Here is a 57671-nt window from a genome sequence, read left to right as displayed (position 1 = left end):
CCAGCTTCAGCTAATACTTTTTGTGAAGTTGTTTTACCAATACCGTAAATGTATGTTAATGAAATAACAACGCGTTTGTCGCGTGGAATGTCAACACCAGCAATACGTGCCATATGTGTCGTGCACCTCCTTCTTATTAGCCTTGTCTTTGTTTGTGTTTAGGATTTTCACAGATTACCATTACTTTACCGCGTCGGCGAATTACCTTACATTTTTCGCAGATCGGTTTTACAGATGGTCTCACTTTCATCTAACCTAACCTCCTTAGTAGTCCGGAGTGCAAAAGATTATTTAAAACGGTACGTAATACGACCGCGAGTTAAATCGTAAGGAGATAGTTCAATTGTGACTTTATCTCCAGGTAAAATGCGGATAAAGTGCATACGAATTTTACCAGATACATGCGCAAGTATTGTATGACCGTTTTCTAATTCTACCTTAAACATCGCGTTTGGCAAAGTCTCAACAACTGTTCCTTCGACTTCAATTACATCATCTTTCGCCATCAACCCTGTCTCCCTTCTATATACAAATCAGGTTCTCATCAAAATTCAAACGTAATTTGCTGTTAGTATAGCCTCTAATGGAACGAAACTATTCGTTTTAAGCATATGTTTGGAAATCATGAGAGATGTTCGAAAGACACTCGTAAGGTTTCGCTTGTAGCAATCCACGGCGTAGACTGACTGGTAGAAACCTGTCTCCCTCATGTCAACATATTCGTACGAAAGTGTTGGATGAGTTCCATAGTACCCGTTCGTTACATAGATGCTTCCACGAAACCCATTATACCCCTTAAGTAGTGGAAATGCACGTGGACTAGGGGGCCCTCGTTTTTTGATACATTTCTTTCCCTAAGTTCGTATACCGGGCGCAATATGCTTTTGCAGCTCTCGAAAAAAACATTTCGTTCTTTGCATAATGCCCGGTTATTCAGTCAATCTGAGACAGGCACCGGGCTATTAAATGCGGTTGCCCTGTAACAGAGCATCAAGATCAGCAAAAACTTTTGAAATTTCTTGCTGTCCATCTATATTTGTTAAAACACCTTTGTTGTCATAAAAATCAAGCAAAGGTTGAGTTTGCTTCATATTTACTTCCAGACGGTTAGTAACCGTTTCGGGATTGTCATCCGCTCTTTGATAAAGCTCTCCACCATCTTTATCACAAACACCTTCTTTAGCAGGAGGGTTAAAGATTAAATGGTAAGCAGTGCCACACTCTTTACAAATGCGACGGCCAGTTAGACGTTTAATCAATTCTTCTTTTTCAACTTGGATGTTAAGCACATGCTCAAGTGATTTTCCAAGATCCGCAAGTAAAGCATCAAGTGCTTCCGCTTGAGGTACTGTTCTTGGGAAACCATCAAGTAAGAATCCTTTTTCACAATCTGGTTTACTCAATCTTTCACGGACAATACCAATCGTTACTTCATCGGGTACTAGTGCACCTTGATCCATAAACGATTTTGCTTTTAAGCCAAGTTCCGTGCCATCTTTAATTGCTGCTCGAAACATATCGCCTGTAGAAATATGAGGGATTGCGTACTTCTCAACAATTTTATCTGCTTGAGTACCTTTACCAGCACCCGGCAGACCCATTAAAACGATATTCATACGGAAATGCCCCCCTCAGGACTATTTTGTAGATTTTTAGGAACTATGTCGTTCCTAAAAACCAACATTATTTCATAAAGCCTTTATAATGACGCTTAACTAATTGTGATTCTAGCTGTTTCATCGTTTCAAGTGCAACACCTACAACGATTAGTAAGCTTGTTCCGCCAATTTGTGCAGATTGCGGTAATCCCGCAAACTTAACAAACAATAAAGGCATAACGGCAATCACCGCAAGGAAAATAGAGCCAACAAAAGTTAATCGATATAATACGCTAGTCAAATAATTTTGTGTGTTAATACCTGGACGAATACCTGGAATATACGCACCTTGCTTTTTCAAATTGTCCGCTACATTCTCTGGATTCACTTGAATGAATGCATAGAAGTAAGAGAACGCAATGATTAAAGCAATGTAAATTATCATTCCAACTGGTTGCGTGTAATCTAATGCATTTGATATAAAATCAGTTACCTTATTCTGACCAAAAAATAAAACAATAGATTGTGGTGCCATAAGGAAAGCTGATGCAAAGATTACTGGAATAACTCCCGCAGCATTTACTTTTAAAGGTAAGTGTGTTTGTTGACCGCCTGTTTGAGCAGTACCAGCAACACGTTTCGCATATTGAATTGGAATTTTACGTAACGCTTGTGTTACATAAATTACCCCAACTGTAACAGCGATGACTGCCAATAGAAGTAAAACCATTACGATTATATTTATAAATAGTGCATCACCAGCATCTACAATTTGTTGTGCATATAGTTGGTTTACTGCATTCGGAATTGCAGCAGCGATACCAGCGAAGATAATGATAGAAATACCATTACCAACACCTTTTGCTGTAATCTGCTCACCTAACCACATTAAGAATGCAGTTCCTGCAGTTAACACAATAGCAATAACAAGGTATGTCATGATGCCTTCGTCTTTTATTAAAGAACCACTATACATACGGTTGAATCCGTAAGACATCGCGATTGCTTGAATAAAAGCTAAGATAATTGTGAAGTAACGAGTGAACTGAGCAAGCTTCCGTCTTCCGACTTCCCCTTGTTTTGACCACTCTGTGAACTTCGGTACAACATCCATTTGTAACAATTGAACAATGATAGAAGCTGTGATGTATGGCATGATTCCCATTGCTAAAATAGAGAAGTTAGCAAGGGCTCCACCACCAAATGTATTTAAAAATCCGATCAAACCTAATTGATCTGTTTGTTTTAAAACATTTGCATCGACATTCGGCACTGGAACAAATGTACCAAGACGGAAGACGATTAACATCAATAAAGTAAAAATGATTTTATTTCGAATATCTCTCACACGCATAAAGTTGGAGATTGTCTGAAACATTAAACCACCTCAGTTTGTCCGCCAGCGTTCTCAATTGCTTCTTTAGCTGACGCAGAGAATTTGTGAGCTTTTACAGTTAACTTTTTGTCAAGTGATCCATTACCAAGAATCTTAATACCAGACTTCTCACTGCTCACAACACCTGTTTCGATTAATAGAGCAGGTGTTACTTCTGTGCCTTCTTCGAAACGATTTAATGTGTCAAGGTTCACAATTGCAAACTCTTTACGATTAATGTTCGTAAATCCACGTTTTGGTAAACGACGGAATAATGGGTTTTGACCGCCCTCAAATCCTGGACGAACCCCACCGCCTGAACGAGCGTTTTGACCTTTATGACCTTTACCTGCAGTTTTACCATTACCAGAACCGATACCACGGCCTACACGATTACGTGTAGAACGAGATCCTTCTGAAGGTTTTAACTCATGTAGTTTCATATGGTGGCACCTCCTTATTCTTAAATTAAACCTTAAATTTCTTTCAAAGTTACTAAGTGAGCTACTTTGTCAACCATTCCGCGGATAGCGGCGTTGTCTTGATGCTCAACTGTTTGATGCATTTTACGTAGTCCAAGAGCTTCAGCTACTTTGCGTTGATTTGGTTTAGTACCAATCAGGCTTTTAGTAAGGGTAATTTCTAATTTAGTTGCCATTGTAATTTCCCCCCCTTATCCTAACAGTTCTTCTACTGATTTACCACGCAATTTAGCAACGTCCTCAGCGCGTTTTAGTTGAGTCAATCCTTCTAATGTAGCACGAACCATGTTGATTGGTGTGTTAGATCCAAGTGATTTAGATAGAATATCAGTGATACCAGCTAATTCTAGTACCGCACGAACCGGTCCACCAGCGATAACTCCTGTACCAGGTGCAGCAGGTTTAACTAGAATAGAACCAGCTCCAAAGCGTCCAATTACTTGGTGAGGAGTTGTTCCGCCAACTCTTGGCACTTCCACTAAATTTTTCTTCGCATCTTCAACAGCTTTACGGATTGCATCTGGAACCTCTTGAGCTTTACCAGTACCAAATCCTACATGTCCATTCTTGTCACCGACAACTACTAATGCAGTAAAACGGAAACGACGTCCACCTTTTACAACTTTAGCAACACGGTTAATCGTAACTACGCGTTCTTCAAGTTCAAGTTTGTTTGGGTCAATACCACGCATGAAATATGTCCCTCCTTCTTCTTAAAATTCTAAGCCGTTTTCACGTGCAGCTTCAGCTAACGCTTTAACACGTCCATGATATAAGTAACCGCCACGGTCGAATACAACAGATTTGATGTTTTTTTCAACAGCGCGTTTTGCAATGATTTCACCGATTGATTTAGCAGCTTCAACATTTCCAGCTGTTCCATCAAAGTCTTTATCCATAGTAGACGCACTCACAATTGTCAAACCTTTTGAATCATCGATCAGTTGCGCGTAAATATGTTTGTTAGAACGGAATACATTTAAACGTGGACGTTCAGTAGTACCCGTGATTTTTGTACGAACACGTGCATGACGTTTTTTACGAACTTGATTTTTGTCTTGTTTCGTAATCACAGTGGTCACTCCTTTCTAATGCGCGATGCATTATTTACCTGTTTTACCTTCTTTGCGGCGTACAACTTCGCCTTCGTAACGAATACCTTTACCTTTGTAAGGCTCTGGTGGACGAACAGCACGAATGTTAGATGCTAATGCACCAACGCGTTCTTTGTTAATACCGCGAACGATAACTTTTGTATTTGAAGGAACTTCAACTTCAAGTCCATCTTCAGGAGTGAACTCAACTGGATGTGAGTACCCTACATTAAGTACAAGTTTCTTACCTTGTAGTTGTGCACGGTAACCTACCCCAACTAATTCAAGTCCACGTTCAAATCCTGCAGAAACACCAGTGATCATGTTTGCTAATAAAGCACGAGTTGTTCCATGAATTGTACGGTGTCCTTTAGATTCTGAAGGACGTACTAAAGTAATTACAGTACCTTCTTGCTCAATTTTAATATCTTGGTTAAAAGATGTTGTTAATTCACCTTTAGGTCCTTTTACTACTACTGTATTATCTTCGTTGATAGTTACAGTAACACCTGCAGGAACCTCTATTGGTTTTTTACCTACTCGAGACATTTTGTTGCACCTCCATTCGTTTGTTGATTATTACCAAACGTAAGCTACGATTTCTCCGCCAACTTGTTTAGCGCGAGCTTCTTTATCTGTTAATAAACCATTTGAAGTAGAAACTAAAGCGATTCCTAAACCGTTAAGAACTTTAGGCACTTCGTTTGTTTTAGCATAAACACGTAGACCAGGTTTTGAAATACGTTTCAAACCAGTAATAACGCGTTCGTCGTTTTGACCATATTTTAAGAAGATGCGGATAATTCCTTGTTTGCTATCTTCTACATATTCAACATCACGAACGAAACCTTCGCGTTTTAAAATTTCAGCGATTTCCTTTTTCATGTTTGAAGCAGGAACTTCTAATTTCTCGTGACGAACCATGTTAGCATTACGAATGCGTGTAAGCATATCTGCAATTGGATCTGACATTGTCATTACATTTACCTCCTTCCCAGTATAGGGGTTTACCAGCTTGCTTTTTTAACGCCAGGAATTTGTCCCTTGTATGCAAGTTCACGGAAACAAATACGGCAAAGCTTAAATTTACGATATACAGAGTGCGGACGTCCACAACGCTCACAGCGTGTGTATTCTTGCACTTTGAACTTTGGCGTACGTTGTTGTTTAACGATCATTGATTTTTTAGCCACGTTTTCGCCTCCCTTATTTTACTTTTGGAATGGCATGCCGAATTGTGTTAATAACTCACGAGCTTCTTCGTCAGAGTTCGCAGTTGTTACAATTACGATGTCCATACCGCGTACTTTCGAAACTTTATCATAATCGATTTCAGGGAAGATTAATTGCTCTTTAACTCCAAGAGTGTAGTTACCGCGACCGTCAAATGCTTTTTTAGAAACACCACGGAAGTCACGTACACGTGGAAGAGAGATAGCGATTAATTTATCCAAAAAGTCATACATACGTTCACCACGTAGAGTAACTTTTGCACCGATTGGCATTCCTTCACGAAGACGGAAACCAGCGATCGATTTTTTAGCTTTCGTAATTACAGGTTTTTGACCTGCGATGATTTGTAATTCTTCTACAGCAGCATCAAGTGCTTTTGTGTTAGAAACAGCATCGCCCACACCCATATTGATAACAATTTTATCAACTTTAGGTACTTGCATTACTGAGTTATATTCAAACTTGCTCATTAGAGCAGGAGAAACTTCCTTAAGATATTTTTCTTTTAGGCGGTTCATGTGTGTACCTCCCTTCTTTTTACTTATTTAATAATTTCACCAGATTTTTTCGCAACACGAACTTTTTTGCCATCTTCTACTTTATAACCTACGCGAGTCGGCTCGCCAGTTTTAGGGTCGATTAACATAACATTCGATACGTGAATTGCAGCCTCTTGACTAACAATTCCGCCTTGCGGATTAGCTTGGTTTGGCTTCATATGTTTTTTGACGATGTTTACACCTTCAACTAACACACGGTCTTTCTTAGGATAAGCAGTTAGGATAACACCTGTTTTCCCTTTGTCTTTACCTGAGATTACCTTTACTTTGTCGCCTTTTTTAACATGCATTCTGTCGCACCTCCTTGATTGGCACTTTCATGTAAATTAAAGAACTTCTGGAGCTAAAGATACGATCTTCATGAAGTTGCTATCGCGTAGTTCACGAGCAACAGGTCCAAAAATACGAGTTCCACGTGGTCCTTTATCATCTTTAATGATAACGCAAGCATTTTCATCAAATTTGATATAAGTACCATCTTTGCGGCGTACGCCGCTTTTTGTGCGAACGATAACAGCTTTAACGACGTCACCTTTCTTGACAACGCCACCTGGTGTTGCTTTCTTAACTGTACATACGACGATATCGCCGATATTAGCAGTTTTACGTCCAGTACCACCAAGTACTTTAATAGTTAAAACTTCACGTGCACCTGAGTTGTCAGCAACTTTCATACGAGTTTCTTGTTGGATCACTTAGGTAACCTCCCTTCGGAATTAATTAGTTCCGAAATTCATTATTAGATAATAACCGCTTTTTCTACAACTTCTACTAGACGGAAACGTTTTGTAGCAGATAGCGGACGAGTTTCCATGATGCGAACGATATCGCCGATTTGGGCTACGTTTTGCTCATCATGAGCCTTAAATTTCTTAGAATACTTAACACGTTTACCGTATAATTTATGTTTTTTATGAGTTTCAACTAAAACAGTGATTGTTTTATCCATTTTATCAGAAACTACACGGCCAGTGTATACTTTGCGTTGATTACGCTCAGTCATGCCTGAAAACCTCCTTTATCAGTTGTTTGCACTGATTTCTCTTTCGCGAATCACAGTTTTCATACGCGCAATCGCTTTACGTACTTCACGAATGCGAGCTGTGTTTTCTAATTGACCAGTCGCCAATTGGAAGCGAAGGTTGAAAAGCTCTTCTTTCAGTGATTTCACTTTTTGTTCGATTTCTGCAGTGGTAAGTTCACGGATGTCATTAGCTTTCATTAGATTCACCACCAATTTCTTGACGTTTAACTACTTTACATTTAACAGGAAGCTTATGTGATGCTAAGCGAAGCGCTTCACGAGCGATCTCTTCAGATACACCAGCAATTTCAAACATAACTTTTCCTGGTTTTACTACTGCTACCCAACCTTCAGGAGCCCCTTTACCGGAACCCATACGAACCTCTAGAGGCTTTTTAGTGTAAGGTTTATGTGGGAAAATTTTAATCCATACTTTACCGCCACGTTTCATGTAACGTGTCATTGCAATACGAGCTGATTCAATTTGACGGCTTGTGATCCAGCTAGCTTCTGTAGCTTGTAGACCGAATTCACCGAATGAAACTTCTTTACCGCCTTTTGCTTCACCACGCATTTTTCCACGGTGTTCACGACGGTATTTAACGCGTTTAGGCATTAACATATTATTTGCCTCCTTCCTCAGAGTTCTTCTTCACTGGAAGGACTTCACCACGATAGATCCATACTTTAACGCCTAGCTTACCATAAGTTGTGTCAGCTTCAGCATGTGCATAATCAATGTCAGCACGTAATGTATGAAGTGGTACAGTACCTTCACTATAGTGTTCAGCACGCGCGATATCAGCGCCGCCAAGACGTCCAGATACTTGAGTTTTAATACCTTTAGCGCCTGCACGCATTGTGCGTTGAATTGCTTGTTTTTGAGCGCGACGGAAAGATACGCGGCTTTCTAATTGACGTGCGATACTTTCTGCTACTAATTTAGCATCTAAGTCTGCTCTTTTAATTTCTACGATGTTGATGTGTACACGCTTGCCAGTAGTATCGTTTAAGTGTTTACGAAGTGCTTCAACTTCAGTACCACCTTTACCGATTACCATTCCTGGTTTCGCAGTGTGAATTGTAATGTTTACACGTTTTGCAGCACGTTCAATTTCTACTGTAGAAACTGATGCATCTTTCAAACGAGTTTCAATGTACTTACGAATTTTTAAATCTTCGTGTAGTAGAGTTGCATAGTCTTTACCAGCGTACCATTTTGACTCCCAGTCACGAATAATACCTACTCGTAATCCTATTGGATGTACTTTTTGACCCACGAATTATCCCTCCTTCTTCTCAGATACCACTACTGTGATGTGGCTTGTACGTTTGTTAATAGCACTTGCACGACCCATAGCACGTGGACGGAAACGTTTTAGTGTTGGACCTTCGTCAACGAAGACTTCAGAAACAACTAAGTTGTTAACATCTAAATCATAATTGTGCTCAGCGTTAGCGATAGCAGATTTTAATACTTTCTCAACAACAGGTGATGCTGCTTTAGGAGTAAGTTGTAAAATTGCAACTGCTTCACCGACTTGCTTACCTCTGATTAAATCTACGACTAATCTTACTTTACGAGGAGCAATGCGCACTGTTTTAGCAATAGCTTTTGCTTGTGACATTTGAATGACCTCCTCTCAAATTAGCGTCTTGTTTTCTTATCATCTGCACCATGACTTTTATAAGCGCGTGTTGGTGCAAACTCGCCTAGTTTATGACCTACCATATCTTCAGTAATGTATACAGGAACATGTTTACGTCCGTCATATACTGCGATCGTTAAACCGATGAAAGTAGGGAAAATAGTAGAACGGCGAGACCAAGTCTTAATCACTTGTTTTTTCTCAGAGTCCTTTTGTGCATCGACCTTTTTTAATAAATGATCATCTGCAAAAGGTCCTTTTTTCAAGCTACGACCCATGCTGGAACCTCCCTCCGTGATTGCACCACGGTTCTTTCTTTGAACCGTAGTAAAACCACTTTATTTTTTACGACGACGAATGATAAGTTTGTCGGATTTGTTTTTCTTGCTACGAGTTTTGTATCCAAGAGTTGGTTTACCCCATGGAGACATAGGTGACTTACGACCGATTGGCGTACGTCCTTCACCACCACCGTGTGGGTGATCGTTAGGGTTCATTACAGATCCACGTACAGTTGGGCGGTTACCTAACCAACGATTACGACCAGCTTTACCAATGTTCACAAGTTCATGTTGTTCGTTTCCTACTTCACCAACAGTTGCGCGGCAAACACCTAGGATTAAACGAACCTCACCAGATTGTAAACGTACGATTACGTATTTACCTTCTTTACCAAGTAATTGAGCAGATGTACCAGCAGAACGAACTAACTGACCACCTTTACCAGGTTTCATTTCAATGTTATGGATAGTAGTACCCATTGGAATGTTTTGTAATGGAAGAGCGTTTCCTACTTTAATATCAGCTTCTGGACCTGACACGATTGTCATGCCAACTTCTAAGCCTTTAGGAGCTAGGATGTAACGTTTTTCCCCATCAGCATAATTGATCAATGCGATATTCGCAGAGCGGTTTGGATCATATTCAATAGTGGCAACGCGTCCTGGAATGCCATCTTTGTTTCGTTTGAAATCGATGACACGGTATTGGCGTTTGTGTCCACCACCATGATGACGAACAGTAATTTTACCTTGATTGTTACGGCCGCCTTTACGCTTCACAGGAGCAAGAAGTGATTTCTCAGGTTTGTCAGTTGTGATTTCAGCGTAATCTAACGATGTCATGTTACGACGTCCGTTTGACGTTGGTTTATACTTTTTAATCGCCATTTTTTTCCCTCCTTCTTGAGTATTAAATTCCTTATATAAGGATTAGATTTCGAATAACTCGATTTCTTTGCTATCAGCAGTTAATGTAACAATCGCTTTACGACGTTTGTTTGTATATCCACCGAATTTACCTACACGTTTGAATTTACCTTTGTAGTTCATGATGTTCACTTTTTCAACATCTACTCCAAAGATTTCTTCAACAGCATATTTAACTTGTGTTTTGTTAGCGCGAGTGTCCACTTCGAAAGTGTACTTCTTATCTGCCATTACTTCAGAAGAACGCTCGGTAATGACCGGACGTTTAATAATATCACGTGCTTCCATTAACCAAGCACCTCCTCTACTTTTTCTACTGCAGCTTTAGTCATCACTAATTTTTCGTGACCAACTAAATCTAAAACGTTAATGCCTGTTGCAGACACAACTGTGATCCCAGGGATGTTACGTGCTGCTAACGCTACGTTTTCATCTAAATCAGCAGTTACGAATAACGCTTTTTTATCGATGGAAAGGTTAGATAACACTTTCACAAATTCTTTTGTTTTTGGTGCATCGAACGCTAAACCTTCAAGTACTACGATGCTTTCTTCGTTCACTTTAGATGAAAGAGCTGAAAGAAGAGCTAGACGACGTACTTTCTTAGGTAATTTATAGCTGTAACTACGTGGAGTCGGACCAAATACAATACCACCACCACGCCATTGTGGAGAGCGAATTGAACCTTGACGAGCACGACCAGTTCCTTTTTGTTTCCAAGGTTTACGGCCACCACCAGCTACTTCAGAACGGTTTTTCACTTTGTGATTACCTTGACGAAGTGATGCGCGTTGAGCAATGATAGCTTCAAATAAAACAGATTCGTTTGGCTCAATACCGAAAACTTTATCGTTTAACTCGATTTCGCCAACAGAAGATCCTGCTTGATTGAATAAAGATACTTTTGCCATTCCTGTTTCCTCCTTTCTTCAGAGATTATTTCGATTTAATAGCAGCTTTTACAACTACTAATGATTTACGAGAACCAGGAACATTACCTTTAACAAGTAGTAAGTTACGTTCAGCATCCACTCTTACGATTTGTAAGTTTTGGATTGTAACTACATGCCCACCCATTTGACCAGGTAATTTCTTTTGTTTAAATACGCGGTTCGGAGCAACTGGCCCCATTGAACCCGGACGACGGTGGTAACGAGATCCGTGGGCCATTGGTCCACGTGATTGTCCATGACGTTTAATAACACCTTGGAAACCTTTACCTTTAGTAACACCTGTTACATCAATTACATCGCCTTCTGCGAAACTTTCAACGTTGACTTCTTGACCAACTTCGTAATTAGCTGTATCCAAGCCGCGGAATTCGCGGATGAAGCGCTTAGGAGCAGTGCTCGCTTTAGCTACGTGCCCTTTCGCTGGTTTGTTAGAAAGCTTTTCTCGCTTATCTTCAAAACCTAACTGAATTGCTTCGTAACCGTCTGTTTCTACTGTTTTCTTTTGAAGTACTACGTTTGGAGTAGCTTCAATAACAGTTACAGGGATTAAGTCACCGTTCTCAGCAAATACTTGCGTCATACCGATTTTTCTACCTAAGATTCCTTTGGTCATCCGTCACACCTCCTATAATAATTAGTTGTTTTTTATTTTTTACCATTAAAGTTTGATTTCAATATCAACGCCAGATGGTAAATCAAGCTTCATTAACGCATCAACAGTTTGTGGTGTTGGGTTAACGATATCGATCAGACGTTTATGCGTACGCATTTCGAATTGTTCACGAGAATCTTTGTACTTGTGAACAGCACGAAGAATTGTGTACACAGACTTCTCAGTCGGAAGTGGAATCGGACCTGATACACTTGCACCTGAACGTTTAGCAGTTTCCACAATTTTCTCAGCAGATTGATCAAGGATTCTGTGATCATACGCTTTCAAACGGATACGAATTTTTTGTTTTGCCATTATTTTCCCTCCTTTTCGCCTATTTTCTAGACATTCTCCACGAAAATTTTCCGTACACTCGCCATGGCAAAGCGGCCGGGTGTGTCGGTAACCTCTCGCTTCATCGCAGTCAAAGACCAACATTCAACATTATATACAAAATAAAATAATTCCGCAAGTGTTTTTACGAAATTCTTTTTAAATGTTGATATATTATTTCTCTTAACTAATAAACTAGCTTCTTTAAGCCGTTTATCAGTATACAAAACTATCGCTATTATTTCAAATGAAACGATAAATTAAGTTGCTAATGCCTTTCTTCTATATATAAAGGACGCTCCATTAAATGAGCGTCCTTTTCTTCCCTAACTATAGAACATACATAACCGCGATCCATCCAAAGAGAACTAACGGTATGTTGTAACAAATAAATGTAGGTACACATGTATCCCAAATGTGATTATGCTGTCCGTCTACACTTAACCCAGCAGTCGGACCAAGAGTTGAATCAGAAGCTGGTGACCCTGCATCACCTAATGCTCCTGCTGTCCCAATCAAAGCAATGGTCGCTAGGGGACTTAATCCTAACTCCACTGATAGTGGTACAAAGATAGCTGCTATTATTGGAATAGTAGCAAATGAAGAACCAATTCCCATCGTCACTATTAATCCTATTATTAACATGATTAATACGGCCAAACTTACATTACCCTCTAATAACTCTGCAGACGCCTTCACTAATGATTCAACATGACCAGTGGCATTTATTACTGCCGCAAAACCATTTGCAGTAATCATTACAAACCCAACAAACGCCATCATACGCATACCTTCAGTTAACAATTGATCTGCTTCTTTCCATTTAAGAGCCCCACTTACATACAGAACAGTAATACCTGCAAGCGCCCCAGCAATCATCGAATCAGTTACTATTTGTACGTATAACGCTGCAATCAATGCGATAACTGTAAAGATTATACTACTTTTCTTCACATTTACCTTAAGTTCTTCTACGACAACATCCTCTTGCTTATAAACTCTTGGTTTACGATATAATACAAACGCTAGTACTAATCCAAAAACCATCCCTAATGCTGGAACAGCCATAGCTTTTGGAATATCACTAAGTGCAATCTCTAGACCAGACAATCCCATTTGTGTTGCTACAATTTGTTGATAAATCGCGCCAAATCCGTATGGAAGGAACATATAAGGTGTTATTAAACCAAACGCTAAAATACACGCAATTAATCGACGATCCACATGTAACATATTTAAGACTTTCAAAATTGGAGGAACTAACAAAGGAATAAAAGCGATATGGATCGGGATTAAGTTTTGTGAGAAGATCGCCATCATAAGTAACAATAAAAACACCAATACTTTAGCTAATCCTACTTTCTGTGAATCTCCTTCTCTTTTCACAAGCTTCAATATGACCCCTACTAACAATTCCGGTATACCTGTTCTCGAAATCGCAACAGCAAAGCCCCCTAATAATGCGTAGCTTAACGCTATTGTCGCTCCAGCACCTAATCCACCCGTAAATGCCTCAATTGTTTCCGTGACTGATAGGCCGGCTGTAAGACCCCCTATAAGAGCACCTATAATTAACGAGAATACAACATTGATTCGAAGTAAACTCAATATCAACATAACTCCTACTGCAACTAATACAGCATTCATATAAAACCCTCACTTTCACACACTAGATTACTAATATGCTAAAGTTTAATTGTTGTTCACACATATGTCAATACGAAAACCCCTTTGCTATAAGCGCAAAGGGGCTTTTGTTCATATAAAGTTCTTAAATTTTCCTTAAAGTGACTCATTTACTACTTTTCTATAGTAACCTACGGAAAGAAATGCAAATACAGAATATAAGACTACATATATACTCATGGTGATTAACAACGGTGCTACTAGCTCTGTACCAAAAAGCATCCAACCGGATTTCACCGCAAAGTAACTATGTGCTAGACCAATAACTAATGGTATCCCGAAGTTAAACAATTGCTTTTTATAGATTCCTTTCATTATTTCGTTCGTTGTAAAGCCAATTTTTCTTAATATAGTAAAGGATGCCTTTTCTTCTTCCGCTTCGCTCATTTGTTTAAAATATAAGATACTACCCGTCGTCATTAAGAATGCTAAGCCTAGAAATCCTGTAATAAATATTACTAGCCCCATCATATCTAAAGTTGAAAGTCGATATTCTTCCTGCGAATCCATATTTATAACTTCATTCTCAGCATTATTTGCAGTTACTTCAAAATGACCATCATTCGTTGTTTCTTCATATATGGATTGAGTTTCTTCTTTTTTCGAACGATCCACTAAATCGATACCTACTTGTTTCGTCCAATTTGTTTGTTGCTGGATTAAGCTATCTTCTGTTAACTTTTCAAATTGAGCGTCCGAAACAACAATCATCATACCACCCCCGGTGAGATAGTATGCAAGTAATGACTCCTCTCTTATTTCTTTTATCGTAATAGACACGTCGCCATTAGTAGTAGTGAGCTGTACAGGTCTATTTCCTTCGATTTTCACAATTTCTGACATCATGTTGCTATAGCCTGTAACAAAGCCTTCTCCTTCTTCTAACGTAAGTCCAGGTATCACTTTTTGAGCATCACTCAATTTAGCCACCGGCATCTCTGTCTTTGTCATTATACTTAAGCCATTTGGAATATCATTCACATATAACTTCGAAGTATCTATCTCTACATCCAAGAGCTCTATCGTTGTTTCTTTGTAACTAATCTTCTTTTTCTCCAATTCATCCACAAAACTTTGTCCTTGATCGTTCAACAGCACGTAGTCGAACGGAATATTTTGCTTTGCCATGGAACTAGCGGAATAATAAGAAATATAGGATAGACAAAGAATTCCCAAAGCAGTTGCAGATAAAACGGTAATTGTTGTGAGAGACATAGCATTCGATTTCATTCGATGCATAATCGGGGAAAGTGACAATACATCTTCAATAGACAAATGACCTCTTTTTTGCTTTCGAATTAAATTCATTAGGAATGCTACTGAAAAACGAAAAACAAAAAAAGTCCCGATAATTGTTGACCCTAAAATGCTAAGCATTTTAAACAGTAGTTCGTTAACATTATCACTTTCTATTTCAAATAGATTCGTTGACAAATAATATCCGTACCCAATCATTACAAGTCCGATAAAACCAAGAAACATTTGAAACCCACTAAATCTTTTAACTCTTGTATCAGCTGTTGCCGTTGCTGTAAATAATGCCAGTAAAGAAACACGTCTGATACTAAGCATCGTTTGAGCTAAAACTAATATTAGAAGTACCAGAAATACTAATATCGTCATTTGTAATGCTTCGATCGAGAAGATTAACTCTACTAGAACATCTTTTTCTAAAATTCGCAGTAGTATCATCGCAAAAATTCTAGAAGTCAAAAAACCCAATGAAACTCCTATTCCAATTGCCCCGATCCATAAAATTGTATTTTCTAGTGCCAACAATCTTGTTACAAGCCCTTTTGACATTCCAATTAGTTGATACAATCCAATTTCTTTGCTTCTTCTCTTCATAAATAGACGGTTTGCATATAAAACAAAAAACACCACAATAAATAACAATAAATAGGATGCAGCTTTTAGGCCAGCTATTGCTTTTACGCCATGTGAAATTTCTACAACACTTGGATTGTATTGAAGTGTTACAAAAGAAAAATAAAGCATCACACTAAAGATTAATGCAAAGAAATACAAGTAATAATGCTTAATATTTTTCTTCATGCTACGGAAAACCAGTTGACTAAGCGTCATAGCCATCACCACCAAGCACACCTTGAATGTTCATTATTTCTTGGAAAAACTGTCCACGATCCTTTTCACCTTTATATAATTCTGTATACAATTGTCCATCTTTCAAAAACAGAACGCGTGAACAAAAGCTTGCTGCGACAGGATCATGGGTAACCATCATAATTGTTACTTTTTTATCTTTATTTATCTTCTCTAAGTTACTTAATAGTGCCGTAGCAGCTTTAGAATCGAGAGCTCCTGTGGGCTCATCTGCAAATACTATAGATGGATTGCTGATTAATGCACGTGCTGCTGAGGTTCTTTGTTTTTGTCCACCGGAAATTTCATTTGGATACTTATTTGCAAGTTCTTCTATCCCTAATGTTTTCGTTAGCTCTTTAAATCGTTCTTCAGACTCTTTTTTAGATATTTTACTAATGGAAAGTGGTAATAATATATTTTCTTTTACTGTTAATGTGTCCAGTAAGTTATAATCTTGAAATATAAATCCTAATTGTTCTCTGCGAAAGTTGGATAATTCACGTTCCCTCATCGTACGTAAATTATGTCCACTAATTTCAATTACTCCTTCTGTCGCTTGATCAATAGAAGCTAGCACATTAAGTAGTGTCGTTTTCCCAGACCCTGATGGACCCATTATTCCAACGAATTCTCCTTCTTGTACGTCCATATTAATTCCTTTTAACACTTCTTGAGCCGATAACTTTTTACCATATACTTTTTTTATTTTACGACCGCTTAAAATAGTCATGCATTTACCTCCTACATTTTACTAACTTTATTGTACGGTTTTCTTTTCTATTAATCGTTCGATTTACATGACAAAAAAAGAAAGTAGATGACAATTTTGTCACCTACCAGAAATTCTAGTCATTTCATTTTTTAATGGGAATTTAAGTGAAAAAATCGAGCCGTTATCTACTCTGGAATCAACGGTTATATCTATACCCAATTTGTCTGCGGCGTTCTTTGCTAGATAGAGCCCCATACCTGTAGATGCTATTGTTTCTCTTCCAGTCGTTCCTGTAAAAGACTTCTCAAATATACGAGGTAAGTCAGCAGAGCTTATTCCAATACCGAAGTCTTGAATATTTAAAATTGTATGTTTAGAACTATCCATTTGAGAAAAGACATGAATTTCTCCATTCTCTTTACTATATTTCACTGCGTTTGATAGTATCTGACGAACTATAAAGGATAACCACTTTTGATCTGTTAATACTTCCTCTTTCGATAGATCGATTTCAAAGCCTATACCCTTTTGCATACACCAAGCTTGCAGTTCTTTTATTTCTGCAGGTATAATTTTGTCAAAATTAATTGGCTCTATCAAGTAATCTTTTTCTAAAGATGGTAATCTTGTATGATGGAGCTGTTGGTCTAATAGTAAATGGACTCTTAGCCACTCAACCTCCAGTTTTTTCTTCACATTAGAATTTTCTACAGTATCTATCATGAGTTTCATACTTGTTAGAGGCGTCTTTACTTCGTGAATCCACGTTAACGTGCGGTCGTTCTCTTCTAAATGTTCCACTCGCATATTGTTCAATTCTTCCTTAGCCACTATAAACAGTTCATCTAATGAAGCTGATAACCTTTTCTCAAAAGTAGATTTTCCTTCTGGAAGAGCAGCAAGTAACATATCTAGTGTAAATTCCTTGTCTATATTCTCCTCTAACGATTTCAGAAAAACTGATTCCACTCTGTATCTCCAAATAAAAAATAGTATAAATGCCAATGAATTTATAACGTTAATATAAAGCAACGATATATTAAAAAAAGCGACGTCTAATGTCAGTATAATATTTAACCAAATCTGCAAGCTTAGAAAAAAGAGAAGCCACGCTTTTCTTTCTTTTATGTACGCTATGAACACAATGAGTCTACTCCTTTGTAATAGCCATATAACCTAGACCTTTCTTCGTAACAATAACATCCTTTAAACCTATTTCCTCTAGTTTTAAGCGAAGTCTATTAACATTTACAGATAAAGTGTTGTCGTTCACAAAACGCTCGTCATCCCATAATTTACGCATTAACTCATCTCTTGACACTATTTTATTTACTGATTGTATAAGAATACGAAGAATAAAAAGTTCGTTTTTTGTTAAATCAATTACTTGGTTATTGTATGTAATCTCACTTTTAGCAAAGTCAATAACTGCTTCATTCCAGCTATTTGTATCCATATTCTCTTCCTGATAATCATATGTTCTTCTTAATACGGCTTGGACCTTAGCTATCAATACGTCTAGATGAAATGGCTTTTGTACGAAGTCATCTGCACCCATTTGCATGGCCATGATGATATCCATCGGATGGTCTCGAGAAGACAAGAATATAATCGGTACTTTCGAAATATGACGAATTTCTCTACACCAATGGAAACCATCAAATGCAGGCAGTTGGATATCTATAATAACTAACTGGGGTTTTTCTTCAATGAATGTATGTATTACTTTTTGAAAGTCGTCAGGTCTAATTACCTCAAAAGACCATTGAATAAAACGATCTCTTAGCATATCAAAAATGGACTGATCATCTTCTATTAACAATATTTTTGTACTTATTGGAAGCACCCCCCTACAAATAGTTTACACTATTTTGCACAAAAAAAATCCATCTCGTCGTCACGAGATGGATTTTATCAATTTATAAATTATTTAGTAATTGTAGCAACTACACCAGCGCCTACAGTACGTCCACCCTCACGGATAGAGAATTTAGTACCTTCTTCAAGAGCGATTGGAGAGATCAAAGAAACTGTCATTTCGATGTTGTCTCCAGGCATAACCATTTCTACGCCTTCTGGTAAGTTACAAACGCCTGTTACGTCAGTTGTACGGAAGTAGAACTGTGGGCGGTAGTTTGAGAAGAATGGAGTATGACGTCCACCCTCTTCTTTTGAAAGAACATAAACTTCAGCTTTGAAGTCTGTGTGTGGTGTAATTGAGCCTGGTTTAGCTAATACTTGACCACGTTGGATTTCTTCACGAGCAACCCCACGAAGAAGTGCACCGATGTTGTCACCAGCTTCTGCATAGTCAAGAAGTTTACGGAACATTTCAACACCTGTTACAGTAGTTGATTTTGGATCTTCAACGATACCGATGATGTCTACAACGTCTCCAACTTTAACTTGGCCACGTTCAACACGTCCAGTTGCAACTGTTCCACGACCAGTGATTGAGAATACATCCTCAACTGGCATCATGAATGGTTTGTCAGTTTGACGTTCTGGAGTTGGGATATAGCTATCTACAGCGTCCATTAATTCAATAATTTTTTCTTCCCACTCAGGCTCACCTTCAAGAGCTTTAAGAGCAGAACCTTTAATTACTGGAAGATCGTCGCCTGGGAAATCGTATTCAGATAGAAGGTCACGAATTTCCATTTCAACTAATTCAAGAAGTTCTTCATCGTCTACCATATCACATTTGTTCATGAATACAACTAGGTATGGAACACCTACTTGACGAGAAAGAAGGATATGTTCACGAGTTTGTGGCATTGGGCCATCAGCAGCAGATACTACTAAGATACCGCCGTCCATTTGAGCAGCACCTGTGATCATGTTTTTAACATAGTCAGCATGTCCTGGGCAGTCTACGTGAGCGTAGTGACGAGATTCAGTTTCATATTCAACGTGAGATGTATTGATTGTGATACCGCGTTCTTTTTCTTCAGGTGCGTTATCGATATCAGCATATGATTTCGCTACTCCACCCATTTTTTTAGAAAGAACTGTTGCGATAGCAGCAGTTAGAGTTGTTTTACCATGGTCAACGTGTCCGATTGTACCGATGTTAGCATGCGTTTTGGAACGGTCAAATTTTTCTTTAGCCATTAGAGAGTGCCTCCTCAGTGATTGTTTGATTTTTTATGATAAAAGGTAGAGGGCGTACGTCCCCCTATCTTTTATACACTATAATTTAGTTATACTTGAATATTGGTGAAAATTCAATTATTCACCTTTATGTTTTTTAATAATTTCTTCCGAAATTGATTTTGGAACATCTTCATAGTGATCGAACACCATTGAGAATACTCCGCGTCCTTGCGTATTAGAACGTAAAGACGTTGCATATCCGAACATTTCAGCAAGTGGAACCATTGCACGAACTACTTGTGCATTACCACGAGCATCCATACCTTCAACACGACCACGACGAGACGTGATATCACCCATAATGTCTCCTAAATATTCTTCAGGAATAACAACTTCTACTTTCATGATTGGCTCAAGTAGAACTGGGTTTACCTTAGATACAGCATTTTTCAATGCCATAGATGCCGCAATTTTAAATGCCATCTCATTCGAGTCAACATCATGATATGATCCGTCGAATAATTTAGCTTTAATATCGATTAATGGGAAGCCTGCAAGAACCCCATTGTCAAGCGAGTCACGAAGACCTGCTTCAACAGCTGGAATATATTCACGTGGTACTACCCCACCAACGATTGCGTTTTCAAATTCAAAGCCTTTTCCTTCTTCGTTTGGAGAGAACTCGATCCAAACGTGTCCGAATTGTCCGCGACCACCAGATTGACGTACAAATTTACCTTCAACTTGTGCAGAATTACGGAAAGTCTCACGATAAGATACTTGAGGAGCACCTACGTTAGCTTCAACTTTAAATTCACGACGCATACGGTCTACTAAGATATCAAGGTGAAGTTCACCCATTCCAGCGATGATAACCTGACCAGTTTCTTGGTCAGTGTGCACGCGGAATGTTGGATCTTCTTCAGCAAGTTTTTGTAATGCTTGACCCATTTTATCTTGGTCAGCTTTTGTTTTAGGTTCGACTGATAAAGAAATAACTGGTTCTGGGAATTCCATAGATTCTAGAATAACTAGAGCCTTTTCATCACACAGTGTATCACCAGTAGTTGTATCTTTTAATCCTACAGCAGCCGCGATATCTCCAGCATATACTTGTGAAATCTCTTCACGAGAGTTAGCATGCATTTGTAGAATACGTCCTACACGCTCACGCTTACCTTTAGTAGAGTTTTGCACATAAGAACCTGATTGAAGTGTACCAGAATATACACGGAAGAATGTTAGTTTACCAACATAAGGGTCAGTCATTACCTTAAATGCTAATGCAGAGAATGGCTCTGAATCATCTGAATGACGTTCTACTTCCTCTTCAGAATCAGGATCAATACCTTTCATAGCAGGGATATCTAGTGGTGATGGAAGGTATGCAACAACAGCGTCAAGAACTTTTTGAACACCTTTGTTTTTAAATGCAGTACCACATACTACTGGATAGAATTCTACGTTAAGAGTACCTTTACGGATACCGTTAACTAATTCTTCGTTCGTAACTTCTTCTCCACCAAGATATTTTTCCATTAGATCTTCATCAAGTTCAGCAACCGCTTCAACTAATTTTTCACGGTACTCTTCAGCTTGAGCTTTATATTCTTCTGGAATCTCTACTTCTTGGATATCAGTTCCTAAGTCATTACCATATACAGTAGCTTTCATCGTTACTAAATCGATAATTCCACTGAATTGGTCCTCTGAACCAATTGGTAATTGGATTGGATGAGCGTTAGCTTGTAAACGGTCACGAAGAGTTCCTACAGAATATAGGAAATCTGCTCCCGTTTTATCCATTTTGTTAACAAATACAATACGTGGTACGCCGTAAGTTGTAGCTTGGCGCCATACTGTTTCAGTTTGTGGTTCAACACCAGATTGAGCATCTAGTACTGTAACCGCACCATCAAGTACACGAAGAGAACGTTCAACTTCAACAGTGAAGTCTACGTGTCCTGGTGTATCGATAATGTTTACACGGTGGTTGTCCCAAGCAGCTGTCGTTGCAGCAGAAGTGATTGTAATACCACGTTCTTGTTCTTGCTCCATCCAGTCCATTTGTGATGCACCTTCATGCGTTTCACCAATTTTGTGGATTTTACCAGTGTAATAAAGAATACGCTCCGTAGTAGTCGTTTTACCAGCATCGATGTGAGCCATGATACCGATATTACGTGTTTTTTCTAAGGAGAACTCTCTAGCCATATTGTATTTCTCCTTCCAATTTCGGATTAGAGTATGATTTTTAAATAAATCTTACCAACGATAGTGTGCAAATGCTTTGTTAGCTTCAGCCATTTTGTGCATATCTTCACGTTTCTTAACAGAAGCACCAGTGTTGTTAGATGCATCAAGAATTTCGTTAGCTAAACGTTCTTCCATCGTTTTTTCTCCACGAAGACGTGAATAGTTTACTAAGTAGCGAAGACCTAGTGTTGAACGACGGTCAGGACGTACTTCAACCGGTACTTGGTAGTTTGCACCACCAACACGACGAGCACGTACTTCAAGAACTGGCATAACATTGTTTAGTGCAGCTTCAAATACTTCTAAAGCATCTTTACCAGAACGTTCTTTTACAAGATCAAACGCTCCGTATAGAATTTTTTGAGAAGTACCTCTTTTACCATCAATCATCATTTTGTTGATTAAACGAGTTACTAGTTTTGAGTTATAAATTGGATCTGGTAACACGTCACGTTTGGAAACAGGACCTTTACGAGGCATGTGTTTTCCTCCTTTCGACGAATGTCTATTTATTAATTATTTTAAATTAGTTTTTCTTTTCTTTCGGGCGTTTTGCACCGTATAAAGAACGGCTTTGCATACGACCATTAACTCCAGCTGTATCAAGAGCACCACGTACGATATGATAACGTACCCCTGGTAAGTCTTTTACACGTCCTCCACGGATAAGTACAACACTATGTTCTTGTAGGTTGTGTCCTTCTCCTGGAATATAAGCAGTAACCTCTAACGTATTTGTTAAACGTACACGTGCATATTTACGAAGTGCTGAGTTTGGTTTCTTCGGCGTCATAGTACCAACACGAGTACAAACCCCACGCTTTTGTGGCGAGTTAAGATTTGTAGCTGATTTTTTAAAGCTGTTATAGCCTTTTCCTAATGCTGGAGACTTTGATTTCGTGATATTGGATTTACGAGGCTTACGTACCAATTGGTTAATTGTAGGCATCGATTGTTCCTCCCTTCATTTGTTCTTGTTAATACCACACATCCAGGTGGTTCATTTTTTGGGTAAAAACAAAGTCTTTGTGTTTTACACAAAAACTGTTACACAGCAATAGCTACTACGGATGCGCCTATGCGCAATCCACATGCTTTGCCAAGATCTACTTTAGACTCGACGTAGTAGATAGGAACATTGGTTTCTTGTGCGATCGCTACTGCAAGTTCAATGATTCTTTCCTCTACATCTAGTGCAATATAAACTTCTTTGACAAGCCCTTGTTTCATTGCTTTTACTGTTTGCTTTGTACCTATGATTGTTTTTTTTGCTTGTTTCACTTTTTCATAAGACATTTTCATATCCTCCAAAGCTACAAGTCAGATAACTATCAACCTTAAATATATTATCATTCATATAATAAGGTGTCAACAATAAACATTAAAATATTAGGGAGAACTCTCTCCCTAATATTTATTTTTTATTCAGCGCTTACTGCTTCTTTACCTTTGTCTGCTTGATTAGTAGTGATTTCGATTTGGCGATAACGTTGCATACCTGTACCAGCTGGAACTAGTTTCCCGATAATTACGTTTTCTTTTAATCCTAATAACTCATCACGTTTTCCTTTGATTGCTGCATCTGTTAAGACACGAGTCGTTTCTTGGAATGACGCTGCAGATAAGAATGATTCTGTTTCAAGAGAAGCTTTAGTAATACCAAGAATAACTGGGCGGCAAGTTGCAGGAATTTTCCCGTTCAACACTGCTTCTTTATTTGCATCTGCAAATTGATGGATATCGAGTAATGAACCTGGTAATAGATCTGTCTCTCCAGCCTCGATTACGCGAACTTTACGAAGCATTTGGCGAACCATTACTTCGATGTGTTTGTCTCCGATTTCTACCCCTTGCATACGGTAAACTTTTTGTACTTCTTTTAGTAAGTACTCTTGAACAGTAGAAACATCTTTTACTTTCAACAATTCTTTTGGATCTACAGAACCTTCTGTTAATACCTGTCCGCGTTGAATTGCATCGTTTACTTGAACTTTCAAACGAGCATTGTACGGAGCTAAATATTTACGAGTTTCTACATTACCTTGAATTGTAATTTCTTTTTGGCCTTCTCTAATTTCATCAATTTCAGTAACAATACCTGTAATTTCAGAAATAACAGCTTGACCTTTAGGATTACGAGATTCAAAAATCTCTTGGATACGTGGAAGACCTTGTGTAATATCGTCTCCAGCAACCCCACCTGTATGGAATGTACGCATCGTTAACTGAGTACCTGGTTCTCCGATTGATTGTGCTGCAATAATACCTACCGCTTCCCCAACTTCTACCGTATCTCCAGTTGCTAAGTTTAAGCCGTAACATTTTTTACATACACCATGTTTTGTATTACATGTAAATGCTGAACGGATTGTTAACTCTTCGATACCTGCTTCTTCAATTAGACGAGCGATATCTTGAGTAATAAGTCCATCTCTTGCTAAAATAACTTCATTTGTAGTTGGATGGTAAATAGTTTTCTTCGTATGACGACCAACAATACGTTCGCCAAACTCCTCAATAACTTCTGTACCTTCCATCAATGAACCTATTAGTAAACCACGATCTGTTCCACAGTCATCTTCTCGAACAATTACATCTTGTGCAACGTCTACTAGACGACGAGTCAGGTAACCAGAATCGGCAGTTTTAAGCGCTGTATCGGCAAGACCTTTACGAGCACCGTGTGTTGAGATGAAGTATTCAAGTACCGTTAATCCTTCACGGAAAGATGATTTAATCGGAAGTTCGATAATACGTCCAGCCGGGTTGGCCATCAGTCCACGCATACCCGCAAGTTGGGTGAAGTTAGATGCGTTACCACGGGCACCTGAGTCACTCATCATGAAGATAGGGTTCATATTATCTAGTGATTTCATCAGTTTATCTTGAATAACTTCTTTTGCTTTACTCCAATGTCCGATAACGCTAGCATAGCGTTCTTCTTCCGTGATAAGACCACGGCGGAATTGTTTCATTACTTTATCCACTTTACCTTGTGCTTCTTCAAGAATTTCACCTTTGTCTGGAAGTACGACAATATCAGAAATACCAATTGTAATTCCAGCTTTAGTAGAATATTTAAATCCTAGCGCCTTCATACGGTCAAGCATTTTAGAAGTTTCCGTGATATGGAAACGTTTAAATACTTCAGCAATGATATTTCCAAGGATTTTTTTCTTAAATGGTTGAACAAGTTCCATAGATTCAATATGTTTCTTCACATCAGTAGTTGTAGAAACAAAGTATCTTTCAGGAGTTTCAATTTGTAAATTGAAATCCGTAGGTTCGTTAATATACGGGAACGTTTCTGGTAGTATTTCATTAAAAATTACTTTACCAACAGTCGTTAATAATAACATTTTGTTTTGTTCTTCCGTAAACGTTTGGTTATTTAGTGATGATGCAGCGATTGCAATACGTGTATGCAAATGTACATGACCAGTATTGTATGCAATTAGAACTTCTTGTGGACCATAGAAAGTTGAACCTTCGCCAGTAGCACCTTTTCGCTCAAGTGTTAAGTAATAGTTTCCTAAAACCATATCTTGAGATGGTGTAACAACTGGTTTTCCATCTTTCGGGTTCAAAATGTTTTGTGCTGCAAGCATTAGTAAACGAGCTTCCGCTTGAGCTTCTGCTGATAAAGGAACGTGAACAGCCATTTGGTCACCATCGAAGTCAGCATTATATGCTGTACATACTAGAGGGTGAAGACGAATAGCACGGCCTTCTACTAATGTTGGTTCAAATGCTTGAATACCTAGACGGTGAAGAGTAGGTGCGCGGTTTAATAAAACCGGATGCTCCTTAATTACATCTTCTAGTACATCCCAAACTTCTGTGTGCATTCTTTCAATTTTACGCTTTGCACTCTTAATGTTGTGAGCTAACCCACGTTCAACTAATTCTTTCATAACAAATGGTTTGAATAGTTCAATAGCCATTTCTTTTGGAAGACCACATTGATACATTTTTAAGTTTGGTCCTACTACGATAACCGAACGACCAGAATAGTCTACACGTTTACCAAGTAAGTTTTGACGGAAACGACCTTGTTTCCCTTTTAGCATATGAGAAAGTGATTTCAATGGACGGTTACCAGGACCTGTAACAGGACGGCCACGACGACCATTATCAATCAATGCATCTACAGCTTCTTGTAACATACGTTTTTCGTTCTGCACGATGATGCTTGGAGCACCAAGATCCAACAAACGTTTTAAACGGTTATTACGGTTGATCACTCGACGGTACAAATCGTTTAAGTCAGATGTAGCAAAACGTCCACCATCTAATTGAACCATTGGACGTAATTCTGGTGGAATTACCGGAAGTACATCTAGAATCATCCAATCTGGTTTGTTGCCAGAATTACGGAAAGATTCCACGACTTCTAAACGTTTAATTGCACGAGTACGACGTTGACCTTGAGCAGTTTTCAACTCTTCTTTTAAGTTTTCCGTTTCACTTTCTAAATCAATCTCTTGAAGTAGACGTTTAATCGCTTCTGCACCCATTGCAGCTTGGAATTTCGTCCCAAACTTATCACGGTATGCACGATATTCTTTTTCAGAAAGTAATTGTTTCTTTTCAAGTGGTGTATCCGCAGGTTCGATTACTACATAAGAAGCAAAATAAATTACCTCTTCAAGTGATCTTGGAGACATATCCAAAATTAGACCCATACGGCTAGGAATACCTTTGAAATACCAAATATGTGAAACTGGTGCAGCTAATTCGATATGTCCCATGCGTTCACGACGTACTTTTGCACGTGTTACTTCCACTCCACATCGATCACATACTACACCTTTGTAACGAACTCGTTTGTATTTACCACAGTGACATTCCCAGTCTTTTGTAGGACCAAAAATACGTTCACAAAATAGCCCGTCTTTTTCCGGCTTTAGTGTTCGATAGTTGATTGTTTCAGGTTTTTTTACTTCCCCGTAAGACCATGAACGAATTTTATCAGGTGAAGCTAAACCAATTTTCATATACTCAAAATTATTAACATCTATCAAGGAGCCTACCTCCCTTTAGTCTTGTGTCTTTGAAAGACATTCCAAGTAGCTCTGCATTATGCAATTTTATACGGAAATACGGACAGGCATCACCTGTCCGATTTCTATTTTATTTCTTATTCCGCTGTGCCGACTGGTTCCTCTTCATTCGCATGTGGCAAAATTCCAAGCGCATCAGCAGCAGGAATATCGTCATCTTCATCTAAATCACGAAGTTCAATTTCTTCTTCGTCAATCGTTAACATTTTAACGTCCATACCTAAACTTTGTAATTCTTTAATCAATACTTTGAATGATTCTGGAACTCCAGGTTCTGGTACACTTTCACCTTTAACAATTGCTTCATACGTTTTTACACGCCCAACAACGTCATCGGATTTAACAGTTAAAATTTCTTGCAATGTATAAGCAGCACCATAAGCTTCAAGTGCCCATACTTCCATCTCTCCGAAACGCTGACCACCAAATTGCGCTTTCCCTCCAAGAGGTTGTTGCGTAACTAGTGAGTAAGGTCCAGTTGATCGAGCATGAAGTTTATCATCAACCATGTGGGCAAGTTTGATCATATACATAACCCCTACAGAAACGCGGTTATCAAATGGTTCGCCTGAACGACCATCGTATAAAATAGTTTTACCATCACGGTTAAGTCCTGCTTCTTCCATCGTATTCCAAACGTCTTCTTCGTTGGCACCATCAAATACTGGTGAAGCCATATGAACACCTAAAAGTCTAGAAGCCATACCTAAGTGAAGCTCTAATACTTGACCAATGTTCATACGTGAAGGTACACCAAGTGGATTTAACATGATATCAACTGGTGTTCCATCTGGAAGGAATGGCATATCTTCTTCTGGAAGGATACGCGAGATAACACCTTTGTTACCATGACGTCCAGCCATTTTATCCCCAACGGAAATTTTACGTTTTTGAACAATATAAGCGCGAACTAATTGGTTAACTCCTGGAGATAGCTCATCACCATCTTCACGATTAAACACTTTTACATCTAAGATAATCCCGCCAGCACCATGTGGTACACGTAGAGATGTATCGCGAACTTCTCGAGCTTTTTCACCAAAGATAGCATGAAGTAAACGTTCTTCTGCAGTAAGTTCTGTAACCCCTTTTGGTGTTACTTTACCAACTAAGATGTCACCATCACGAACTTCAGCACCGATACGGATAATCCCACGATCATCTAAATTGCGTAATGCATCTTCTCCGACGTTTGGAATGTCTCTCGTAATTTCTTCTGGCCCAAGCTTTGTATCACGTGATTCTGATTCATATTCTTCAATATGCACTGAAGTATATACGTCGTCTTTCACGAGACGTTCACTCATAATAACAGCATCCTCATAGTTGTAACCATCCCATGTCATAAAGGCAACTAGCACGTTACGACCTAATGCTAATTCTCCTTTTTCCATAGATGGACCATCTGCAAGAATATCAAGTGGTTTAACACGATCTCCAACTTTCACAATTGGACGCTGGTTAATCGATGTACCATGATTCGAACGTTCAAATTTGTGCACTTTGTAAGAAGTTAAATCACCTTTTACTTCTTTTCCATCCACTTCTTCGATGCGACGAACTCTAATTTCTTTAGCTTCAACATGCTCAACAATTCCATGATACTTTGCAATTACTGCAGCACCAGAATCACGCGCATTCACATGTTCCATTCCTGTTCCAACAAATGGTGCTTCAGGATTTAACAATGGAACAGCTTGACGTTGCATGTTCGCTCCCATTAGGGCACGGTTCGAGTCATCATTTTCTAAGAAAGGAATACATGCAGTTGCAGCAGAAACTACTTGTTTCGGCGAAACGTCCATGTAATCGATTTGTTCTCTTCTAAATACTGTGTTATCGCCACGGAAACGGCCTACTACTTCTTCTTTCGCAAATGCACCTTCATCTGTTAATAGAGAATTTGCTTGCGCTACCACATAGTTATCCTCTTCATCAGCAGTTAGATAATCAATACGAGAAGTTACTAGACCTGTTTCAGGGTCAACACGACGGTATGGAGTTTCAATAAAACCAAATTTATTCACTTTTGCAAAGCTAGAAAGTGAGTTAATAAGACCAATGTTTGGTCCCTCAGGTGTTTCAATCGGACACATACGACCATAGTGAGAATAATGAACGTCACGTACTTCAAAGCCAGCACGTTCACGTGTTAAACCACCTGGTCCAAGAGCTGATAGACGACGTTTGTGCGTAAGTTCAGCAAGTGGATTTGTTTGGTCCATGAACTGAGATAATTGCGAGCTACCAAAGAATTCTTTAATAGATGCAATAACTGGACGAATATTGATCAACTGTTGTGGAACAATTGATTGTGTATCGTTGATAGACATACGCTCACGTACTACACGTTCCATACGAGAAAGACCAATACGGAATTGGTTTTGTAGTAATTCTCCAACTGAACGTAAACGACGGTTACCAAGATGATCAATATCATCTGTGTTTCCAACATTAAATAATAGATTAAAGAAATAACCAATAGAAGAAACGATATCAGCAGGCGTTATGTTCTTAACTTCATTTTCCACATACGCATTGCTAATTACATTGATTTCTTTTTGTTCTTCATCATTTGGCGCATATATTTTAATCGATTGAATTGTAATATCATCTTCTAAAACACCACCTACTTGAGATAATGTTCTAAATCCGATTCCATTTTCCAAATGAGGAATTAGTCGATCTAATACTCTTCGATCAATAAGAGTACCAGCTTCTACTAAAATTTCTCCTGTTTCTGGATCCACTAGCGTTTCCGCTATTGTTTGGTTAAACAAACGATTTTTAATATGCAATTTTTTGTTCATTTTGTAACGACCAACGTTTGCTAGATCATAGCGTTTTGGGTCAAAGAAGCGTGAATATAACAAGCTCTTTGCACTTTCAACAGTTGGTGGCTCACCAGGACGTAGACGCTCATAGATTTCAAGTAACGCTTTTTCAGTCGTTTCCGTGTTGTCTTTTTCAAGCGTGTTACGTAAATATTCATTATCACCAATTAAATCGATGATTTCTTGATCTGATCCAAAGCCTAATGCGCGAAGTAAAACAGTAACCGGCAATTTTCTTGTGCGGTCGATACGAACATATACAACGTCTTTTGCGTCGATTTCGTATTCTAACCATGCACCACGGTTCGGAATAACTGTTGCTCCAAAACCTTTTTTACCGTTTTTGTCTGTCTTGTCGTGGAAGTAAACACTTGGTGAACGGACTAACTGAGATACGATTACGCGCTCAGCACCATTTATTACGAAAGTACCAGTTTCAGTCATTAGTGGGAAATCACCCATAAAGACATCTTGTTCTTTCACTTCGTCCGTTTCTTTGTTGTGGAGACGTACTTTTACGCGCAATGGAGCAGCGTATGTTGCGTCACGTTCTTTTGATTCGTCGACTGAATATTTTGGATCATTTAAACTATAGTCGACAAATTCAAGTGATAGATTGCCTGTAAAGTCCTCGATTGGAGAAATGTCTCTGAACATTTCACGTAAACCTTCTTCAAGGAACCATTCGTAAGATGCTGTTTGAATTTCGATTAAATTCGGAAGTTCAAGCACCTCACTAATACGCGCAAAACTTCTGCGGTGGCGGTGTTGTCCGTACTGAACTAGTTGACCTGTCAACTCATTCACCCCTCAATAAAGCTATAATTGGGTCTTTTCGATATGAACAAATTAGTGTATGATATCGAAAGACAAAAAGAAAACGAGTTCTAAATTAAGAGCTCATTTTTTATTAATCAAACTTTTTCTCGGCCAGTATACCCATATTTACTCCATTTAATTCAAAAGGGCATACTACCTCAAAATAATATTTTTGCATTTTATTATAATATCATAGCGATTTTGTCAAGTCAATCTTTTGTAGCCTTTAAAATCCAATATCCTTTGACTTTAACTACTACTTCCACTTGACCAAAAATCTCTTCCAAATGACTAAAAGTAGATGGTGCCCCTTGTTTCTTTTGAATCACAACCCACAATTCTCCCCCTGAAACCAACTTTTCATAGGATTCATTGTAAAAACGAAAAATAGTTTCTTTTCCAGCGCGAATCGGTGGATTAGTTATTATAGCCGCAAAGTTTGCAGTGTTTACTGCTGACAACCCATCACTTTCATAGATTCGTACATTTTGTATCCCGTTCGCAGCAGCATTTTTTTCTGCAAGTTGGATTGCACGTGTGTTAACATCTACTAAATGAACTGTTCTTCCTTCATTTGCTTTCGCAATGGAAAGACCGATCGGACCGTATCCACACCCTACATCGAGAAAGTCTCCTTCTCGTTCCGGCGCTTCAAAAGCATCGATTAATACACGGGAGCCAAAATCTACTTCGCTTTTACTAAATACACCAGCATCTGTTTCAAACCGAAAATTATGTCCAAGTAACGTAAAATTCCAGTGACGTGGTTTACTTTCAGTTTGAGGTTTTCTAGAGTAATAGTGATCAGACACCGAATAACCCTCCATAATATACATACGAAGAAAAGCCCGTCGATAAATGACGAGCTTTTTTCTTCATACTGTACAAAATTACTTAACTTCTACGTTAGCGCCAACTTCTTCAAGTTGAGCTTTGAAAGCTTCCGCTTCATCTTTAGAAATGCCTTCTTTAAGTGGTTTTGGAGCGTTATCTACTAATTCTTTAGCTTCTTTCAAGCCAAGACCAGTGATTTCACGTACTACTTTGATTACTTTGATTTTTTGATCTCCAGCAGAAGCAAGGATTACATCAAATTCAGTTTGCTCTTCAGCTGCAGCAGCACCGCCACCTGCAACCATTGCTACTGGAGCAGCAGCTGTTACACCAAATTCTTCTTCGATTGCTTTTACTAAGTCGTTTAATTCTAGAACTGTCATTTCTTTGATAGCGTCTAAGATTTGTTCTTTACTCATTTTGTTTTCCTCCTATAATGGATAATTTAGGCTATTTGCCTTATTTTAATTGTTAAGCTGCAATAATTATGCGCCTTGCTCTTCTTTTTGTTCTGCAACAGCTTTTGTTGCAAGCGCAATGTTGCGCATTGGTGCTTGAAGTACAGATAGAAGCATAGAAAGAAGACCTTCGCGTGACGGAAGTTCTGCTAATGCTTTAACGTCCTCAGCAGATGCTACAGTACCTTCGATGATACCAGCTTTAATTTCAAGCTGTTCGTTCTTTTTAGCAAAATCGTTAATGATTTTTGCAGGTGCAACTACGTCTTCGTTAGAAAATGCTACAGCATTAGGACCAACAAGATGTTCATTAATCCCGTCAACACCAGCAAATTCAGTCGCGCGGCGTGTAAGTGAGTTTTTGTAAACTTTAAATTCCACACCAGCTTCACGAAGTTGTTTACGTAATTCAGTTACTTGCGCAACATTTAAACCACGGTAGTCAACAACTACTACAGAAGCAGCAGCTTTAAACTTTTCTGCAATTTCTTCAACTTGCACTTTTTTAGTTTCAATTGCTTTGTTCATTTTGGCACCTCCTATAAGAATTGGCCATTTATACCGACAAAAGAAAAGCCTCTGGATCTACGGATAGACACAGAGGCAGAAAGTCATCATCTAATAAGAATCTGAATTTGCATGTCCTCGGTAGGATATTAAGTGACAAGTCACTCCTACTGTCTTCGGTACAAATGTATATTTCACAACAAAAGTCATCTTAACAGATAGACTTATGATTGTCAATTATTATTTTACTGATTGAGTATCAATTTTTACAGCTGGACCCATAGTAGTTGTAACATTTACAGACTTCATGTAAACACCTTTTGAAGCAGCTGGTTTAGCTTTTTGTACTACTTCAAATACTGCTAAGAAGTTTTCTACTAATTTGTCGTCTTCGAAAGAAACTTTTCCGATAGGAGCGTGAATGATACCAGCTTTGTCAGCGCGGTATTCTACTTTACCAGCTTTAATTTCTTCGATAGCTTTTGTTACGTCAAATGTAACTGTACCTGTTTTTGGGTTTGGCATTAAGCCTTTTGGTCCAAGTACACGACCGATTTTACCAACTTCACCCATCATGTCTGGTGTCGCAACGATAACATCGAAATCGAACCATCCTTGTTGGATTTTGTTGATGTATTCTACATCACCTGCGTAGTCTGCACCAGCAGCTTCTGCTTCTTTTAGTTTTTCGCCTTTAGCAAATACTAATACGCGTTGTGTTTTACCAGTTCCGTTTGGAAGCACAACTGCTCCACGGATTTGTTGGTCATTTTTACGAGTATCGATTCCTAGACGGAAAGCAACCTCTACAGTTGCATCAAAATTAACTGTGCTCGTTTTTTTAGCAAGTTCGATTGCTTCTTTAACTGAGTACAATGCATTACGGTCAACTAGTTTTGTAGCTTCTTGTAATTTTTTACCTTTGTTAGCCATTTAAAATGTCCTCCTTGATAGTGGTTTTAGCGGAATAAACCTCCCACGTGTAAAGGTTGCAGTTATTCTTAGGAACAACTACAACCTTCCAAAAAACAATTGCGTCATATCAAAATGCACATTAAGTATTAGTCTTCGATCGTAATACCCATGCTACGTGCAGTACCTTCAACCATCAACATAGCTGCTTCAACAGATGCTGCATTTAAATCTGGCATTTTTTGTTCTGCGATTTCGCGAACTTTATCACGTTTCACTGTCGCCACTTTTACGCGGTTTGGTTGACCTGATCCAGATTGAATACCTGCTGCTACTTTAAGTAACACTGCTGCCGGCGGAGTTTTTGTAATGAAAGTAAATGAACGATCTTCAAATACAGAAATTTCAACCGGAATGATTAGACCTGCTTGATCTGCAGTACGTGCGTTGAACTCCTTACAGAATCCCATGATATTAACACCCGCTTGTCCTAATGCAGGACCAACCGGTGGCGCTGGGTTTGCTTTACCAGCAGGAATTTGTAATTTAACAACTTTAATCACTTTTTTAGCCACGAGACACACCTCCTTAAGTCCGTGATGTGGTAATTGGGTTGCCCCTCCCACTCAAATATCTGTCTCTCAGCGAATTGCCGATAACATTATAAAAATTCATGCAGACTAATTTTCAGTCTGACCTTTGAAATGATACCACTATTTTCAACCTTTAGCAAGTAACAATGGAAAATAATATTTTTTGGCGTGAACTAGCTCAAAATTTAAACGTATCATTTCTGATTGTATAAAAAGCTTCTGTACCCAGTCCGACAAGAATTATATCTTTGTTAATTGATCGAAGTCTAACTCCATATTAGTTTCACGGCCAAACATATCAACTGAAACAGTTACTTTACCTTTAGCAGTATCGATTGTTTCTACTTTACCTTGGAAATGAGCAAATGGTCCTTCTAGCACTTCTACTAATTCACCGATTTCAATATCAATTTCCACTTTACCTTCGGTATTACCCATTTGTTTTAACATAGATTGAACTTCTTCAGGAGCTATAGGAGTCGGTTTTGTCCCTCCGCCTGATGAACCTAAGAATCCTGTTACACCAGGTGTATTTCGAACTACATACCAAGCATCATCCGTCATAACAAGTTCAACGAATACATACCCAGGAAAAGTTTTTCTCGTTACAACACGTTTTTTTCCATCTTTAATATCTGTTTCTTCCTGTTCAGGGATGTATACTCGGAAAATTTTATCTTGCATCCCCATAGTTTCTACACGTTTTTCTAAGTTTGCTTTTACTTTATTTTCATACCCAGAGTAAGTATGAACGACATACCAATTTTTTTCCATAGTTGACGGACTAATCGTCCTTCCCTCCTTTTCTCAGACAAATGAAAAAACCCGTTCGTTTAAATAAGACGGGCTATTTCAAAAATATTAACATACTACATTTTATAAATCCAAATACCAACGGAAAAGTTCTGAAATCCCTAAATCTACTACAGCAAAGAATACAGCCATAATTACAACAGTTGCAAGTACAATCATTGTATATTTCGTAAGCTCTTTCTTTTTAGGCCAGCTCACTTTTCTCATTTCGGACATTACATTTTTAAAGAATCCTCCAACATTAGCCATTCTAGCTAAACCTCCACACGGAAAATCTATCTTTTTTTACATACTCATAATGTTTGTTTATGAAGTGTATGCTCGTTACAGTGCGAACAATATTTTTTTAGTTCTACACGTGTTGCACTTTCTTTCGATGTAGGAAACGAATAATTTCGGTTTCCACATTTCTCACAACTCAAGACAATTTTCTTTGTCATTTTCTCACCTTTTTGGCGTGTAATCTTTTTCAAGATTATCATTTTACTAATTCAGTGTCAACAAAATCCCAGTGTTTAGGCATAATTACTACCAATCTCCATATATCTCTCTAGCTTACGTTTCACTCGCTGGAGTGCATTGTCAATTGATTTCACGTGCCGATTTAGTTCTTCTGATATTTCTTGATAAGACTGCCCATCCAAGTATAGCGCAAGAACTTGTTGTTCCAGTTCACTTAAAATTTCTGCCATTTTCTCTTCCATATAATCATAGTCTTCTCGATTGATTATCAATTCTTCCGGATCATCTATTACCGAACCGGCAATCATATCCATCAATGTCCGATCCGATTCTTCATCATAGATTGGCTTGTCCAGTGAAACATAAGAATTAAGTGGAATATGTTTTTGACGTGTAGCAGTTTTTATCGCTGTAATGATTTGTCGAGTAATACATAACTCCGCGAAAGCTCGAAAGGATGCTAGCTTTTCTTCTTTAAAATCACGAATCGCTTTATATAATCCTATCATACCTTCTTGAAGAATATCTTCCTTGTCTGCTCCAATTAAAAAATAGGATCTGCCTTTCATTCGAACGAAAGAACGATATTTCGTAATTAAATAATCAAGCGCTTCAGTGTTACCTTGATGAACCATCTCTACAAGCTCCTCATCTTGTAAACTATCTAATTGTTGTAGATTATGTTCGATCTTTTCCAATGAAGTCACCTCTGCAAGTTTACGATAGTTATCACAAGTATACAGGATGAAAATTTATCCAGTCAATGCATCATTTCATTCCTCTTCGCCATTTTTCGAAAATTTCTGCAATTTCGTCCGTTAGAGGGATCTTGGAAGACGGCTTATTATCTTGAATATACCTCACTTTTTTCGTTATATTCGACGATATAGCCGTCATTTCAATTTCAAATTCTCGAGCAGATTTTCTTAATGCGCCTTGTCCAAAAATAACTCTTTGCTCCGTCATATCAGAAGTAGCTACATAAATTTCTATTTTTCTACCACTTAATTCTCTTGTAAGCTTCTCAATTCGCTCATCTGCTGTTTCGTTTGTTCGAGTAAAAATAACTTCTACATCACGTTGCTTCTGCTTATTTTCAATTCCCGGAACTAAATGTGCGTCAAATACGACAATTACACGAATACCCGTAAACGCTTTATATTCAGCCATCAGTTCCAGAAGTCGGTCTCTTGCGTCTAGTAGTTTTTCTTGCTTTAAAACTCTTAACTCTTTCCATGCGCCGATGATATTATAACCATCGACAAGAAGAATTTGCATCAGGCTATCCTTAAAGAGGACGTCTTACACGCAATACTTCGTATAAAAGTATAGACGCAGCAACAGACGCATTTAAACTTGTTACATGACCGACCATTGGTAAATGGTATAAGAAATCACACTTATCTTTTAATAAACGACTCATCCCTTTACCTTCACTACCAATAATAAGCGCTAATGGAAGTGTGGCATCCATATGACGATAGTCAGTGGACTTTGTAGCATCTGTCCCCGCAATCCAAACTCCACGTTCTTTTAACTCATCCACCGTTTGCGCTAGATTTCCAGCTCGATACACCGGAATATGCTCAATTGCTCCAGTAGATGCCTTAGCAACAACTGCAGTTAGTCCCACAGCACGTCTTTTTGGAATTATAATACCGTGTGCCCCAACCGCATCTGCTGTCCTCATAATAGACCCAAGATTATGTGGATCTTCAATTTCATCCAAAATTATAAAGAGAGGATCTTCTTGTTTACTTGCAGCTAATTCAAACAAATCATCCAGTTCCGCATATCGATATGCAGCGACCGAAGCAACGATCCCTTGGTGATTGGCATCGGTCAAGTTATCTAATTTCTTTTTTGGAACGAATTGAACGATGATTCCCGCTTCCTTAGCTAGTTGAATTATTTCCGAGACTCCGCTTTTTTGTATGCCTTCAGCAATCCACACTTTATTCATATCTCTTCCTGAACGTAGCGCTTCTACAACAGGGTTTTTCCCAGCGATAATTTCTCCCGTTTGTTCTGTATTCTCTGCCATTTACTTCTTCTCCCCTTTCTGTCCGTCAATAAATTTAATTGAAAATAGAAGTAATTCTTCCAACCGTTCTTTTTGCTCACTTAGATATAAGCTTCCTACTAATGCTTCAAACGCAGTACTATAATGATATGTTTGGACATCTGTATTTTTCGGTACAGTACCAGACTTTGCATTTCTACCCCTTTTTAATACCGCAAGTTCCTCTTCTGTTAGGATTTTTTTATCTAAAAGCTCGTGAACAATCGTCGCCTGTGCTTTTGCAGATACATACTTAGTTCCTTCTCTGTGCAATATGTTTGGCTTAACTCGACCAGAACGAATGAGATGCTCTCGAACGACTTGTTCGAAGACAGCATCTCCCATATAAGCTAAAGCTAACGAGTTTAATTGTTTAACATCGGATAACTTAAAGTTAGTCATAAGTTTATCCTCTTTTCCATCGGATACCTTGCGCTGTATCTTCTAAAATAATATTCATTTCTTTTAATTGATCTCTTATTTCATCTGCACGAGCAAAATTGCGATCCTTTCTCGCTTGATTTCGTTCTTCGATTAATGCATCAATTTCTTCATCCAATACTTCTTTTTCTTGTTGGAGAGAAATTCCCAATACTGTAGTCAGTTCATCAAAAATTGTTAAGAATTGCTTTAACACATTTTCAGAAGTCTGTTTTTCTAATAGATACGTATTTGCTAGCTTAGATAATTCAAAAACTGCAGCAATTCCGTTCGCTGTGTTAAAATCGTCATCCATTGCAGTGATAAATTGCTCTTTTACTTCTCCTATTTTGTGCATCCAAATATCATGATGGTCACCTAAGTCCGCTGTCGCGTCTAAGCGATGTAACACATTTGCATACGATGTACGGATACGTTCTAGGCCAGCTTCCGCTTGTTCTACTAAATCACCGGAATAGTTAATTGGGTGACGATAATGTACACTCAGCATGAATAAACGCAATACTTGTGGATCAATATTTTGACGAATATCATTAACTAAAACGAAGTTACCTAGTGATTTTGACATTTTTTCATTGTCAATATTGATGTAGCCATTATGCATCCAATATCTTGCAAATGTTTTACCTGTTCTTGCTTCCGATTGTGCAATTTCATTTTCATGATGAGGGAAAGTTAAATCTTGCCCACCAGCATGGATATCAATTGTATCACCTAGTACTTCTCGAGCCATTACCGAACATTCAATGTGCCACCCTGGACGTCCTTGGCCCCATGGGCTCTCCCAGAAAATCTCTCCTGGCTTCGCAGCTTTCCATAATGCAAAGTCTAAAGCATCTTCTTTCTTTTCACCGGCCTCGATTCGTGCACCAACTTTTAAATCATCGACCGATTGGTGAGAAAGCTTTCCATAACCCTCAAACTTTCTTGTGCGGTAGTATACATCACCTTGAGATTCATACGCATAGCCTTTTTCTTCTAACACTTTAATAAAATCTATTATTTCGGTCATGTGATCGGTCACACGAGGGTGCGAATCAGCTCGGTTGCATCCTAATGCCTCTACGTCTGCAAAATAAGCTTCAATAAAACGTTCTGTTAACTCAGAAACCTCTTCACCTAACTCATTTGCAGCTTTAATAATTTTGTCATCCACATCTGTGAAATTGGATACGTACGTTACTTCATATCCTCGATATTGCAAATATTTCCGTACCGTATCGTATACGATCACTGGACGAGCATTCCCGATGTGAATGTAGTTATATACTGTTGGTCCACAAACATACATTTTTACCTTTCCCTCTTCCATTGGTACAAAGGGTTCTTTTTCACGTTTTAATGTATTAAAAATTTGTATTGCCATGTATACTTATCTCCTTTTCCTTTTTAAGTCTTTCTACTTCTTCTTGTAAATTTTTTATTTCATACTCCATCTCTCTACATCGATCAGCGAACGGATCCGGTAAGTCTTGGTGATTCAAGTCTTGATGATGTGCATTTTGCTTTACTTTCACTCCATCTTGAATTACAACTACTCCAGGTATACCAACTACTGTTGAGTTCATTGGAACATCTTTTAAAACAACAGACCCTGCTCCCACCTTACTATTTTCTCCAATTGTAATCGAACCTAACACTTTGGCACCAGTTGCTATTAATACATTATTGGCAAGTGTAGGATGTCTTTTTCCTTTTTCTTTTCCTGTACCACCCAATGTGACACCTTGATATATCGTACAATCTTCCCCTATTTCACAGGTTTCCCCGATGACAACACCCATTCCGTGGTCGATAAAAAAACGTCTTCCAATCTTCGCACCCGGGTGAATTTCAATACCAGTGAAAAATCGGCTAATTTGCGAAATAACACGTGCGAGGAAAAATAATTTCTTATTATAAAAAGCGTGTGCAATCCGATGACTCCAAATAGCATGTAAACCCGAGTATGTTAATACTACTTCCAGGATACTTGTTGCTGCAGGATCTTGTTCAAATACAACTGCTATGTCTTCTTTGATTCGCTCAAACATCCTTTTTTCTCCTTTCTTAGAAACATGTAAACGTTGTAGGAAAAGCTAAACTTTTCTTCCACAATAAAAAGCGTCCCTGTCTATAATTAGACAGAGACGCTTTGGGCGCGGTTCCACTCTGATTGAAAAGGCAAATAAAACACCCTTCCCACTTCGCATCCTTAACGCAGATGATACGTCCAGCCTACTGACATGTTCGGCATGGCACTCAGAGGTGCATTTCAGTAACTCATTGGTTCAGACCACTTTCAGCCGGTGATGGTCCTCTCTAAAGAACTTGTGTTACTTACTTCTCCTCATCCTTGCTTTTTCTAGCTTCCGTTCGGAATTTGTATCCTCATTTTCACACCTTACTAGAGGAAAGTCAATATTATTGTTTTGCGTATTTAGCCACTCGAGCAATTACATTTTCTTTTCCGATAAGACTGATAGCATCTGCCAACTCAGGACCATGTGTTTGACCAGTTGTTACTACACGGATTGGCATAAATAAATTTTTCCCTTTATGGCCAGTTTCTTTTTGAACTGCTTTGATCGCAGCTTTAATTTCAGCTGCTTCAAATATTTCTAAAGTTTCTAACTGTGCTTTGAATGCAGCCATTACCTCTGAAACTTGTTCACCTGCTAACACTTCTTCCGCTTCTTCAGTATATGCAATCTCATGTTCAAAGAACTGTGATGACAATTCAACTATTTCAGCACCAAAGCTCATTTGATCGTGGTATAGAGCAATAAGCTTCGTTGCCCAAGCATGTTGTTCCTCCGATAGTTCTGCTGGAAGTAGCTCCGCCTTTTGTAAGTGTGGCAATGCTAGTTCCACTACTTTTTCAAGTGGTAATTGCTTAATATATTGATTATTCATCCACGTTAATTTTTGTTTATCAAACATGGAAGGTGATTTAGATAAACGATTCACATCAAATATTTTTATAATTTCCTCTTTAGAGAATATCTCTTCTTCCCCTTCAGGAGACCATCCTAAAAGTGCAAAGAAGTTGAACATTGCTTCAGGTAAGTAACCTAGATCTTTGTATTGCGTAACAAATTGAATAATAGACTCGTCACGTTTTGAAAGCTTTTTACGATTTTCATTAATGATTAAAGTCATGTGACCGTATGCAGGGTATTCCCACCCAAACGCATCAAATATCATTAATTGTTTTGGAGTGTTAGATAAATGCTCTTCCCCACGGAATACATGGGAAATTTTCATAAAGTGATCATCTAAAACTACCGCATAGTTATATGTTGGAATGCCATTTGCTTTTACAAGTACCCAGTCACCAATATCTTTGGATTCAAAAGTAACCGATCCACGAACTAAATCCTCAAATGTGTAGGTTACATTTTCAGGTACACGCATACGGATAGTATAAGGCATACCTGCATTTTCTTTTTCTTGGACTTCTGTTGCAGATAAATGACGACATTTACCGTTGTACATAGGCGCAGCTATTCCGTTTGCTTTTTGCACTTCACGTTCTGCTTCTAATTCCTCTGAAGTACAGAAACATTTATACGCATGCCCTTTTTCTAACATTTCTTCAGCATGCTTTGTATAAATATCTAGTCGTTCCATTTGACGATAAGGTGCGTATGGTCCACCAATATCAACTGACTCGTCATATTCGATACCTAACCATTTAAGATTTTCAAGCTGAGATAACTCGCCACCTTCTACATTACGTTCAATATCTGTATCCTCGATACGAACGATAAACTTCCCGTTATTGTGACGTGCAAATAAATAGTTAAATAATGCTGTTCGTGCCCCTCCGATATGTAAATACCCTGTTGGGCTTGGCGCGTATCGTACGCGAACTTCTTGTGTCATTGTAAATCCTCCTAGTTTTCGTTCATATAAAGTGAAACTTCAGCTTGTGAAAGTTTCCTTTACAGATGACCTTATCTTACTATCCATAAAGCGGGATAAACTTTATTTATTCTACCACTGCTAACGTCTTTTTAAAAGTTAGTCTTTCTTTATAAGCAATATTGTCGCCATTGAAGCAATTCCTTCTTCACGTCCTGTAAATCCAAGCTTTTCTGTTGTTGTTGCCTTCACATTTACTTGGGATACATCCGCTTGAAGCAACTCCGCCACACGCACACGAATTGCCTCAATATAGGGTGCCATTTTAGGCTTTTGTGCAATAATCGTACAATCGATATTACCTAATTTGTATCCGCGAGCATCTACTAATTTCCAAATATGCTCCAATAGCTTGGCTGAATCTGCATCTTTAAAATCAGGATCTGTATCCGGGAAATGTTTGCCGATATCCCCTTCACCAATTGCTCCAAGTGCTGCATCTGTAATCGTATGAAGCAATACATCTGCATCTGAATGTCCAATTAGTCCTCTTTCGTAAGGAATTGTAACTCCTCCAATTATTAAAGGGCGATTTTCCGCAAATTCATGTACGTCAAATCCTTGTCCAACTCGTAACATCTTATTGTTCCTCCTGCTCCATTTTATTTAAAATCACATCACCAAAAAGGAGATCTTCTTTCGTAGTCATTTTTACATTATCGTATGTACTCTCCACGATATGTACACTTTCTCCTAAACGTTCGACTAGCATCGCTTCATCTGTCCCTAAATAACCTTCTTCATTTGCCAAGCGCTCTGCTTTTTCTAATAGCTCAAACTGAAAAGCTTGTGGCGTTTGAATAATCCATAAACTTTCTCGATCTACTGTTTCTTGAATTATACCATTTTCCACTTTTTTCATCGTATCTTTGGCACGAACTGCCGCTACCGCTGCTCTCGATTGAGTAGCAGTTTCAACAAGCTGGTGAATAACCCCTCGTTTAATAAACGGCCTTGCTGCGTCATGTACAAGTACAATCCCTTGGCTTGGAGAAGCTTTTAAACAAGCATATACACTATGCTGACGTTCTGCTCCTCCTTCCGTAATAGCTGCTACTTTTGTAATCTCGTGTTTCAATAATAATTGTTCAATGTATGTCTGTTCCTCTTTTTTAACCGCTAGCACAATGTGTTGACACATGGGGTCATTCTCAAAAACGCGCAAAGTATGTATTAAAATTGGAACATCTCTCAACTTCAAAAAAAGCTTATTCTGCCCTGCTCCCATGCGCTTCCCACTGCCTGCAGCGGGTAATAATACCGTATACATCCCCTAATTCTCTCCTCTATGTAACAATAGAAAAAGGGTGTTATCCTATTGAAAATCTAGGAAACAACCCTCCCCTATTATTTCGAGTCTTGTGGTTTAGCAAAAATCATTCGACCTGCTGAAGTTTGAAGTACACTTGTCACTTCCACATTCAACGCTTGTCCAATATATGATTTCCCACCTTCTACAACAATCATCGTACCATCGTCTAGGTAAGCAACACCTTGGTTATGCTCCTTGCCATCCTTAATTACGACTACATGCATTATTTCCCCGGGAATAACGACTGGTTTAACCGCATTTGCCAGATCATTAATGTTAAGTACCCGCACCTGATGAAGATCGCAAACTTTGTTTAAGTTGAAGTCATTCGTTACAACAATGCCATTCATCTTCTTCGCTAAACGCATAAGCTTCATGTCTACTTCTTGAATGTCTTCGAAATCATCCTCTACAATCTTTACTGCAGAAGCACGTTCTGTTTGTAATGTTTTCAATACATCTAGCCCTCGACGTCCTCTAGTTCTTTTTAATGTATCTGAAGAGTCTGCTATATGCTGTAACTCAGTTAGCACAAATTGTGGAACTACCAATATACCTTCCATAAATCCTGTTTGTGAAATATCTGCAATGCGTCCATCAATTATAACGCTAGTATCAAGAAGTTTATATGTTCCAGTGATTAAACCTTGCTCTTCTTCCTCTTGAGTTTTCTTCTTAGTTCCTGATTGCTTGGAAGGAGTAAAAACTTGCAAAAGCTCATCCCGCTTTTTAAACCCTACTTGAAAACCTAAATAACCAAGTACAATAGATAAAAGCACCGGCACAACCGAGCCTATACCTGGTATAGCGATATTATTAATAGCTGTTCCAAGTAAAAATGCAACAATCAAACCAATGACGAGTCCCAATGTACCAAACAGTAAGTCACCTATAGGGGCTTTCAAAAGACGCTCTTCCATCCATCGTATGAAATTAATTAAATAGTCTGTTAAAAATAATGCTGCAACGTAAAGTATGATTGCACCGATAATAACAGATACATATGGATTATGAATCCAAGGGTTATTGGATAAATTTATAAGTTCATATAAGTGCGGTAAAAATATTAACCCTAATGTACCTCCTATTAAAATGAATGCAATTTGAATAATCCATTTTAACAAACATTCCACCTCCAGTTATCATTTATTATAACGTCAAATTTTGTTATACGTCTATTATGACTAACAGGAGCAACTAGTCACCCCTGTTAATTCATTAATAGAAACAAATATATTTTATTGAAAAGCTTCTTTCATGGCATCATTTACAGATTCAACGCCTACTACTTGAATGCCTTTCGGATAATCCCAGCCTCCTATATTAGAAGCAGGGATAATTGCTCTTTTAAACCCTAATTTTGCAGCTTCCTGCACACGTTGTTCGATTCTAGATACCCTTCTAACTTCACCTGTAAGTCCAACTTCTCCAATAAAACAGTCTGTTGGGGTAACCCCTGTATCTCTAAAACTCGATACTATACTTACTAGGACGGCTAAATCGATAGCAGGTTCATCTAATTTTACACCTCCGGCAACTTTTATATAAGCATCTTGCGTTTGTAACAGTAATCCCATACGTTTTTCGAGTACTGCCATAAGCAAAGAAACCCGATTTTGATCAATACCGGTAGCCATTCGTTTCGGATAATTAAAGCTCGATTGTGTGACAAGTGCTTGAATTTCCACTAAAATCGGTCTCGTCCCTTCCATCGATGCAACAATGGCGGAACCAGCTGCTCCATGGGAGCGTTCCTGTAAAAATAGTTCGGAAGGATTCAATACTTCTTTTAATCCTTGTTGTACCATCTCAAAAATAGCAATTTCGTTGGTCGATCCAAAACGGTTCTTTTGAGAACGTAAAATACGATACGTGTGATGGCGTTCTCCTTCAAAATATAAAACCGTATCTACCATATGTTCTAATAAACGAGGACCAGCAATTTGTCCTTCTTTTGTTACGTGCCCCACCAAAAAGATCGCTATATTCTTTGTCTTAGCAATCCGCATTAGTTCAGCCGTACATTCTCGAACTTGGGACACACTCCCAGGAGCACTCGTTACTTCCGGATGATGTACGGTTTGTATAGAGTCGACAATGACAAATCGTGGCTCTACACTTTCAATTGTTTCATTGATTAACTCTAAGTTTGTCTCAGAATATATATATAGTTCCGCAGATGTGACACCAAGTCGTTCCGCTCGGAGTTTTGTTTGTCTAATAGATTCCTCACCAGATATATACAATACTCGCTCTCCTTTATTGGCAAGCAACGCAGAGACTTGTAATAGTAAAGTAGATTTACCGATACCTGGATCACCACCGATTAATACGAGCGACCCCGGCACAATCCCACCTCCGAGTACGCGGTTCAGTTCCATAAGCTCTGTTTCTACTCGTGGTTCTTCTACTGTTTCTACCGAGATAATAGGTGTGGCTTTTTGAGCTACCCCTGTGGAATGCTGAAAGGAACGTTTAGGTCCTTTGGAAACGATTTCTAACTCTTCTACCATCGTGTTCCATTCGCCACAACCAGGGCATCTTCCCATCCACTTAGCTGACTCATATCCACATGAATTACACATAAATTTCGTTTTTCTTTTAGCCATTACTTCCTCCTATGTAAAAAAAAACATTAGCACCTGTCACTACACCAGAAGCATTTGCTTATTAGCTTAAGGGGTACTGCGCTGCCGCTATATTGAAAAAAAGGCATCCCTTACGTAAAGTATGGAATGCCCATAAAATTTTTATTAACCTTCAGTAACTGCTTTTACTTTTGTGCGAACGACAAATTCATCGTTCTCTACGTCAAACACAACATGTTGACCATTGAGCACTTCGCCTTTTAGTAATTCTTCAGAAAGTCGATCTTCTACATGTTTTTGTAACGCTCTACGCAATGGGCGAGCTCCATAAGTTGGATCATATCCTTCTGTTGTAATTTTGTCTTGAGCTGCTTCCGTTAATTCAAGCTCAATACCTTGTTCTTTCAATCGTTTCGCAAGCTGTTCTGTCATCAATGTCACGATTTGTTTTAAATGTTCTCTTTCTAGAGAGTGGAATACAATCATTTCATCTAGACGATTTAAGAATTCAGGACGGAATGCTTTTTTCAATTCTTCTAGCATTTTACCTTTCATATCTTTATAGTCTGTTTTTCCACCTTCATTTAAGTTAAACCCAACATGCTTATTAAATTTAAGAGCATCTGCACCAACGTTTGAAGTCATAATAACAACGGTATTACGGAAATCTACAGTACGACCTTTAGAATCTGTTAAGCGTCCATCTTCTAATACTTGAAGAAGAATATTAAATACATCTGGATGCGCTTTTTCAATTTCGTCTAATAAAATAACAGAGTAAGGTTTACGACGAACTTTTTCTGTTAACTGGCCCCCATCGTCAAATCCAACGTATCCTGGAGGTGAACCAACAAGACGAGAAGTTGAGTGTTTTTCCATGTACTCAGACATGTCTACACGAATCATCGCATCTTCGTCACCAAACATTACTTCAGCTAAAGCGCGAGCAAGTTCTGTTTTCCCAACACCAGTTGGCCCAAGGAAAATAAATGAACCAATTGGACGTTTTGGGTCTTTTAAACCTGCGCGTGCCCGACGAATTGCACGAGAAATTGCATCTACCGCTTCTGATTGTCCAATTACTCTTTCATGAAGCTTTTCTTCTAGTTTTAATAACTTTTCAGATTCAGTTTGTGCCAGTTTTGATACTGGAACTCCAGTCCACATAGAAACAACTGCTGCGATATCTTCTACTGTTACCTCAGATTCTTCTTTGCCTTGTTTTTCTTTCCAAGTGTCTTTCATTTTTTCTAATTCATCTTTTAGTTTTTGCTCTTTATCACGGAAAGAAGCAGCTTTTTCAAATTCTTGACTTTGAACTGCAGCATTTTTCTCCGAACGAACCGCTTCTAGTTTCGCTTCTAATTCTTTTAAATTAGGTGGTGTTGTATAAGAGCGAAGTCTTACTTTTGAGCCAGCTTCATCGATTAAATCGATTGCTTTGTCTGGTAAGAAACGATCAGAAATATAACGATCAGACATTTTCACAGCAGCCTCAACAGCTTCATCTGTAATTTTCACACGGTGATGCGCTTCATAACGATCACGCAAACCATAAATAATTTGAATTGCTTCATCAACAGATGGTTCATCCACTTGAATTGGTTGGAAACGACGCTCAAGAGCAGCATCTTTTTCAATGTATTTACGGTATTCATCTAAAGTAGTCGCACCAATACATTGAATTTCTCCACGTGCTAATGCCGGTTTAAGAATATTTGATGCATCAATTGCACCTTCTGCTCCGCCCGCTCCAATTAAAGTGTGAAGCTCATCTATGAATAGAATTACATTTCCGGCTTGGCGAATTTCATCCATCACTTTTTTCAAGCGATCTTCAAATTCACCACGATATTTTGTACCAGCAACGACTGTACCCATATCAAGTGTCATGACACGTTTATCACGTAAAATTTCTGGCACTTCATTTTGTACTATTTGCTGTGCAAGACCTTCAGCAATCGCTGTTTTACCTACCCCCGGCTCACCAATCAGCACAGGATTGTTTTTTGTACGACGTGCCAATATCTCAATCACGCGGGTTATTTCTTTACTACGTCCAATAACAGGATCAAGTGTACCTTCTCTTGCTATTTGTGTTAAATCGCGCGCTAATCCGTCCAATGTTGGAGTACTCGCAGGCGCCGCACTATTGCTACCGTTGCCATGTGATTGGTCTGAGCTTCCTAATAATTGGAGTACTTGTTGACGAGCTTTGTTCAAGCTTACTCCTGCATTATTTAATACTCTCGCAGCAACGCCTTCACCTTCACGAATTAGTGCAAGTAATAGATGCTCCGTTCCAATATAGGAATGACCTAATTTGCGAGACTCATCCACAGAAAGTTCAATCACTTTTTTCGCACGAGGAGTGTAATGAACGATTGGGCCAACTTCTTCTGTCCCTTTCCCTACTAACTCTTCAATTCCAGCTTCAATAACCTTCGGATCTACTTCGATTGCTTCAAGCGCTTTTGCTGCAATTCCGCTTCCTTCTCGGATAAGACCAAGTAATATATGTTCTGTACCAATAGATTCATGCTTTAAACGAATAGCTTCTTCTTGTGCTAGTTGTAGTACTTTTTGAGATCTTTGTGTAAATCGATTAAACATCATGCAAGTTCCTCTCCTTTTGTATTCAGTTTTTCTCCCATTTGCAACCGTTCCCTTAATAACTTCGCTCGAAACATATCTCGTTCCGAAGCATTTAATGTTGTTTCAGCATACTTTTGAAGAAAACCAGGTTGCATAAACACCATACATTCATTCAAAATAGTTACATCTACGTCTTGAATAAGTCCCATATCTATTCCTAAACGTACATCTGATAAGCATTTTGCCGCTTCTTCTGTCGAAATAATTCGAGCAAAAGAAAGCGTTCCTAGTGAACGGTATAGCCGATCTTCTAGTGTATTTGCAGAATGATTTAATAGTGAATTTCTTGCTTCTCTTTCTTTTTGAATAATTTGTTCGGTAATACTTTGAAGATCGGCAAGTATATCCTCTTCTGTTTTACCTAGGGTCGTCTGATTGGACACTTGATAAACATTGCCGAGCGCTTCGCTACCCTCACCGTATATACCTCTTACAACCATTCCTAGTCTTGAAATAATTGTAATGATTCGGTTCATTTGTTTTGTCATTGTCAAAGCGGGCAAATGCATCATAACAGATGCTCGTAAGCCTGTTCCCGTATTTGTTGGACAACTTGTTAAATAGCCAAATTGTTCATCAAACGCATATGGTAACTCTTTTTCTAATAATCGATCAATCTTATCAGCTTGATCGTATGCTTCTTGTATTTGTAGTCCTGGAAACAAGCACTGAATTCGGATATGATCTTCTTCATTGACCATTACACTGACAGACTCATCATCTGATAGTAATACAGACCCTGTTTTTGGTGAATTGGCTAGTTTCGGACTAATTAAATGCTTTTCTACTAAAACTTGACGGCTTAACTCAGATAAATCTTTTATTTGTATAGAAGTAAAATTTGCATGCAACTCTTCATTTGCATCTAATAAAGTAGCCGAAACGGATTGGTCAATTTTATGCGCTTCGTCTTCGGTAAATGCAAGCGGAAAGCGAAAGCCATTTAAGTTTCTAGCTAAGCGTATTCTAGTACTCATGACTATATCTGAATGCTCTCCATTCCCCGCCATCCAGCTTGATGGAGAATTGTCTAAAAAGCGTTCAATCGACATGTGTTTCGTCACCTCCCGTGGCAAGCTTACTTTCGAGTTCTCTTACCTCGTCTCTTAACTTAGCAGCTTCCTCGAAACGTTCTGTTTCAATAGCATCTTTCATTTGCAAACGAATAGCTTCAATTTTCTTCTTTATCTCTAGTATCTCTCCAAGAGCTCCTGGCGCCTTACCAACATGCGTAGTATTACCGTTATGCAATCGTTTAAATACATTGGGCAGTTGTTTTCTAAAGCTATCGTAGCAAGAAGCACAACCAAACTTCCCTTCATCTAGAAAACGTTGGATGGACCAACCGCATTCATCACAAACTAATTGTGGTTTACTTTGTTTCTGGTGTACCGGCTGCTGATCTGCATGACTGAACCAGTTGGACAGCAGCTGATGTAGGGAGAGTGGATCCTGTTTATACTCTACGTAAAACGGGTGGAGACTATTAGCGCAGACCTCACAATAATGTCTCTCAAAGTGTTCACCGTTATGCACTTGTGTAACCGTTACTTTCGCTGGTCTTTGTTTACAATTTTCACAAATCACTTTTCAACACCCCGTTTAATTCACTTTTTTTCATATTTTATCGTTAATAGCATGGCTCTTAAAATACGAGATCTCAATTCATCTCTTGCAGGAAGCGGAATCGAAAGAGTCGTACGATCCATCGCCGCTAAAATAAGCTTTGCTTCTCGTTTTGTAATGACTTCTTCATCGATTAATCGAAATACAATATCTTCCGTCATCGACTCAGAAGCACCATTTTGTAAGCTTTTTATTATATGCTCAATCAAATCAGCCTTGTTATGCGCACGTACGCGGAGAATTCGAATATATCCCCCACCACCACGCTTACTTTCTACTAAATAACCGCGATCTTGGGTAAATCGAGTATTAATCACATAGTTTATTTGTGATGGAACACATTGAAACTTTTCAGCAATTTCGCTTCTTTTTATTTCAATTTGCCCCTTACTCTCTTCTTCTATAATTGACTTCAAATAACCTTCAATAATGTCAGATATATTTTTCATCTTCTCACCTCTTCTCGCAAACTGACTTTGACTAACTTTGACTATATTATAACGAGAAATTTTTAGATGTGCAATTGATACGATTCGTATCAAAAACAACAAAAAAACTACTAACCGGATTGGTTAGTAGTTAGGTTGTATCAAAGCCACGACTTATATTCCATAAATATTTCACTTGTAAATTAACTGTGTAATAAAGAAGTTCGGTTCTATTTCAATATCATTTATTATATTGAATCCGAAACGTTCGTATAGCTGAATAGCAGGGGTATTTTTTGCTCCAGTTGAAACTTCAACTCGCTGATTTTCTTTTTTGATTTCTAACACATGCTTTAATAATGCGGATGCAATTCCTTTACGAAAAAAGTTCGGATGTACAACGAGTCTGCAAATATCTATAAGTTCGTCAGTGTTCATAAATGATATAAAGCCGATCAACTGCATCTCTTCATAATATCCGATAAAAATTTCCTTTGACATAATTATGTCATGAATAGAATCCTGAAGCTGAGGAATTCCATCAAATTCTATCAGCTCTGCCTCAATTTTATAAGCAAGTAGTTGAATTTCTAAAATCTCCTCAGCAACTTTTTCCTCTTGGTGAAAAAGGATCTGTATCACATTAAAACTCCTTTAAAAGCAATCATATTTTCTTATGATTACTTCTTTGTATTTTCGTTACTTGCTTCCATTTATCTCGTTCTACTTTTCGAGCTACGATATCATTTTTTCTTTCGATATGTGCAAGCTCTCTTAATAGCTTTACATAGCTTTTATATCGCTCTTCTTTTAGGGAGCCTGTCGAAATTGCTTCTCGTATTGCACATCCTGGCTCTTTTTGATGTTTACAATCACGAAAGCGGCATTCATCTGCTAATTCTTCAATATCTTTAAAACTTGCACTTACACCTTCACTACTTTCCCATAGCTGGAATTCTCTCATCCCAGGTGTGTCTATTAGAAGGCCACCACTTGGAAGCAATGACAATTCACGGTGTGTCGTTGTATGGCGACCTTTACTATCATCTTCCCTAATGTCGCTAACTGCCATTACTTCTTCTCCAGATAAAGCATTTATTAAAGAAGATTTACCCACACCAGAGGATCCTAATAGTGCTCCTGTTTTACCAGCTGAAAGCAGTAAGGAAAGTTCGTCTATTCCTTCACCATTGACGCTACTCACGGCAAAAATATCTACTCCAAAAGCTACAGATTCCACTTCATTTATATAATAGGCCAGATCATCACAAGTATCCTTCTTTGTAAGTACTACAACCGGTGTAGCACCTGAATCCCACGCTGCCAATAGATAACGCTCTAATCTCCGGACATTGAAATCGTGATTGAGCGACATTACAAGAAATACATAATCCACATTAACCGCGATTAATTGAATATCCGTTGTCATGCCCGCCATTTTTCTGGAAAACTGCGAAATACGTGGAAGCACTTCTTGAATGATTCCTTTTTCTTCGCCAGGCATTTGCTCAAGTACGACCCAATCACCAACTGCTGGAAATGCCTCTCGATCATGATCAAATTTAAATTTTCCAGATAGAGAACATAGCCATTCCCCTTCATTTGTAACTACACGATATAAATTTTTGTGTTCTAGTAACACACGGCCCGCAATTCCTTGAGCCGTCATTTTTTCTTCCCATTTATTAGTCCAACCATAGTTTTCGATTAAATTCAAATTTGCTTCCTCCTAATTTTAATAGCGCAAGTCGCTCGTCAATCGGCGACTAGAGCTAGACAATAAAAAAACCATGACTGCACGAATCAGCAATCATGGTTTCCCGGTCATTAGTAAAGAAGCGCATCAAAAAGTTTACGAAAAACATTTGCAGTGTTGAATGCAAATGAAAAGCATATTCGTTTTACAATTAGAAACACATAGAGTGGGACATCATGAGCTTACCGATTCGTTGATTTGTATATACACTTGCCATAATGCCTCACTCCTTTCCTTAAGTTATTTTCAGAATACAATAAGAATTACTAATATGTCAATAACATTTTATGCAGTTACATCGCGTTTCGTGAATGACCAGTAACTGACAAATAGAAAAACTAGCACATATATCAAAATTACGGTGATTGAAAATGACATAGTTAATCCTTCTATCATCGGTTGAGCATTACCTATATATTGGGTTAAATCAGTATTTGCAAACAATATATATTTTGGAAACTCAAATCTCATCGACAACATATAAGTTATATTTACACCCATGAACATAAGGAAAATCGATATCCCAATTGCAAGAGAACTTGAACGGAATACGGAACCGATCATAAATGCAAGCGCTCCAATTACAAACACATTTATAAGCGACAGTCCAATTAGCGAGAAAAGTCTACCCCAGAAAGAAACCTCCACTATTTGACCATTTAGTACTTCTAAACTTGTTCCAGGAGCAGAATCAAAGAAAATATACGCTCCAATTACTCCAAAAATCAGCATAACACCAGACAAAACAATTGCAAATATCCCAACAGTCAAAAGTTTGGAAGTGAGTATTTTCCACCTTTTCACCGGTCTCGTTAATAGCATTTTGATCGTCCCTTGAGAAAACTCCGATGCTACTATTCCAGCAGCAACAATTACCGTAAATAAAGTAATGAACGAAAGATAATCAGGTACTGAATTAATAAATCCGGTTACACTATTTGCACTAATTGGTGCAACATCATGCTCCAATCGATGTTTCTCAATTGCCAATTGGTCTCCTATTCTTTCTTTTTCATCACTAGGCAAATTTGGCACAGCCATTTGCTCTTCCAAAGACTTAATCTGAGTTTGTGAAACTTGCTTCCAATTATCCGTAGACCCCATCTGACTATCCATCCACTTTGCCATGCCTGCAGACCCTATCATTAATACCGCTATGAGCACTACCATTACCCAAGTAGCTTTTTTACTCCAAAGCTTTAGCCACTCATTTTTTATGAGATTCAGCAATTTGCCCACCTCCTGTCATTTCTAAAAATTGATCTTCTAATGTTTTTCTATGTGGATGCAAGTCATAAATTTGCAAACCGTTTGATACCATTTCTACAACTAAAGAAGGTACTTCGCTCGTTTCTATTGGAAGTAGATAGCCATTTTCATAAGCATCAGCCTTTAGGTTTTTAGAAGCAAAGAATGCTAGTACTTGCTCCTTTGGAGTAGCTTCCACATAATAATGCGATTCTTGTTCTCCTCTTACTTCTTTAATTGAAATCAGTTTTCCATTTTGAATGACAGCGATTCTATCACACATTAATTCTATTTCAGCTAATAAGTGACTAGATACAAAAATTGAAACGCCGTCTTCTACTGCTATTTTTCGTAAATACATCCGAAATTCACGAATTCCAGCTGGATCTAACCCATTTGTAGGCTCATCTAATATCAAGAATTTTGGTCGATGCAAAAGTGCCTGGGCAAGACCTAGACGCTGACGCATACCAAGTGAATAAGTGGATACTTTCTCATGAATTCTATTTTGAAGACCTACTTGAGCAATTACTTCGTCTATTCGATCTTTTGTTACATTTTTGTTCATTCGCGCAAAATGTACTAAATTTTTATAACCACTCATAAACTTATACATTTCCGGATTTTCAACTATTACACCGACTTTGCTCATCGACTCTTCAAAATTTGTTGAAATTGCTTGCCCATCGATATAAACCTCTCCAGATGTAGGCTTCATGAGTCCTGTCATCATTCGAATGGTCGTTGTTTTACCAGCTCCATTTGGACCTAAAAATCCGGTAATTTGACCTTGCAACAAATCTAAACTAAGATCATCAATAATTTTCTTTTTCCCAATTACTTTCGTTACATTTTGAAGTTTAACTATTGGCTTTGTTTCCATCGATCTCACCTTCCCTGAATAAACGTGTCATCCACGTCGTAATATCTATTCTTTGTATCTCACGAATAGCTTCCACTGACTCGTTAGCAATAATAGTCCCATTACGTAATACGACGATATCATCTAAAATAGGCTCCACATCTTTTAACTCGTGCGTAGATAAAATGATTGTTTGTGATTCCGTATCTACAAACTGTATGAATCCTTTAATGATCGATTGTCTCACCATAGGATCTAAGCCAGATAAAGGTTCATCTAACAGATAGTAGTCCACTTCTCTCCCAAGAGTTGCAGCGATTTTCGCACGACCTCTGTTCCCTTTTGAAAGTTTTTTCAGTGATGCATTCAAATCAACCTCTAAAAATTGTGCCACTATACATGCTTTATCGTAGTTAAAATCAGTAAACTGCGAATCATAGTACCGAAATAATTGTTTAACTGTAAAATATGGATAAATCTCATCCGCATCAGGCAGATAAGCTACATAATTTGCAGTTTTATGTGAAACATTTACCCCATCAAGTGTTATCTTTCCATGTTGTGGCACCGCAACCCCTGACATCATTTTTAATAATGTAGACTTTCCGCTACCGTTCTCTCCTACCAAACCTATTATGCGACCTTTTGGAAAAGTTACAGTAACATTCTTAACCGCTTCTTTTTTCCCATATTTTCTTGTAACTTCATTTAACTGAATCATTCATTTTCACCCTTGCTCCTTTTCGATAGCTGAACAATCACTTCTTGCTCAGTAAACCCAAAAGACTCCATTTGATGTATAAAGTTAGTTACTAAACTCTTCATCATTTCTTCTCTAAGTACTTCTAATCGCTTTATATCTTCTGTCACAAATGTCCCCTGCCCTCGCTTAGTTTCTGTAAGGTGCATCAGTTCCAATTCTTTATACACCCTTTGCATCGTGTTTGCATTGACGCCAAATTCTAGTGCATATTCCCGAACAGAAGGTAAACGATCCCCCGGCTTTACGTTTCCCTTCAATAAATCTCCAAAAATTCTTTCCATAATTTGTTGATATATTGGTTTATCAGGTAAAAAGTCCATTATCATTTATCCTCTCACTTTCTTATCAAAAGCATATACGGAGACAATAAATAAACATGTAAAAAAGAGGATCTCAAATACTATTTCACCCATAAAAATGTTATTGCTAACTTGGTAAGTCATATAGAAATCATTAGAAGACACTTCACCTAGACTCATTTCAGGAAGATTTACTTCTCCGTAGCCAGTTAACGTTTTGAAGATATTGGACTCCACAAATTTAGAGTAATTATGAAAACAAAAAAAGTATAAAATGACAGCTATAACATTTGAAAAGGCAACATTGATTGGTCGTATCAAACGTGCAACAACCCACATAGCAAAAATACTGATGGTGAATGTAATCGTTGAAAATAAAACTGCGATGATTAGTCCGATTTCCAATTTCATCACAGTAGAAATTGGTATTACGTTAAATTCCAAAAACAACAAACTAGCTATTGTAGTCACTACACCACTGCAAGCTAGCGACAATAGAGTAAACAGAGACATAGAAAATAATTTTGCTCCAACTAATTTAAACGAAGAGGCTGCAGTATGAAACCAAATATCTGGTCTTTTCATGTCTCGCTCTAAACTTGAAAAAAATAAAAACAACATTCCCATAACATGCAAAAAACCCAAGATGGCTGAAATTATGAGAACATGTATACCAAAATTTTGTTCTACATTAAATACTCTTTGAATTAATAATGGTCCTACTAATATTCCAAGTGTATTTACAATGATTGCTAAGTAAACAAATGTTTTATAAATGTTCCACTCTTTCCAAAGCAATCCTTTCCATTGACTCATTATTTTCCCCCTCAGTCTTAGTGTACTAGTTACATAATACACTAGTAGTAAATAAATTGTCAAACAGTTATGGCATCTTTTTTAAATTATGGTAAAGTTCGAATTAGGAGGGATGAAAATGGAATTTGATGAGACACTTTCCAAGCAATATGATAGTGGAATTAGAAGGGCACTACCTACCTATGATCCGATGCTTCGATTGATTCAAACATTTTTAAGAGCAAATACCGCGGAAGATGCAAACATATTAGTGGTAGGAGCAGGTGGTGGCAATGAAGTGACTAGCTTCAGCTCGAATAATCCAAGGTGGACGTTTATAGGGGTGGACCCATCTGAGACGATGCTGTCAGTCGCAAGAGAAAAATGCAAAGAAGCTGGAGTAAACGATCGAGTAAAATTATTACAAGGTACTGTGGAAGACGTGGAAGGCATAACTAATTTTGATGCTGCAACATGTATTTTAGTCTTACATTTCATTCATGCATATGAAGAAAAATTAAAAACACTCCATGAGACATACGCTAGATTAAAAAATGGAGCTCCGTTCGTTTTAATCAGTAAATATGGAGAGCCTACTAGTGAAGAGTTCAAGGAACGTTTGAAGCTATGGAAAAGTTACTGGCTTGATACAACCAAATTATCCTTTGAAGAAGTCGAAGCAATGGAACAGGACATTCTTTCTCTTTCTTACTTGCCTGAAGAAACAATTGTAGGATTACTGCAAGAGGCTGGCTTTGTACGTATAACAAAGTTTTTTTCAACAACGTTATTCGGCGGATGGACTTGTTTTAAGGAATAAAAAAAGAAGCATCTGCATTTGCAGACGCTTTTTTTAATTATGCTTTGTTAAATGTACTGTTGTTATCTTAAAGCACAGATCATGCCATACCTATATGTATTCCGTGCCGGCCGCATGTATCTAATAGTTAAAAGTACAAAGTTTCAAAAATGTGATTCTATACTCCATGCTGTGATGAAATGGATACCAAACTATATTCGCAAGTGTCACCAGGATGTGCGCCTTACACGCCGCATGAGCGCGAAGAATGAGACTCCGCATACGGATGCGGGAGTGAGTGAAACGAACGACTCATCCTGCGGTGGCTCATGCGTAGCGTGCGGCAAGCGCACGTCCGTGTGGTTGGCTTTACACTAGATGAACAGATTTCTTTTAAAAAACAACTATGAAAGTTAACAAAGTCTTTAATTATATAAATGACATGCCACGAAATGGCCTGGTTCTTGTTCCTTCCAGGCTGGCTTTTCTTCTGCACAAATAGACATAGCATGGGCACAACGAGTTCGGAATACACATCCAGATGGTGGATTTATAGGACTAGGAAGCTCCCCTTTTAATAGAATTCGTTGTCTTGATTCTTCAATATCTGGATCTGGAATTGGGATTGCAGATAATAATGCCTGAGTATATGGATGTAGTGGATTATCGTATAACTGATTACTTGTTGTTAGTTCAACCATATGACCTAAATACATAACCCCAATACGATCAGAAATGTATTTTACCATTGATAAGTCGTGAGCTATAAATAAATACGTTAGTCCCTTTTCTTTTTGCAACCGTTGAAGCAGCTTCACT

Annotated in this window: 70 protein-coding genes and 2 other annotated features (2 of these 72 only partly in view); of the genes, 1 reads left to right on the top strand and 69 read right to left on the bottom strand. The window is 38.2% G+C overall.

The window, feature by feature from the left end; genetic code table 11:
- The 68 genes from rpsM to PGC35_RS17545 all read right to left on the bottom strand — a co-directional run.
- Positions 1–113 carry the 5' end (the start) of a 30S ribosomal protein S13 gene (gene rpsM / locus PGC35_RS17880; RefSeq protein WP_053591339.1) on the bottom strand. 253 nt of this gene lie to the left of the window's left edge, so only the first 113 of its 366 coding nucleotides appear in the window; its start codon is at positions 111–113; the stop codon falls past the left edge of the window.
- Between the two features lie 23 nt (positions 114–136).
- A complete protein-coding gene (rpmJ, locus tag PGC35_RS17875) occupies positions 137–250 on the bottom strand; it encodes a 50S ribosomal protein L36 (protein ID WP_003247619.1) in 114 nt (37 codons plus the stop codon).
- 37 nt (positions 251–287) lie between these two features.
- On the bottom strand, positions 288–506 hold the full coding sequence (gene infA, locus PGC35_RS17870) for a translation initiation factor IF-1 (protein WP_016429904.1): 219 nt from the start codon (positions 504–506) through the stop codon (positions 288–290).
- Between the two features lie 456 nt (positions 507–962).
- Positions 963–1616, bottom strand: coding sequence for an adenylate kinase (locus PGC35_RS17865; RefSeq protein WP_053591338.1), 654 nt, complete (start codon positions 1614–1616; stop codon positions 963–965).
- Positions 1617–1683: 67 nt separating this feature from the next.
- Positions 1684–2976 (bottom strand): preprotein translocase subunit SecY, encoded by a 1293-nt coding sequence (gene secY, locus PGC35_RS17860; protein WP_375220084.1) that lies wholly within the window; start codon positions 2974–2976, stop codon positions 1684–1686.
- Entirely contained in the window at positions 2976–3416 is a 441-nt protein-coding gene (rplO, locus tag PGC35_RS17855) for a 50S ribosomal protein L15 (protein ID WP_053591336.1), read from the bottom strand. The genes secY and rplO overlap by 1 nt, the downstream gene beginning before the upstream one ends.
- Positions 3417–3448: 32 nt before the next feature.
- Positions 3449–3631 (bottom strand): 50S ribosomal protein L30, encoded by a 183-nt coding sequence (gene rpmD, locus PGC35_RS17850; RefSeq protein ID WP_053591335.1) that lies wholly within the window; start codon positions 3629–3631, stop codon positions 3449–3451.
- Between the two features lie 15 nt (positions 3632–3646).
- On the bottom strand, positions 3647–4147 hold the full coding sequence (gene rpsE, locus PGC35_RS17845; RefSeq protein WP_053591334.1) for a 30S ribosomal protein S5: 501 nt from the start codon (positions 4145–4147) through the stop codon (positions 3647–3649).
- Positions 4148–4168: 21 nt separating this feature from the next.
- The gene (gene rplR / locus PGC35_RS17840; protein WP_053591333.1) at positions 4169–4528 is read right to left on the bottom strand and encodes a 50S ribosomal protein L18; all 360 of its coding nucleotides are present in this window, start codon (positions 4526–4528) and stop codon (positions 4169–4171) included.
- Between the two features lie 30 nt (positions 4529–4558).
- Positions 4559–5098 (bottom strand): 50S ribosomal protein L6, encoded by a 540-nt coding sequence (rplF, locus tag PGC35_RS17835; protein WP_375220083.1) that lies wholly within the window; start codon positions 5096–5098, stop codon positions 4559–4561.
- Positions 5099–5128: 30 nt separating this feature from the next.
- Positions 5129–5527, bottom strand: a complete 399-nt coding sequence (rpsH, locus tag PGC35_RS17830; protein WP_053591331.1) for a 30S ribosomal protein S8 — start codon at positions 5525–5527, stop codon at positions 5129–5131.
- 29 nt (positions 5528–5556) lie between these two features.
- Positions 5557–5742: a 30S ribosomal protein S14 gene (rpsN, locus tag PGC35_RS17825; RefSeq protein WP_053591330.1), complete on the bottom strand. Its 186-nt coding sequence runs from the start codon at positions 5740–5742 to the stop codon at positions 5557–5559.
- 18 nt (positions 5743–5760) lie between these two features.
- Positions 5761–6300, bottom strand: a complete 540-nt coding sequence (rplE, locus tag PGC35_RS17820) for a 50S ribosomal protein L5 (protein ID WP_053591329.1) — start codon at positions 6298–6300, stop codon at positions 5761–5763.
- Positions 6301–6323: 23 nt separating this feature from the next.
- A complete protein-coding gene (gene rplX, locus PGC35_RS17815; RefSeq protein WP_053591328.1) occupies positions 6324–6632 on the bottom strand; it encodes a 50S ribosomal protein L24 in 309 nt (102 codons plus the stop codon).
- A gap of 36 nt (positions 6633–6668) precedes the next feature.
- Complete coding sequence (gene rplN / locus PGC35_RS17810) at positions 6669–7037, bottom strand: 50S ribosomal protein L14 (protein WP_053591327.1); 369 nt, start codon at positions 7035–7037, stop codon at positions 6669–6671.
- A gap of 44 nt (positions 7038–7081) precedes the next feature.
- Positions 7082–7345, bottom strand: coding sequence for a 30S ribosomal protein S17 (gene rpsQ / locus PGC35_RS17805; protein WP_053591326.1), 264 nt, complete (start codon positions 7343–7345; stop codon positions 7082–7084).
- 18 nt (positions 7346–7363) lie between these two features.
- The gene (rpmC, locus tag PGC35_RS17800; RefSeq protein WP_053591325.1) at positions 7364–7564 is read right to left on the bottom strand and encodes a 50S ribosomal protein L29; all 201 of its coding nucleotides are present in this window, start codon (positions 7562–7564) and stop codon (positions 7364–7366) included.
- Positions 7554–7988 carry a 50S ribosomal protein L16 gene (gene rplP, locus PGC35_RS17795; RefSeq protein WP_053591324.1) on the bottom strand — a complete coding sequence of 145 codons (435 nt, stop codon included), beginning with the start codon at positions 7986–7988 and terminating at the stop codon, positions 7554–7556. The genes rpmC and rplP overlap by 11 nt, the downstream gene beginning before the upstream one ends.
- Before the next feature lies 1 nt (position 7989).
- A complete protein-coding gene (gene rpsC, locus PGC35_RS17790) occupies positions 7990–8646 on the bottom strand; it encodes a 30S ribosomal protein S3 (protein WP_053591323.1) in 657 nt (218 codons plus the stop codon).
- 3 nt (positions 8647–8649) lie between these two features.
- Positions 8650–8994 carry a 50S ribosomal protein L22 gene (gene rplV, locus PGC35_RS17785; protein WP_053591322.1) on the bottom strand — a complete coding sequence of 115 codons (345 nt, stop codon included), beginning with the start codon at positions 8992–8994 and terminating at the stop codon, positions 8650–8652.
- Between the two features lie 20 nt (positions 8995–9014).
- Positions 9015–9293, bottom strand: coding sequence for a 30S ribosomal protein S19 (rpsS, locus tag PGC35_RS17780; protein WP_053591321.1), 279 nt, complete (start codon positions 9291–9293; stop codon positions 9015–9017).
- A 60-nt stretch (positions 9294–9353) separates the two neighbouring features.
- On the bottom strand, positions 9354–10184 hold the full coding sequence (rplB, locus tag PGC35_RS17775) for a 50S ribosomal protein L2 (protein WP_053591320.1): 831 nt from the start codon (positions 10182–10184) through the stop codon (positions 9354–9356).
- Positions 10185–10226: 42 nt separating this feature from the next.
- Positions 10227–10511: a 50S ribosomal protein L23 gene (gene rplW, locus PGC35_RS17770; protein WP_053591319.1), complete on the bottom strand. Its 285-nt coding sequence runs from the start codon at positions 10509–10511 to the stop codon at positions 10227–10229.
- Complete coding sequence (gene rplD, locus PGC35_RS17765) at positions 10511–11134, bottom strand: 50S ribosomal protein L4 (protein ID WP_053591318.1); 624 nt, start codon at positions 11132–11134, stop codon at positions 10511–10513. Before rplD ends, rplW begins: the two co-directional genes overlap by 1 nt.
- Positions 11135–11159: 25 nt before the next feature.
- Entirely contained in the window at positions 11160–11789 is a 630-nt protein-coding gene (gene rplC / locus PGC35_RS17760; protein WP_053591317.1) for a 50S ribosomal protein L3, read from the bottom strand.
- A gap of 45 nt (positions 11790–11834) precedes the next feature.
- Positions 11835–12143, bottom strand: a complete 309-nt coding sequence (rpsJ, locus tag PGC35_RS17755; RefSeq protein ID WP_004233624.1) for a 30S ribosomal protein S10 — start codon at positions 12141–12143, stop codon at positions 11835–11837.
- A 348-nt stretch (positions 12144–12491) separates the two neighbouring features.
- On the bottom strand, positions 12492–13808 hold the full coding sequence (locus tag PGC35_RS17750) for a Na+/H+ antiporter family protein (RefSeq protein ID WP_375220082.1): 1317 nt from the start codon (positions 13806–13808) through the stop codon (positions 12492–12494).
- A 135-nt stretch (positions 13809–13943) separates the two neighbouring features.
- A complete protein-coding gene (locus PGC35_RS17745; protein ID WP_375220081.1) occupies positions 13944–15932 on the bottom strand; it encodes an FtsX-like permease family protein in 1989 nt (662 codons plus the stop codon).
- A complete protein-coding gene (locus PGC35_RS17740) occupies positions 15922–16683 on the bottom strand; it encodes an ABC transporter ATP-binding protein (RefSeq protein WP_053591314.1) in 762 nt (253 codons plus the stop codon). The genes PGC35_RS17745 and PGC35_RS17740 overlap by 11 nt, the downstream gene beginning before the upstream one ends.
- Before the next feature lie 99 nt (positions 16684–16782).
- Positions 16783–17634, bottom strand: coding sequence for a sensor histidine kinase (locus PGC35_RS17735; protein WP_375220080.1), 852 nt, complete (start codon positions 17632–17634; stop codon positions 16783–16785).
- 181 nt (positions 17635–17815) lie between these two features.
- Positions 17816–18502, bottom strand: a complete 687-nt coding sequence (locus tag PGC35_RS17730) for a response regulator transcription factor (RefSeq protein WP_483880166.1) — start codon at positions 18500–18502, stop codon at positions 17816–17818.
- A gap of 89 nt (positions 18503–18591) precedes the next feature.
- Positions 18592–19779, bottom strand: a complete 1188-nt coding sequence (tuf, locus tag PGC35_RS17725) for an elongation factor Tu (RefSeq protein ID WP_275789683.1) — start codon at positions 19777–19779, stop codon at positions 18592–18594.
- Between the two features lie 117 nt (positions 19780–19896).
- Positions 19897–21975, bottom strand: a complete 2079-nt coding sequence (gene fusA / locus PGC35_RS17720; RefSeq protein WP_375220079.1) for an elongation factor G — start codon at positions 21973–21975, stop codon at positions 19897–19899.
- 51 nt (positions 21976–22026) lie between these two features.
- Positions 22027–22497 (bottom strand): 30S ribosomal protein S7, encoded by a 471-nt coding sequence (rpsG, locus tag PGC35_RS17715; RefSeq protein ID WP_053591310.1) that lies wholly within the window; start codon positions 22495–22497, stop codon positions 22027–22029.
- A 46-nt stretch (positions 22498–22543) separates the two neighbouring features.
- The gene (gene rpsL, locus PGC35_RS17710; protein WP_053591309.1) at positions 22544–22966 is read right to left on the bottom strand and encodes a 30S ribosomal protein S12; all 423 of its coding nucleotides are present in this window, start codon (positions 22964–22966) and stop codon (positions 22544–22546) included.
- Positions 22967–23064: 98 nt separating this feature from the next.
- Entirely contained in the window at positions 23065–23313 is a 249-nt protein-coding gene (locus tag PGC35_RS17705; RefSeq protein WP_053591308.1) for a ribosomal L7Ae/L30e/S12e/Gadd45 family protein, read from the bottom strand.
- A 125-nt stretch (positions 23314–23438) separates the two neighbouring features.
- Positions 23439–27041, bottom strand: a complete 3603-nt coding sequence (gene rpoC, locus PGC35_RS17700) for a DNA-directed RNA polymerase subunit beta' (RefSeq protein ID WP_375220078.1) — start codon at positions 27039–27041, stop codon at positions 23439–23441.
- Between the two features lie 116 nt (positions 27042–27157).
- Entirely contained in the window at positions 27158–30712 is a 3555-nt protein-coding gene (gene rpoB / locus PGC35_RS17695; protein WP_053591306.1) for a DNA-directed RNA polymerase subunit beta, read from the bottom strand.
- Between the two features lie 230 nt (positions 30713–30942).
- Positions 30943–31545 (bottom strand): class I SAM-dependent methyltransferase, encoded by a 603-nt coding sequence (locus PGC35_RS17690; protein ID WP_375220077.1) that lies wholly within the window; start codon positions 31543–31545, stop codon positions 30943–30945.
- Between the two features lie 78 nt (positions 31546–31623).
- A complete protein-coding gene (gene rplL, locus PGC35_RS17685) occupies positions 31624–31986 on the bottom strand; it encodes a 50S ribosomal protein L7/L12 (RefSeq protein ID WP_053591304.1) in 363 nt (120 codons plus the stop codon).
- A 66-nt stretch (positions 31987–32052) separates the two neighbouring features.
- Positions 32053–32553 carry a 50S ribosomal protein L10 gene (rplJ, locus tag PGC35_RS17680; protein WP_053591303.1) on the bottom strand — a complete coding sequence of 167 codons (501 nt, stop codon included), beginning with the start codon at positions 32551–32553 and terminating at the stop codon, positions 32053–32055.
- Between the two features lie 32 nt (positions 32554–32585).
- Positions 32586–32730 (bottom strand) — a sequence feature (ribosomal protein L10 leader region).
- 42 nt (positions 32731–32772) lie between these two features.
- Positions 32773–33465, bottom strand: a complete 693-nt coding sequence (gene rplA / locus PGC35_RS17675; RefSeq protein ID WP_053591302.1) for a 50S ribosomal protein L1 — start codon at positions 33463–33465, stop codon at positions 32773–32775.
- Between the two features lie 128 nt (positions 33466–33593).
- Positions 33594–34019: a 50S ribosomal protein L11 gene (gene rplK, locus PGC35_RS17670; RefSeq protein ID WP_053591301.1), complete on the bottom strand. Its 426-nt coding sequence runs from the start codon at positions 34017–34019 to the stop codon at positions 33594–33596.
- Positions 34020–34277: 258 nt separating this feature from the next.
- The gene (gene nusG / locus PGC35_RS17665; protein WP_375220076.1) at positions 34278–34811 is read right to left on the bottom strand and encodes a transcription termination/antitermination protein NusG; all 534 of its coding nucleotides are present in this window, start codon (positions 34809–34811) and stop codon (positions 34278–34280) included.
- A gap of 102 nt (positions 34812–34913) precedes the next feature.
- On the bottom strand, positions 34914–35099 hold the full coding sequence (secE, locus tag PGC35_RS17660; RefSeq protein WP_053591299.1) for a preprotein translocase subunit SecE: 186 nt from the start codon (positions 35097–35099) through the stop codon (positions 34914–34916).
- Between the two features lie 44 nt (positions 35100–35143).
- A complete protein-coding gene (gene rpmG, locus PGC35_RS17655) occupies positions 35144–35290 on the bottom strand; it encodes a 50S ribosomal protein L33 (protein WP_082355294.1) in 147 nt (48 codons plus the stop codon).
- A 75-nt stretch (positions 35291–35365) separates the two neighbouring features.
- A complete protein-coding gene (gene sigH, locus PGC35_RS17650; RefSeq protein WP_053591298.1) occupies positions 35366–36010 on the bottom strand; it encodes an RNA polymerase sporulation sigma factor SigH in 645 nt (214 codons plus the stop codon).
- 70 nt (positions 36011–36080) lie between these two features.
- Complete coding sequence (locus PGC35_RS17645; protein ID WP_053591297.1) at positions 36081–36590, bottom strand: NYN domain-containing protein; 510 nt, start codon at positions 36588–36590, stop codon at positions 36081–36083.
- A gap of 10 nt (positions 36591–36600) precedes the next feature.
- The gene (gene rlmB, locus PGC35_RS17640; RefSeq protein ID WP_053591296.1) at positions 36601–37356 is read right to left on the bottom strand and encodes a 23S rRNA (guanosine(2251)-2'-O)-methyltransferase RlmB; all 756 of its coding nucleotides are present in this window, start codon (positions 37354–37356) and stop codon (positions 36601–36603) included.
- A complete protein-coding gene (locus tag PGC35_RS17635; RefSeq protein WP_375220075.1) occupies positions 37357–37776 on the bottom strand; it encodes a Mini-ribonuclease 3 in 420 nt (139 codons plus the stop codon).
- A gap of 4 nt (positions 37777–37780) precedes the next feature.
- Complete coding sequence (cysS, locus tag PGC35_RS17630) at positions 37781–39181, bottom strand: cysteine--tRNA ligase (RefSeq protein WP_056831195.1); 1401 nt, start codon at positions 39179–39181, stop codon at positions 37781–37783.
- On the bottom strand, positions 39162–39848 hold the full coding sequence (gene cysE / locus PGC35_RS17625; protein WP_053591293.1) for a serine O-acetyltransferase: 687 nt from the start codon (positions 39846–39848) through the stop codon (positions 39162–39164). Before cysE ends, cysS begins: the two co-directional genes overlap by 20 nt.
- 89 nt (positions 39849–39937) lie before the next feature.
- Positions 39938–40160: a binding site (T-box leader), on the bottom strand.
- Positions 40161–40218: 58 nt separating this feature from the next.
- Positions 40219–41682, bottom strand: a complete 1464-nt coding sequence (gene gltX / locus PGC35_RS17620) for a glutamate--tRNA ligase (protein ID WP_375220074.1) — start codon at positions 41680–41682, stop codon at positions 40219–40221.
- Positions 41683–41820: 138 nt separating this feature from the next.
- Positions 41821–42300: a 2-C-methyl-D-erythritol 2,4-cyclodiphosphate synthase gene (gene ispF, locus PGC35_RS17615; protein WP_375220073.1), complete on the bottom strand. Its 480-nt coding sequence runs from the start codon at positions 42298–42300 to the stop codon at positions 41821–41823.
- A gap of 1 nt (position 42301) precedes the next feature.
- Entirely contained in the window at positions 42302–42991 is a 690-nt protein-coding gene (gene ispD / locus PGC35_RS17610; RefSeq protein ID WP_375220072.1) for a 2-C-methyl-D-erythritol 4-phosphate cytidylyltransferase, read from the bottom strand.
- A gap of 77 nt (positions 42992–43068) precedes the next feature.
- Positions 43069–44157 (bottom strand): PIN/TRAM domain-containing protein, encoded by a 1089-nt coding sequence (locus PGC35_RS17605; RefSeq protein ID WP_056831205.1) that lies wholly within the window; start codon positions 44155–44157, stop codon positions 43069–43071.
- A 114-nt stretch (positions 44158–44271) separates the two neighbouring features.
- On the bottom strand, positions 44272–45642 hold the full coding sequence (gene radA / locus PGC35_RS17600) for a DNA repair protein RadA (RefSeq protein ID WP_053591288.1): 1371 nt from the start codon (positions 45640–45642) through the stop codon (positions 44272–44274).
- A 144-nt stretch (positions 45643–45786) separates the two neighbouring features.
- Complete coding sequence (locus PGC35_RS17595; RefSeq protein ID WP_375220071.1) at positions 45787–48237, bottom strand: ATP-dependent Clp protease ATP-binding subunit; 2451 nt, start codon at positions 48235–48237, stop codon at positions 45787–45789.
- Complete coding sequence (gene mcsB, locus PGC35_RS17590; RefSeq protein ID WP_056831208.1) at positions 48234–49328, bottom strand: protein-arginine kinase McsB; 1095 nt, start codon at positions 49326–49328, stop codon at positions 48234–48236. The genes PGC35_RS17595 and mcsB overlap by 4 nt, the downstream gene beginning before the upstream one ends.
- The gene (locus PGC35_RS17585; protein WP_053591285.1) at positions 49318–49863 is read right to left on the bottom strand and encodes a UvrB/UvrC motif-containing protein; all 546 of its coding nucleotides are present in this window, start codon (positions 49861–49863) and stop codon (positions 49318–49320) included. The genes mcsB and PGC35_RS17585 overlap by 11 nt, the downstream gene beginning before the upstream one ends.
- 20 nt (positions 49864–49883) lie before the next feature.
- Positions 49884–50351 (bottom strand): CtsR family transcriptional regulator, encoded by a 468-nt coding sequence (locus tag PGC35_RS17580; RefSeq protein ID WP_375220070.1) that lies wholly within the window; start codon positions 50349–50351, stop codon positions 49884–49886.
- 171 nt (positions 50352–50522) lie between these two features.
- A complete protein-coding gene (locus tag PGC35_RS17575) occupies positions 50523–50972 on the bottom strand; it encodes a GNAT family N-acetyltransferase (protein ID WP_375220069.1) in 450 nt (149 codons plus the stop codon).
- Between the two features lie 22 nt (positions 50973–50994).
- Entirely contained in the window at positions 50995–51999 is a 1005-nt protein-coding gene (rsgA, locus tag PGC35_RS17570) for a ribosome small subunit-dependent GTPase A (protein WP_375220097.1), read from the bottom strand.
- Positions 52000–52371: 372 nt separating this feature from the next.
- Complete coding sequence (locus tag PGC35_RS17565) at positions 52372–53325, bottom strand: ABC transporter permease (protein ID WP_375220068.1); 954 nt, start codon at positions 53323–53325, stop codon at positions 52372–52374.
- Positions 53294–54217 (bottom strand): ABC transporter ATP-binding protein, encoded by a 924-nt coding sequence (locus tag PGC35_RS17560; RefSeq protein WP_375220067.1) that lies wholly within the window; start codon positions 54215–54217, stop codon positions 53294–53296. The genes PGC35_RS17565 and PGC35_RS17560 overlap by 32 nt, the downstream gene beginning before the upstream one ends.
- Positions 54195–54917 (bottom strand): ABC transporter ATP-binding protein, encoded by a 723-nt coding sequence (locus PGC35_RS17555; protein ID WP_056831219.1) that lies wholly within the window; start codon positions 54915–54917, stop codon positions 54195–54197. The genes PGC35_RS17560 and PGC35_RS17555 overlap by 23 nt, the downstream gene beginning before the upstream one ends.
- The gene (locus tag PGC35_RS17550) at positions 54914–55279 is read right to left on the bottom strand and encodes a GntR family transcriptional regulator (protein WP_371256551.1); all 366 of its coding nucleotides are present in this window, start codon (positions 55277–55279) and stop codon (positions 54914–54916) included. Before PGC35_RS17550 ends, PGC35_RS17555 begins: the two co-directional genes overlap by 4 nt.
- 6 nt (positions 55280–55285) lie before the next feature.
- Positions 55286–56074: a hypothetical protein gene (locus PGC35_RS17545; protein ID WP_375220066.1), complete on the bottom strand. Its 789-nt coding sequence runs from the start codon at positions 56072–56074 to the stop codon at positions 55286–55288.
- A 118-nt stretch (positions 56075–56192) separates the two neighbouring features.
- Between PGC35_RS17545 and PGC35_RS17540 the strand changes: the two genes are divergently transcribed.
- A complete protein-coding gene (locus PGC35_RS17540; protein ID WP_375220065.1) occupies positions 56193–56873 on the top strand; it encodes a class I SAM-dependent methyltransferase in 681 nt (226 codons plus the stop codon).
- A gap of 404 nt (positions 56874–57277) precedes the next feature.
- Here the strand turns inward: PGC35_RS17540 and PGC35_RS17535 are convergent, their stop codons facing one another.
- Positions 57278–57671, bottom strand: the 3' portion of a protein-coding gene (locus PGC35_RS17535) for an ABC transporter ATP-binding protein (protein ID WP_056831227.1). It continues 569 nt past the right edge of the window; the window shows 394 of its 963 coding nt (coding positions 570–963); its start codon lies beyond the right edge, outside the window — the gene reads right to left on this strand; its stop codon occupies positions 57278–57280.

Origin of the sequence: Psychrobacillus sp. PGGUH221, assembly GCF_042055255.1 — a bacterium.
In the GTDB taxonomy this organism is placed as follows: domain Bacteria; phylum Bacillota; class Bacilli; order Bacillales_A; family Planococcaceae; genus Psychrobacillus.
Note: the sequence above shows the minus strand (reverse complement) of the source record. Positions and strands in the feature narration are given on the sequence as shown.

What these genes read in the sequence shown, in the direction of transcription:
- rpmJ (WP_003247619.1), bottom strand. Translation starts at nt 250, where the DNA reads ATGAAAGTGAGACCATCTGTAAAACCGATCTGCGAAAAATGTAAGGTA.
- infA (WP_016429904.1), bottom strand. Translation starts at nt 506, where the DNA reads ATGGCGAAAGATGATGTAATTGAAGTCGAAGGAACAGTTGTTGAGACT.
- PGC35_RS17865 (WP_053591338.1), bottom strand. Translation starts at nt 1,616, where the DNA reads ATGAATATCGTTTTAATGGGTCTGCCGGGTGCTGGTAAAGGTACTCAA.
- secY (WP_375220084.1), bottom strand. Translation starts at nt 2,976, where the DNA reads ATGTTTCAGACAATCTCCAACTTTATGCGTGTGAGAGATATTCGAAAT.
- rplO (WP_053591336.1), bottom strand. Translation starts at nt 3,416, where the DNA reads ATGAAACTACATGAGTTAAAACCTTCAGAAGGATCTCGTTCTACACGT.
- rpmD (WP_053591335.1), bottom strand. Translation starts at nt 3,631, where the DNA reads ATGGCAACTAAATTAGAAATTACCCTTACTAAAAGCCTGATTGGTACT.
- rpsE (WP_053591334.1), bottom strand. Translation starts at nt 4,147, where the DNA reads ATGCGTGGTATTGACCCAAACAAACTTGAACTTGAAGAACGCGTAGTT.
- rplF (WP_375220083.1), bottom strand. Translation starts at nt 5,098, where the DNA reads ATGTCTCGAGTAGGTAAAAAACCAATAGAGGTTCCTGCAGGTGTTACT.
- rpsH (WP_053591331.1), bottom strand. Translation starts at nt 5,527, where the DNA reads ATGACAATGTCAGATCCAATTGCAGATATGCTTACACGCATTCGTAAT.
- rplE (WP_053591329.1), bottom strand. Translation starts at nt 6,300, where the DNA reads ATGAACCGCCTAAAAGAAAAATATCTTAAGGAAGTTTCTCCTGCTCTA.
- rplX (WP_053591328.1), bottom strand. Translation starts at nt 6,632, where the DNA reads ATGCATGTTAAAAAAGGCGACAAAGTAAAGGTAATCTCAGGTAAAGAC.
- rpsQ (WP_053591326.1), bottom strand. Translation starts at nt 7,345, where the DNA reads ATGACTGAGCGTAATCAACGCAAAGTATACACTGGCCGTGTAGTTTCT.
- rpmC (WP_053591325.1), bottom strand. Translation starts at nt 7,564, where the DNA reads ATGAAAGCTAATGACATCCGTGAACTTACCACTGCAGAAATCGAACAA.
- rplP (WP_053591324.1), bottom strand. Translation starts at nt 7,988, where the DNA reads ATGTTAATGCCTAAACGCGTTAAATACCGTCGTGAACACCGTGGAAAA.
- rplV (WP_053591322.1), bottom strand. Translation starts at nt 8,994, where the DNA reads ATGTCACAAGCAAAAGCTATTGCTAAAACAGTGCGCATTGCTCCTCGT.
- rpsS (WP_053591321.1), bottom strand. Translation starts at nt 9,293, where the DNA reads ATGGGTCGTAGCTTGAAAAAAGGACCTTTTGCAGATGATCATTTATTA.
- rplB (WP_053591320.1), bottom strand. Translation starts at nt 10,184, where the DNA reads ATGGCGATTAAAAAGTATAAACCAACGTCAAACGGACGTCGTAACATG.
- rplW (WP_053591319.1), bottom strand. Translation starts at nt 10,511, where the DNA reads ATGGAAGCACGTGATATTATTAAACGTCCGGTCATTACCGAGCGTTCT.
- rplD (WP_053591318.1), bottom strand. Translation starts at nt 11,134, where the DNA reads ATGGCAAAAGTATCTTTATTCAATCAAGCAGGATCTTCTGTTGGCGAA.
- rplC (WP_053591317.1), bottom strand. Translation starts at nt 11,789, where the DNA reads ATGACCAAAGGAATCTTAGGTAGAAAAATCGGTATGACGCAAGTATTT.
- rpsJ (WP_004233624.1), bottom strand. Translation starts at nt 12,143, where the DNA reads ATGGCAAAACAAAAAATTCGTATCCGTTTGAAAGCGTATGATCACAGA.
- PGC35_RS17750 (WP_375220082.1), bottom strand. Translation starts at nt 13,808, where the DNA reads ATGAATGCTGTATTAGTTGCAGTAGGAGTTATGTTGATATTGAGTTTA.
- PGC35_RS17745 (WP_375220081.1), bottom strand. Translation starts at nt 15,932, where the DNA reads ATGACGCTTAGTCAACTGGTTTTCCGTAGCATGAAGAAAAATATTAAG.
- PGC35_RS17740 (WP_053591314.1), bottom strand. Translation starts at nt 16,683, where the DNA reads ATGACTATTTTAAGCGGTCGTAAAATAAAAAAAGTATATGGTAAAAAG.
- tuf (WP_275789683.1), bottom strand. Translation starts at nt 19,779, where the DNA reads ATGGCTAAAGAAAAATTTGACCGTTCCAAAACGCATGCTAACATCGGT.
- fusA (WP_375220079.1), bottom strand. Translation starts at nt 21,975, where the DNA reads ATGGCTAGAGAGTTCTCCTTAGAAAAAACACGTAATATCGGTATCATG.
- rpsG (WP_053591310.1), bottom strand. Translation starts at nt 22,497, where the DNA reads ATGCCTCGTAAAGGTCCTGTTTCCAAACGTGACGTGTTACCAGATCCA.
- rpsL (WP_053591309.1), bottom strand. Translation starts at nt 22,966, where the DNA reads ATGCCTACAATTAACCAATTGGTACGTAAGCCTCGTAAATCCAATATC.
- PGC35_RS17705 (WP_053591308.1), bottom strand. Translation starts at nt 23,313, where the DNA reads ATGTCTTATGAAAAAGTGAAACAAGCAAAAAAAACAATCATAGGTACA.
- rplL (WP_053591304.1), bottom strand. Translation starts at nt 31,986, where the DNA reads ATGAGTAAAGAACAAATCTTAGACGCTATCAAAGAAATGACAGTTCTA.
- rplJ (WP_053591303.1), bottom strand. Translation starts at nt 32,553, where the DNA reads ATGAACAAAGCAATTGAAACTAAAAAAGTGCAAGTTGAAGAAATTGCA.
- rplA (WP_053591302.1), bottom strand. Translation starts at nt 33,465, where the DNA reads ATGGCTAACAAAGGTAAAAAATTACAAGAAGCTACAAAACTAGTTGAC.
- nusG (WP_375220076.1), bottom strand. Translation starts at nt 34,811, where the DNA reads ATGGAAAAAAATTGGTATGTCGTTCATACTTACTCTGGGTATGAAAAT.
- secE (WP_053591299.1), bottom strand. Translation starts at nt 35,099, where the DNA reads ATGGCTAATGTTGGAGGATTCTTTAAAAATGTAATGTCCGAAATGAGA.
- rpmG (WP_082355294.1), bottom strand. Translation starts at nt 35,290, where the DNA reads ATGACAAAGAAAATTGTCTTGAGTTGTGAGAAATGTGGAAACCGAAAT.
- PGC35_RS17645 (WP_053591297.1), bottom strand. Translation starts at nt 36,590, where the DNA reads ATGCAAATTCTTCTTGTCGATGGTTATAATATCATCGGCGCATGGAAA.
- rlmB (WP_053591296.1), bottom strand. Translation starts at nt 37,356, where the DNA reads ATGGCAGAGAATACAGAACAAACGGGAGAAATTATCGCTGGGAAAAAC.
- PGC35_RS17635 (WP_375220075.1), bottom strand. Translation starts at nt 37,776, where the DNA reads ATGACTAACTTTAAGTTATCCGATGTTAAACAATTAAACTCGTTAGCT.
- cysS (WP_056831195.1), bottom strand. Translation starts at nt 39,181, where the DNA reads ATGGCAATACAAATTTTTAATACATTAAAACGTGAAAAAGAACCCTTT.
- cysE (WP_053591293.1), bottom strand. Translation starts at nt 39,848, where the DNA reads ATGTTTGAGCGAATCAAAGAAGACATAGCAGTTGTATTTGAACAAGAT.
- gltX (WP_375220074.1), bottom strand. Translation starts at nt 41,682, where the DNA reads ATGACACAAGAAGTTCGCGTACGATACGCGCCAAGCCCAACAGGGTAT.
- ispF (WP_375220073.1), bottom strand. Translation starts at nt 42,300, where the DNA reads ATGTTACGAGTTGGACAAGGATTTGACGTACATGAATTTGCGGAAAAT.
- ispD (WP_375220072.1), bottom strand. Translation starts at nt 42,991, where the DNA reads ATGTATACGGTATTATTACCCGCTGCAGGCAGTGGGAAGCGCATGGGA.
- radA (WP_053591288.1), bottom strand. Translation starts at nt 45,642, where the DNA reads ATGGCTAAAAGAAAAACGAAATTTATGTGTAATTCATGTGGATATGAG.
- PGC35_RS17595 (WP_375220071.1), bottom strand. Translation starts at nt 48,237, where the DNA reads ATGATGTTTAATCGATTTACACAAAGATCTCAAAAAGTACTACAACTA.
- mcsB (WP_056831208.1), bottom strand. Translation starts at nt 49,328, where the DNA reads ATGTCGATTGAACGCTTTTTAGACAATTCTCCATCAAGCTGGATGGCG.
- PGC35_RS17580 (WP_375220070.1), bottom strand. Translation starts at nt 50,351, where the DNA reads ATGAAAAATATATCTGACATTATTGAAGGTTATTTGAAGTCAATTATA.
- rsgA (WP_375220097.1), bottom strand. Translation starts at nt 51,999, where the DNA reads ATGACGGCTCAAGGAATTGCGGGCCGTGTGTTACTAGAACACAAAAAT.
- PGC35_RS17560 (WP_375220067.1), bottom strand. Translation starts at nt 54,217, where the DNA reads ATGGAAACAAAGCCAATAGTTAAACTTCAAAATGTAACGAAAGTAATT.
- PGC35_RS17555 (WP_056831219.1), bottom strand. Translation starts at nt 54,917, where the DNA reads ATGATTCAGTTAAATGAAGTTACAAGAAAATATGGGAAAAAAGAAGCG.
- PGC35_RS17550 (WP_371256551.1), bottom strand. Translation starts at nt 55,279, where the DNA reads ATGGACTTTTTACCTGATAAACCAATATATCAACAAATTATGGAAAGA.
- PGC35_RS17545 (WP_375220066.1), bottom strand. Translation starts at nt 56,074, where the DNA reads ATGAGTCAATGGAAAGGATTGCTTTGGAAAGAGTGGAACATTTATAAA.
- PGC35_RS17540 (WP_375220065.1), top strand. Translation starts at nt 56,193, where the DNA reads ATGGAATTTGATGAGACACTTTCCAAGCAATATGATAGTGGAATTAGA.